Genomic DNA, 40,769 nt, shown 5'->3' with positions numbered 1-40,769 from the left:
CAAAAAAGCCGATCGCGGCCATGCCGTCGAGCAGCGTCTTGCAGTTGCTGGCATAGCGTTGATGGCGGGCGGGCAGGCCGCCTTCTTCGGTGTATTGCAGCAAGGCCTCGTGCAGCGCCGCTACCACGTGGGTGGGCGGGGTGAAGCGCCATTGGCCGGTCTTGGCCATGTAGGCATGCTGGTCCTGCAGGTCCATGGCCAGCGACGGCGAGTTGCCTTCGGCGGCGGCCAGCGACTGTTTGTTGGCAAACACGAAGCCCATCCCGGGCACACCTTCCAGGCATTTGCCCGACGCGGCGATCAAGGCATCGAACGGCACGTGGCGGGCATCGATCGGCAAGGCGCCGAACGAGCTCATGGCGTCGATGATCAGACGCTTGCCGTGGCGGGCGATGACCTCGGCGATCTGCGCCAGTGGGTTGAGAATGCCAGTGCTGGTTTCGCAGTGAATCAGCGCCACGTGGGTAATGCTGCTGTCGGCGGCCAGCAGGCGATCGACGTCGGCGGCGGTGGTCGGCTGGTCTTCGGCGGTTTCGAAAGTGCTGCAGGCACGCCCCAGGACCTTGCAGATCTTCGCCAGGCGTTGGCCGTAGGCGCCGTTGATCAGCACCAGGACCTTGCCATCGCGAGGCACCAGGGTGCCGATGGCGGCCTCCACGGCAAAGGTGCCGCTGCCTTGCAGGGGCACGCAGTGGTGGCTGTCGGCGCCGTTGACGATGGCCAGCAGTTGCTCGCAGAGGCTGGCGGTCAGCTGGTTGAAGTCGCGGTCCCATGAGCCCCAGTCGACCATCATCGCTTGGCGGGTGCGGGCTGAGGTGGTCAGGGGGCCGGGGGTCAGCAGGAGAGGGGCGTTACTCATTCCGGTAATCCTCACAAGCGGTGGGCTGAATCTATGGGGCCTAAGTTGCAATTCCGTGAGCTATCAATCAAATTATTTGTTGTTATGCCAGCCATAAGTCAGGCCGATAGATATGAACCTGTTCCAGCTCCGCGCTTTCGACGCCGTGGCCCGTGAGGGCAGTTTTACCCGCGCCGCCAACCGCCTGTTCATCAGCCAGCCAGCGGTGACCGGGCATATCAAAGGCCTGGAGGAGCATTACCAGATCACCTTGCTGCGTCGCACCGCCCGGCGGGTCGAGCTGACCGAGGAAGGCATTCGCCTGGCGGCGATTACCCGCGCCATGTTCGGTTTGGCCGAAGAAGCGCAGGTGATGCTTGAGGCCAACCGGCAGTTGCTCACCGGGCGCCTGGAAGTGGCGGCCGATGGCCCGCACCGGGTCATGCCGATGCTGGCGCAGTTGCGTGAGGCTTACCCGGGCATCACCGTCAACCTGCGCCTGGGCAACGCCCAGGAAACCCTGGCAGCGCTGCTCTGCGAGCATGCCGATGTGGCGGTCCTGACCGAAGTCGAACCGCGCAAGGGCCTGTACCTGCAAAGCCTCGGTGATTCACGGATCTGCGCTTTGCTACCGGCCGGGCACGTTTGGGCGGGCAGTACAGGTGAGCTGCAGTTGAGGGAACTGGACGCACAGATCATGGTGCTGCGCGAACCCAGCTCGATCACCCGCCGCACGTTCGATCAGGCCTGCAGTGAGGCCGGTGTTCAGCCGCGGGTCCTGCTGGAGCTCGATAGCCGTGAAGCAGTGACTGAAGCCGTGGCTGCGCAGCTTGGCATCGGCATCGTGTCTTCGGCGGAAATCAGCCATGACCCGCGGGTGGTGGCACGGCCCATCGCCGGATCGGGGCTGGTCAACCAGCACATGATCGGCTGCTTGCAGCGGCGCCGCGAACTGCGCCTGATCCAGGCTTTTCTCAACCTGGCTCCGGTACGCTGAGCCAGGGCTGGTTTTTTCCCGGCAGGCTCCTAAGATGGCGATCAAATAACACAGGCAAGGCGAAATACTGCTGATGACGGAGAAAGACACCATCTCCATGCAACTGGTGCGTGAAGCGCTGCTGCAGAGTTATGCCCCGGGTGCACCCAGCCAGGCCTTGCTCGGCCGCGTGGGGATCGATCCCGGGCAACTGCACGAAGCTGACGCACGGGTGCCGGCCAGTGCCTACGCGCAGCTCTGGCGCTTGCTCGCTCGCCGTTGCCACGATGAATTCTTTTGCATGGACCCGCGCGGCCTGCGCACCGGCAGCCTGGCCTTCCTGTGCCGTTCTTCCATGGCCCAGCCAACCCTGGGCGCCGCGCTGGAGAGCGCCCTGGCGTTTCTCGGGCTGATGCTCGAGCACCTGCAGCCGGTCCTGGTACGCCAGCAGAGCCTGGCGGAAATCGTCGTCGGCGAGCCGCTGGATGAGCCGCGCCGGGCCTTCACTTATTTCACTTTCTGGATGATTGTCCATGGGGTTGCCTGCTGGCTGGCCGGGCGGCGCATTCCGATCCTGGCCATCGAGCTGCGTTGCGCTGAACCGCCATTTTGCGATGACTACCGGGTAATGTTTTCGGAGAACCTGCAGTTCGGCCGCCCGCGTACGCGGATGATCTTCGCGGCCGATTGCCTGGACCTGCCGCTCAAACGTACGCCGGAAGAGTTGCAGCGCTTTCTGGCCGAGGCGCCGGCCAACATTCTGGTCAAGTACCGTGACCCGGCCAGCCTCGCGCGACGGATCAAGGAAACGCTGCGCCAGCTACCCGCCGGCGAGTGGCCGGAAACCGAAACCCAGGCCCAGCAGCTGTGCATATCGGCCTCGACCCTGCGTCGCCGTCTGGCCGAAGAAGGCACGACCTATCAGGGCCTCAAGGACAGTGTGCGCAAAGAGCTGTCGATTGCCTGGCTGGCAGAGGCGCAGGTGAGCTTCGCCGAGATTGCCGAGCGTCTGGGGTTCGCCGACAGCAGCTCATTCTACAAGGCGTTTCGCAAATGGTATGGCTGCAACCCTGGCCACTATCGGACGCTGATCGGGCAGGGTGAAACCCATCCACCGGCGCGATGATCGCGGCTGCGGCAACGTCGGCAAACGGTCCACGCAATCCTTGAGGCCAAACCAGTCATCCAGATTGACAGCTTTGGCCATTGTCCCGTAACGGCTCTGGCGCGACTATCTTCAGATCAATCGTTTTATTCCAACAATAAAAAACGAGGAGTCTGGCGATGCGTGATTACCGTGCCGCGGCGCAAGGATTCAACTACCCGCAAACCGCTGCGGCCGCCCTGCAAGGCAGCCTTGAAGCGCTCAATGCCTGCGTCGAATGCTGCGACCGGCATGTTGGCGGCAATCGTATTGCACTGAACTGCGAAGGCCGCGAGGGTAGCAGCGCCCAGTACAGCTTCGAGCAACTGCAGCAATCTGCTGCGCGCCTGGCCAATGTGCTCAGGGCCCAGGGTGTAGGCGCCGGCGACCGGGTTGCCGGCTTGATGCCGCGTACGGTCGAGTTGCTGATCACCGTGTTGGCCACCTGGCGCCTGGGCGCAGTCTACCAACCGCTGTTCACTGCTTTTGGCCCCAAGGCTATCGAGCACCGGCTGGAACAGTCCGGGGCCAAGGTGGTGGTCACCGAGCCACTCAATCGCAGCAAGCTCGACGAGGTCCATGACTGCCCGACGATCATCTGTGTTGGTGCCGCCGACGACGCCAGCGATATCGACTTTCACACGGCGCTGGCAGCAGCCGATGATCATTGCCCGCCGGTGCTGCTCGGTGCAGATGCGCCGTTCCTGCTGATGTTCACCTCCGGCACTACCGGCCCGGCCAAGCCGCTGGAAGTGCCGCTGCGGGCGATCGTTGCCTTCCAGGGCTACATGCGTGACGCCATCGACCTGCGCCCTGAGGACAATTTCTGGAACCTCGCCGATCCGGGCTGGGCCTACGGGCTTTACTACGCGGTGACCGGGCCCCTGGCGCTGGGGCACGCCACGACCTTTTTCGATGGGCCGTTCAGTGTCGAAAGCACCTGCCGGGTCATCAACAAGTACGCCATCAGCAACCTGGCAGGCTCGCCCACCGCCTATCGCCTGCTGATCGCTGCCGGCCGCGCGTTCAGCACGCCGATCAAGGGCCGCTTGCGGGTGGTCAGCAGCGCCGGCGAGCCGCTCAACCCGGAAGTGATCCGCTGGTTTGCCGATGAGTTGCGGGTGACCATCCACGACCATTACGGGCAGACCGAGCTGGGCATGGTGCTGTGCAACCACCATGGCCTGGAGCACCCGGTGCACCTGGGCTCGGCCGGCTTCGCCATTCCCGGCCACCGCATCGTCGTGCTCGATGAGCAGCACCGTGAACTGCCGGCAGGGCAACCGGGGATTCTCGCCGTGGATCGCGAGCAGTCGCCGCTGTGCTGGTTTAACGGCTACCACGGTTTGCCGACCAAGGCCTTCGTCGGCAAGTACTACTTGAGCGGCGACACCGTCGAGCTCAATAGCGATGGCAGCATCAGCTTTGTCGGTCGCAGTGACGACGTGATCACCACCTCCGGCTACCGGGTCGGCCCGTTCGATGTCGAGAGCGCGCTGATCGAACACCCGGCGGTGATCGAGGCCGCGGTGGTCGGCAAGCCCGACCCGGAACGTACCGAACTGATCAAGGCCTTCGTGGTGCTGGCCAGCGGCACACAGCCCTGCGAGGAACTGGCCGAGGCGCTGAAACAGCATGTCCGCCAGCGCCTGTACGCCCACGCCTATCCACGGGAAATCGAATTCGTCAGCGAACTGCCCAAGACCCCGAGCGGCAAGCTGCAGCGTTTCATCCTGCGTAACCAGGAAATTGCCAAACAACAAGCCGCGCAGGCTTCGACCGTCAGCGCCTGAGGAACGACCATCATGCAGATTGCCAACAAGAACTTCATCGTCAGCGGCGCAGCCTCCGGCCTGGGCGCCGCCACCGCACAGATGCTCATCGAGGCCGGAGCCCAGGTGATGCTGGTCGACCTCAATGCCGAGGCGGTCGCTGCCAAGGCCCAGGCGCTGGGCACCAAGGCACGCTTTGCAGTTGCCGATATCAGTCAGGAGGCCGCCGCCAAGGCCGCAGTCGATGCCGCCGTTGCCGCCTTCGGCAGTCTCCATGGCCTGATCAATTGCGCCGGTATCGTTGGCGCCGAAAAGGTTCTGGGCAAGAACGGCCCCCATGGCCTGGACAGCTTCAGCCGGGTGATCAACGTCAACCTGATCGGCAGCTTCAACCTCTTGCGCCTGGCCGCTGCGGCCATGGCCGAAGGCGAGGCGGGCGCCGACGGTGAGCGCGGGGTGATCATCAATACCGCGTCGATCGCCGCTTATGACGGCCAGATCGGCCAGGCCGCCTACGCCGCCTCCAAGGGTGCGATCGCCAGCCTGACCTTGCCCGCCGCCCGTGAACTGGCACGCTTCGGCATCCGTGTGATGACCATCGCCCCGGGCATTTTCGAAACCCCGATGATGGCCGGCATGACCCAGGAAGTACGCGACTCGCTGGCCGCCGGAGTACCGTTCCCGCCACGCTTGGGCCGCCCGCAGGAATACGCCGCGCTGGCCCGCCACATCATTGAAAACAGCATGCTCAACGGTGAGGTGATCCGCCTCGACGGCGCCTTGCGCATGGCTGCCAAATAATTTTCGGAGTATTCAATCATGACCCTTGCCAATGATCCGATTGTAATCGTCAGCGCCGTGCGCACGCCCATGGGCGGCCTGCAGGGCGACCTGAAAAGCCTGACCGCACCGCAGTTGGGTGCTGCGGCCATTCGTGCCGCTGTCGAGCGTGCCGGGGTAGCCCCCGACAGCGTCGAGCAGGTGCTGTTCGGCTGCGTGCTGCCGGCAGGCCTGGGCCAGGCCCCGGCGCGCCAGGCGGCGCTGGGCGCCGGGCTGAACAAGGCCACCACCTGCACCACCCTGAACAAGATGTGCGGCTCGGGCATGCAGGCGGCGATCATGGCCCACGACCTGCTGCTGGCCGGCAGCGCCGATGTGGTTGTGGCCGGCGGCATGGAGAGCATGTCCAATGCCCCTTACCTGCTGGACAAGGCCCGCAGCGGTTACCGCATGGGCCACGGCAAGATCATCGACCACATGTTCTTCGACGGCCTGGAAGATGCCTACGACAAGGGCCGGTTGATGGGCACCTTTGCCGAGGACTGCGCCCAGAGCAATGGATTTACCCGTGAGCAGCAGGACGATTTCGCCATCGCCTCGCTGACCCGCGCCCAGCAGGCTATCAAGGACGGCAGCTTTGCCAGCGAGATCGTTCCGGTCGAAGTGACCGAGGGCAAGACCCAACGCCTGATCAGCGACGACGAGCAGCCGCCCAAGGCGCGCCTGGACAAGATCCCGCAGCTCAAGCCGGCCTTTCGCGACGGCGGCTCGGTGACCGCGGCAAACTCCAGCTCGATCTCCGACGGTGCTGCGGCGCTGGTGCTGATGCGTCGTTCCCAGGCACAAAAGCAAGGCTTGAAGCCGCTGGCGGTGATCCATGGTCACGCGGCATTTGCCGACACCCCGGCGTTGTTCCCCAGCGCACCGATCGGTGCTATCGACAAGCTGGTCAAACGCACTGGCTGGAGCCTGGCCGAGGTCGACCTGTTCGAAATCAACGAAGCCTTCGCCGTGGTCACCCTGGCGGCGATGAAGCACCTGGACCTGCCGCACGACAAGGTCAACGTCCATGGCGGCGCGTGCGCCCTGGGCCACCCGATCGGTGCTTCGGGCGCACGCATCCTTGTCACCTTGCTCGCGGCCCTGCGCCAGAAAGGCCTGCATCGCGGGATTGCCGCCATCTGCATCGGCGGCGGTGAAGCCACGGCCATGGCCGTCGAGTGTCTGTACTGAGGTGCACCATGCTAATCAATGACGAACAACAGCAAATCAGCGATGCGGTGCGCCAGTTTGCCCAGGAGCGCCTGCGGCCATTCGCCGAGCAGTGGGACCGCGAACACCGCTTTCCCAAGGAGGCCATCCAGGAGATGGCCGAGCTGGGCCTGTTTGGCATGCTGGTGCCGGAGCAGTGGGGCGGCAGCGACACCGGTTATGTCGCCTATGCCATGGCCCTGGAAGAAATCGCCGCCGGCGACGGCGCTTGCTCGACCATCATGAGCGTGCATAACTCGGTGGGCTGCGTACCGATCCTCAAGTTCGGCAATGAGCAACAGAAGCAGCAGTTCCTCACGCCGCTTGCCAGTGGCGCGATGCTCGGTGCCTTCGCCCTGACCGAGCCGCAGGCCGGCTCCGATGCCAGCAGCCTGAAGACCCGCGCCCGCCGAGATGGCGATCACTACGTGCTCAACGGCTGCAAGCAGTTCATCACCTCCGGGCAGAACGCCGGGGTGGTGATCGTGTTTGCCGTGACTGACCCCGAGGCCGGTAAACGCGGCATCAGTGCCTTTATCGTGCCCACCGACTCAGCGGGTTACCAAGTGGCGCGAGTCGAGGACAAACTCGGCCAGCACGCCTCCGACACCTGCCAGATCGTCTTTGACAACGTGCGCGTGCCGGTGGCCAACCGCTTGGGCGAGGAGGGCGAAGGCTACAAGATCGCCCTGGCCAACCTTGAAGGTGGCCGTATCGGCATCGCTTCGCAATCGGTGGGCATGGCCCGTGCCGCCTTCGAGGTGGCCCGTGACTATGCCCGCGAGCGCGAGAGCTTCGGCAAACCGTTGATCGAGCACCAGGCCGTGGCCTTCCGCCTGGCCGACATGGCCACCCGCGTTGCCGTGGCCCGGCAGATGGTCCTGCATGCCGCGGCGCTGCGCGATGCCGGGCGTCCGGCCCTGGTCGAAGCGTCGATGGCCAAGCTGTTCGCCTCGGAAATGGCCGAAAAGGTCTGTTCGGATGCCTTGCAGACCCTCGGCGGTTATGGCTATCTGAGCGACTTTCCGCTGGAGCGCATCTACCGCGATGTGCGGGTCTGCCAGATCTATGAAGGCACCAGCGACATTCAGCGCATGGTCATTGCGCGCAATCTTTGAAGGGAGCAGCTTGCATGTCATTTGAAACCATTCTGTTGGACATCCACGGCAAGGTCGGCCTGATCACCCTCAACCGCCCTCAGGCGCTCAATGCCCTGAACGCGCAGATCGTCGGCGAGATCAACCAGGCCTTGGACCAGCTCGAGGCCGACCCGAACATCGGTTGCGTGGTGCTGACCGGCTCCGCCAAGGCGTTCGCAGCTGGCGCCGACATCAAGGAAATGGCCGACCTGCGCTACCCGCAGATCTACGTCGATGACCTGTTCAGCGACGCTGATCGCATCGCCAACCGGCGCAAGCCGATCATCGCCGCTGTGTCGGGTTTTGCCCTGGGCGGCGGTTGTGAACTGGCGATGATGTGCGACTTCATCCTTGCCGCCGATAACGCCAAGTTCGGCCAGCCGGAAATCAATCTCGGTGTGCTGCCGGGCATGGGCGGCACCCAGCGCCTGACCCGTGCGGTGGGCAAGGCCAAGGCCATGGAGCTGTGTCTGAGCGGCCGCCTGATGGGCGCCGAGGAAGCCGAGCGCGCTGGCCTGGTCGCACGGGTAGTACCGCAGGCCGAGTTGCTGGAGGAAGCGCTGAAAGTGGCCGCGACCATCGCCAGCAAGTCGATCCCGATGACCATGATGGTCAAGGAAAGCGTCAACCGTGCCTTTGAGGTCAACCTGGCCGAGGGCGTGCGTTTCGAGCGCCGGGTGTTCCATGCGGCCTTCGCCACCGAAGACCAGAAGGAAGGCATGGCCGCGTTTATCGCCAAGCGTGAGGCGCAGTTCAAGGATCGTTGAAATGGATCGGGCGCTGCTGCCAGCGCCCGGTTTTCTACCGTCACTCCTTGAAAAACCATTGCCGAGCCGCCAGGCTTATCGGCCCGCGGTGCACCACCTTGTTGCCTTCGACGAACTGCCCGCGGTCATAGCGCTGACTGGCAAGCTTCAGGTGCGCGGCCTTGAAGTCGTCGACCGGGGTGTTCTCGGCCGCGTAGTGAAAGTGCGCATACCACAAGGGTTTGTTGGCGTGCAGCACCACGTACTCATCCAGGTACTCCTGTGCCCAGCCCCGGGTACTGGCCAGCGGCTTGCGCTTGACCAGCCGCTTGAGTTTCACCTGGCCCTTGCCCAGCAGGTACTCCAGCTCGCGCATGCTCGGTGCTTGCGTCAGGGCCGCCTCTATCCTCAGTTGCTCGCCGGTGTGCAACAGTTCGCCAGCGACTTCATCCAGCTGTTTGATCTGCAGGGCTGCATCCGTGTTGCCAGCCGCCTGATCGGTCTGGTTGTCGCGGGTCAGGGTTCGCTCGATGGCCTGGCGCTGCGCAGTCAGCGCCAGCCGTCGGCGATCGGCTATTTCCTCGATTTCGATTGGCAGGTAGGTGCTTCTGCCCTGGTTCTTAAGGCGCTGGATATCTTGCCTAGCGAGTGCGGCAAGGCGCATGCCTTCACGCAGCAGGGCACTCAGATCGGCGTCTGTGACCTGTGGAGGTAGCGCTTGCTCGGGGGATATGGGCTCCCAGGTCCCAGTAAGCGGATCTTCACGGTAGGACGCACGGATACTGTCGTCCTGTGGGTTGTGGATGTCGACGATACCTTCACTGTCGCGTCGCTGTTGCCCTAGCAGCACGCCCTCGTCACGGGTTTCGATCAGCCCTGGCACTTGTCGGTGCAACTGACGCAGGCTGCTGCGCTCAAGCAGCGGCTGCGGGTATTCGTCGAGGTCGGCGCGGGTCTCCTTGAGCATCAAGGTCAAGTCGGTTTCGAGCCTGGACACCAGGCTGTCGGCGGCCTGCTGACCGGGCACCAGGTTTTTCAGATTGCCCAGTTGGCGCAGCGCCGTGCTGAAGTGGCGCTGGATATTGTCCAGTACGCGGGCATGAACCTCTGCCTGCTCACGGCTCAAGGCCTGCAGGTTCATGCGCTGCAGCATGCCCTGCTCGATATTGCGCCAGCTGTGCTCGAGCCAGTAATCGCTTTCGCTGGCATCCTCGCCTGCCTCCACCAGCCTCAAGCGGTTGCTCAGCACCTCGCTGCGCAGGGTGTACCAGTACAGCCGCGACGCAGGACCGACGGCAGGTTCGTTGAGGCTCAGTTCCATCATCTGGATAGTGGGTTGACGGATGCTGGACAGCTTGTGCAGTTGCTCGCGGGTAGCGCTCAGGGTCTCGGTATGGCTGATCAGTTTGCCGAGCAGGAGCTCGATCTGGTCGAGCAGATCGACCTGCATTGAATGTTTGCTTGAGCCTGGCTCAGGCAAGACTCCGTCGGTTTCCCTGACCGACTGGACAAAGCGCTGGCGCAACGGTTTGTACAGTTTGCCCAGGGTCGAAAGCATGGACAGCTGGCAACGTGCTCGTTCAAACAGGGCTTTTGCCTGCAGTGTCTTGTACTGATTGAGGGGGCGTTTTTCATTGCGTTCACGCAGCGTCTCTCGGTGTCGCTCGAAGTCCTGGGACAACGTTTCCATCTTGCCCAGATAGCCTTGCAGGATGCGCGGGTCGGTGTCGTCAGTGAGCTGCCGGGCAAATGCCTGCAGACGTTGCTGGCTGGCCAGTGCCTCGGCTTGCTGCGTGCGTAATGTCTGATCCAGGTTGTCGATCGACTGCTCCAGGTCAGCGGACTTGAGGCGATTGCGCAGGGGCTGCCCGCCGCGCAGGCGCAAGCGCAGATCGAGTGTCCAGCGCAGGGCCTCATCTCTTCTCAGCCAGGGCCCGGCGATAATGCGCGGTTGGTCGATGGCGGCATCGAATTGCACTGGATAGGCGCGAGCGCCCTGGGCGAAATAGAGTTGTTCGTTGTGCAGGTACAGGCCCTGCAGCGTCCCGTCCGCGATGGGGGAGCCGAGCGTACTGGGTGATAGCGGGCTGGCCAGGCTTTCAAGGTGGGTTTTCTGCTGGGCTGTAAGCCGGTGGTCAGGACGCGCCCAGCTGAAGTTCAGCTCGGCCTGCGGTGCGGGTAGCGTCTGAGCGGTGGGTGTTCTTGCTGGCACAGAGGCGTGGGTGGGCGGCGTGGGCGCTTCTGGGCGGATGCCCAGCCTGCGGGTGGCGTGCACGAACAGGACCATGGCGATATTGATCAGCAGGTCGGCGAACGCCTGGCGATGCGCTGCCGGGCTGTCCTTTTCATCACTCTCGAGCAGGCGCTTGGCACTGTCGAGCACCTGGATCATCCAGGTGACCTTGGCCACGGTGCCTTCGAACAACGGCAGCAAAGTGTTGAACATCAGCCAACCCAGTTGCTTCCAGGCGTTCCAGCGCGATTGCGCGGTGCTGGTCGAGTGGCGCTTGGCCCGTTCGACCAGTTCTTCGGCACTGGCCTGGTAGATCAGCTCGCGTAGCGACCCTTGTGCCGGAGCCGTACCCAGGCTGGCCGGTGCAGGCGTCTGCAACTGTTCGAACTCGGCACCAGGGACGAAGCGGTGAATGTGTGGCTCATGCAGGCCGCCATTGGCATAGATCGGACGGGTTTGTTCAGGCAGGCGATCGAGCCGGTCATCCTGCAACGGGCCGCTGCTGGCAAGCGCGTCGAACAGGGCAGTCCGGTCGCGAAACTCCAGCAGCGCTTCGGTATGCAACGGACGATACAGTAAACAAGGGCCTTGCCTGACATCGCCAGGTTCGATCAGCCATGCATTGAGTGGCGTATCGGCAGTAGCGCCACTTGCACGCAGCAGGGTCAGGGGCCTGAGTACGAAGCCCCCCGGCGCTGACTGGCCAAACAGGGCGTCTACCGCCTGGCAGGCCGCCAGGCTGATGCGTTTGTCGCGCAGATGCAGCTCCAGTGCCAAGAGCGGCAACTGGGTCTTGAGCTGCGCACTGAACAGCGTCCGCCGCGTCTTCGACTGATCGGGGTCGTCTAGCAATTGCCGTTGCAAGGTCTGCGGATATTGCCCACCAATGTCCAGTTCACCTACCAGAGTGCGCACATAGGCTTCATTCATCCAGTCGGGCAGGTCGGCACCGCTGAGCAAATGCAGGCTCACAGTGTTTGCGGCCAGCACGCCCAGATTGTCGATGGCCAGTTGTGCGAGGGAAAAGTTGACGACCTTGATTACGCCGTCGGTGATCACACTGTCTTGCCCGGCGCTGGCGCTGGCGATGACCTGATGATTAGTGACTATCACGTCGCTGGCCTTGAACCCGGCAGCAGGGTGATCGTGCTCAATCCTCGCGTCCAGGGCCTTGCAGGCGAAGGCCTCGGCGGTGTCGATGCCGTCACGCCAGGTTTTGCCGGCGGCCGCTTTGTGTGATTGGGCCTGATTGATCAGCAAGGTGCTGTAGCGGATGGCCAGTTCGTTGTCGAGTAGCCATGCCGGCAATAGTGAAGCGATCTTGTTCTGACGTTCCAGCTCTTGAGCCGTGCACAGGTCCAGCATCGAGGTCGAGCGGTCGATGATGGCGTTGAGCGCTGCCGCTTGCTCAGGCGTTCTCGATGCCTGGGCGATGACCTCGATCAAACGCAATTGTTGCTTGAGAAAACCGACGGCCTGGGCTTCGAATGCCGAGGTTGTCGGCTCGCGGAATCGAGCCTGGGGAGGTGTGGATAACAACGACCTTGGCCAGTGCCGGGTGAGCATGTCGAGAAAACCCTGGGTGGAATCGAAGGGCGCCAGGGCGCCTACCAGGGTAAACAGCATCGCCACCTGGGCCTTGGGTGGGTCGGGAAAGTCTTCGACCAGCAAGGCACTGGACAGATCGGCATCAATGAGCTGGGCCGAGGTCAGGTCGACCGTTATCTGCTGGACGCTCAAGCCCTGCAGGTTGTCAAAGCGGCTGCGTTGCTGCGGTGTTGGAAAGGCCGGCACGATGCTGGCGATAGCCGCTTGCGCCGGGGTCAGCCGGCCAGCGTTGAGGCCGACAATGATCGCATCCTTCATCAGCTTTTGCAGGTAAGCGGCGTACCAGCCCCAGGGCGTTTCGCCATGTGCGTCACTCTGGCTCCAGAATTCGACCAGTGCCTGCAGGAACGCCTCGACGATCAAAGGACCACAGTCATTGACCAGCAGTTCAACGGTATGCAGGTCCACCTCAAGGTGTGCATCGGCACCTTGTTGAGGGTAGCGGCTGAGATAGTCTTCCCCGTCATTCAGGTTCAAGGTGCTGCCCAGGCAATATCGCTCGATCAGCACTTGAGGCAACTGGCGGATAAGAACATGAGGTTCGGTGTGGCTGATCAGATAGAGCGTCAGCGGATTGTGCTGCAGTGGCAGTTGCCGTTGGGCCCAGTGCTCAAGCAGGATCTGGCCGGCGATTTCGAGCAGGGCGGGACGCTTGACGAAGCGCTTGGCGACCGCGCAGCTCAAGGTCGCCTGTTCGGCTATGGACTGATGGAGGGAAGGGACGGTCATCTGGCGAGGCTTCCAAAAAAGAAGGGAGGCCACATAAGACGATTGCGCCCGCATGAGCAGGCGGTAGCCGGTTACCACCCAGGCGTTACTACCAATTGACGAGACGGCACCTGCCAAGGACCGATTCGCGCCTGCCGTGCGGCTGCTTACCATCGGCTCAACTGCCTGTCATGCCGACAGGCCCGCACCGCACATGAGGCCCCCCCATGATCTACGCGCCCCCTGGCTCACCTGATGCCCTGATCAGTTTCAAGGCTGTCTACGGCAACTACATCGGCGGCGAATTCGTGGCCCCGTTGACGGGCCAGTACTTCAGCAACAGCTCGCCGGTCAATGGCCAGGCCATTGCCGAGTTCCCGCGCTCCGCGGCCGCTGACATCGACCTGGCCCTGGATGCCGCCCACGGCGCGGCGCCAGCCTGGGGACGCACCTCGGTGCAGGAGCGCTCGCGGATCCTGTTGAAGATCGCCGATCGCATCGAACAGCACCTTGAAGTGCTGGCCCTGAGCGAAACCTGGGACAACGGCAAGGCCATCCGCGAAACCCTGAATGCCGACGTGCCACTGGCTGCCGATCACTTTCGTTACTTCGCCGGCTGCATCCGCGCCCAGGAAGGCAGCGCCGCCGAGATCAACGAGCACACTGCCGCTTATCACTTCCATGAGCCGCTCGGCGTGGTCGGGCAGATCATCCCCTGGAACTTCCCGTTGCTGATGGCCGCCTGGAAACTCGCCCCGGCCCTGGCCGCAGGCAACTGCGTGGTGCTCAAGCCGGCCGAGCAGACGCCGCTGTCGATTACCGTGTTCGCTGAACTGATCGGTGATCTGTTGCCCGCTGGCGTGCTCAACATCGTCCACGGCTTTGGCCGCGAAGCCGGTGAAGCCCTGGCCACCAGCAAGCGTATCGCCAAGATTGCTTTCACCGGCTCTACCCCGGTGGGCTCGCACATCATGAAATGCGCTGCCGAGAACATCATCCCCTCGACGGTGGAACTGGGCGGCAAGTCGCCGAACATCTTCTTCGAAGACATCATGCAGGCCGAGCCCGCGTTCATCGAAAAAGCCGCCGAAGGCCTGGTGCTGGCGTTCTTCAATCAGGGCGAAGTGTGTACCTGCCCGTCGCGGGCGTTGATCCAGGAGTCGATCTACGAGCCGTTCATGGCCCAGGTTCTGAAAAAGATCAGCCAGATCAAGCGCGGCAACCCGCTGGACACCGAGACCATGGTCGGCGCCCAGGCATCCGAGCAGCAATACGACAAGATCCTCTCCTACCTGCAGATCGCCCGCGAAGAGGGCGCCCAGGTGCTCACTGGCGGCGATTGCGAACGCTTGAGCGGTGATCTTGCCGGCGGCTATTACATCCAGCCGACCCTGCTCAAGGGCCACAACCAGATGCGCGTGTTCCAGGAAGAAATCTTCGGCCCGGTGGTCGGCGTGACCACGTTCAAGGACGAAGCCGAAGCCCTGGCGATTGCCAACGACACCGAGTTCGGCCTCGGTGCCGGGGTCTGGACCCGCGACATCAACCGCGCCTACCGCATGGGCCGCGGCATTCAGGCCGGGCGGGTGTGGACCAACTGCTACCACCTGTACCCGGCCCACGCCGCGTTCGGTGGCTACAAGAAATCCGGGGTCGGCCGCGAGACCCACAAAATGATGCTCGATCACTACCAGCAGACCAAGAACCTGCTGGTGAGTTACGACGTCAATCCGCTGGGGTTCTTCTGAAGGCCCGGATAACCTGAAAGAAACGGTTCCAAAGTAGCATTCGACCCGCACCGGCAACGGTGTATTAATAGGCGCACCGCAATCCTGTGGTGCCAGAAGAGGATGGACCTATGTGGAAAAAGCCTGCGTTCACTGATCTGCGTATCGGTTTTGAAGTGACCATGTACTTCGCCAATCGCTGATCCCTCTTGCGCCGGTCGCTGCTTGCAGCGGTCGGCGCTTCTGTTTCTGCCTGCGATGGTCTGATTGCAATCGAGGCGGGATGCTTTAGGCTGGCGCTAGTACAACAAGAATAGAGGCGTCCCATGAGCCCGAAGCTGAGCCAGTTGCGCAAGTTCGTCTCTCCGGAAATCATCTTCGGCGCCGGTTGCCGTCATCATGTCGCCAATTACGCCAAGACCTTTGGCGCGCGCAAGGTGCTGCTGGTCAGCGACCCAGGGGTGATCGCCGCCGGCTGGGTGGCTGATATCGAAGCCAGCCTGCAACAGCAGGCCATTGATTACTGCCTGTACACCGAGGTTTCGCCCAACCCTCGGGTTGAAGAGGTCATGGCCGGCGCCGAGCGCTACCGTAGCGAACAGTGCGATGTGATCGTCGCGGTCGGTGGCGGCAGCCCCATGGATTGCGCCAAGGGTATCGGCATCGTGGTTGCCCATGGTCGGCACATTCTCGAGTTCGAAGGGGTCGACACCATCCGCGTGCCGAGCCCGCCGTTGATCCTGATCCCGACCACTGCCGGTACCTCCGCCGACGTTTCCCAGTTCGTGATCATCTCCAACCAACAGGAACGCATGAAGTTTTCCATCGTCAGCAAGGCGGTGGTGCCGGATGTGTCGCTGATTGACCCGGAAACCACTCTGAGCATGGACCCGTTCCTCTCGGCCTGTACCGGCATCGACGCGCTGGTGCATGCCATTGAGGCGTTCGTCTCTACCGGACACGGGCCGCTGACCGACCCGCATGCGCTGGAGGCCATGCGCCTGATCAACGGCAACCTGGTGCAGATGATCGCCAACCCGGCCGACATCGCCCTGCGCGAGAAGATCATGCTCGGCAGCATGCAGGCGGGGCTGGCGTTCTCCAACGCCATTCTCGGTGCCGTGCATGCCATGTCCCACAGCCTGGGTGGCTTTCTCGACCTGCCCCATGGACTGTGCAACGCGGTACTGGTCGAGCATGTGGTGGCGTTCAATTACAGCGCCGCCCCCGAGCGCTTCAAGGTCATCGCGCAAACCCTCGGTATCGATTGCCGAGGCCTGAGTCACAAGCAGGTCAGCCAGCGCCTGGTCGAGCACCTGATTGCGCTCAAGCACGCCGTGGGCTTTCACGAAACCCTTGGCCTGCATGGCGTCGGCATGACCGACATTCCCTTTTTGTCCCAGCACGCCATGGACGACCCGTGCATCCTGACCAACCCACGCAGCTCCAGCCAGCGCGATGTCGAGGTGGTGTATGGCGAGGCCCTCTGAACCGGCGGGCGATGCCCTGGCCGGACTGCTGGGGCTGAGCAATCACACCGTGCGCAAGAGCCACTACCCGGAACTGGCGGTGCGCCTTGAAGAGCTGGAAGCCGAACGCAATCGCTACAAGTGGCTGTTCGAGCATGCGGTACATGGCATCTTTCAGGCCAGTCTCGAGGATGGCATGCGGGCGGCCAATCCGGCGTTGGCGCGCATGCTGGGGTACCCGGACGCCCAGGCACTGGTGTTGTCGCGCAACGATCTGGCCAGCCATCTGTTCGCTGGTGGCCAGGATGAGCTACTGGCCATCGCTCAGGTGCTGCAGCGCGAGCAGGCGCTGATTGGCTATGAAACCCAGTTGCGCAGGCGTGATGGTAGCCGCATCGATGTACTGATGAACCTGTTGTTGCGTCCGGACGAAGAGGGGGTGGTCGAGGGCTTTGTCGCCGACATCACCGAGCGCAAGCTGGCCCAGGAGCGCCTGCAGCAACTCAACGACCAGCTCGAACAGCGGGTCGCCGAGCGCACCAATGAACTGATCGAAGCCCGTGATGCCGCCCAGGCGGCCAACCGCAGCAAGGACAAATACCTGGCAGCGGCCAGTCACGATCTGTTGCAACCACTTAATGCTGCACGGCTATTGATCTCGACCTTGCGCGAACGGCCTCTGCCCACGAGCGAGCAGCAGCTGGTGGAGCGAGCGCATCAAGCCTTGGAAGGCGCCGAAGATCTGCTGACCGACCTGCTGGACATCTCCCGTCTGGATCAGGCGACGATCAAGCCGGACCTGGACCTGTACCGCCTGGATGAAGTGCTGGCGCCCTTGGCCTCGGAGTTCCAGCCGGTCGCCGAGGCTGCCGGGCTCAGCCTGCGCATGCGCAGCGCGCGCCTGGCAATACGCACCGACCTGCGCCTGCTCACGCGAATCCTGCGCAACTTCCTCAGTAATGCTTGCCGCTATACCGAGCATGGACGCATCCTGCTCGGTGCGCGGCGGCGCGGCGAATCCCTGCGTCTGGAAGTCTGGGACACTGGCCGGGGCATTGCCGCCGACCGTCTTGAATCGATCTTCCTTGAGTTCAACCAATTGGACGTCGGCCGCGCTGCCGACCGCAAAGGGGTGGGGTTGGGCCTGGCAATCGTCGAACGGATCGCGCGGATACTCGATTGCCCGGTCAGGGTCCGCTCCTGGCCGGGGCGCGGCTCGGTGTTCAGTATCGATGTACCGCTCTCGAACGAGGCGCCGAGTGAGGCGCCCCTGTCGGCGCTGGCACAGCCCAGCGTGGGCGATCCGTTGCCCGGGCGCCGCCTGCTGGTGGTGGACAATGAATTGACTATTCAGCACAGCATGGCCGCACTGCTGCGCCAGTGGGGCTGCGAAGTGATCACCGCCAGCGACTATACCGGTGCCCTGGAGGTGCTCGAAGGCCAGGCGCCGGAGTTGATCCTGGCTGATTTTCATCTGGATCACGGCGTGACCGGCTGCGAAGTGGTGCGAGATTTACGCCGGCATTTCGCCCAGAGTATCTTTGCCGTGATGATCACCGCTGATCGCAGTGACCAGAGCCGTCGTGCCATGCAACGCCTGGGTGCGCCGTTGTTGAACAAGCCGGTGAAACCGGGCAAGTTGCGTGCGGTATTGAGCCAGTTGCTGAGTTGAAAGGGATCTTTGTTACAAGGTTTTTGTCGGAGAGTTACCGTTTGTCCCCGGGAAAGCGCCTATGGCGCAGTTTTTTTGTTATAAACCAGCGCCGGGGGAGGGCCATTAGCGCCTTTTCGGTCAAATCCACCGTCATTTCTGTTGCCCAGTGTGAATCTCGGCCTTAGACTGCCGCCCCCTGTAAATTGAGTGCCGGATGGTGCTTGAAGAATTCCGCTGCTGGCGAGCTGTTCGCCAGGAGCACCCGATTCGCCTTAATGCACGTATTTTTTATAGAGAAATCAATGACAAAGGAAAAGTTGCTGGCCATGCCGGCCGATGACTACATGAACGCTGAGCAATTGGCTTTCTTCACCGATCTGCTGCAGTCGATGAAGGTCGAGACCCATGAGCGCATCGAGCAAAGCCGTGTAACCATCGAAAGCCTGGACACGCCTGCCGATCCTGCCGACGCCGCCTCGGTCGAAGAAGAGCGCCATTGGCTGGTCAACGCGATCGAGCGCGATCAGCGTCTGCTGCCACAGCTGGAAATGGCCCTGGGCCGGATTGCCGACGAAAGTTTCGGCTGGTGCGACGACAGTGGTGAGCCCATTGGCTTGAAACGCCTGCTGATCAGCCCGACCACCAAGTACTGCATCGAAGCTCAAGAGCGGCACGAGCAAATCGATAAGCACCAGCGTCAGGCCTGACCCGCGCAGGTGTCCGACAAAACCCCCGCAGAGCGATCTTCGGGGGTTTTGTTTTTCTTGCCCTGTATCAACAGCGGCAGTCTTACATCCAAGGAAGCATGGCTAATGGCCTAATAGTGGCGTTTAATGGCCGCACAACAAGATGTGTTGCGATGGAGCCAAAACATGATGCGAGAAGGATCTCTGCCCGGCGCCGTGGTTGAAGAGCAAGCTGCCCCGGACAACGATGCGCGCTGGTCAGACTCGGTTTTGCAGAGCCTGGTGCTGGCAGGGTTGCTGGCAGCCATGGCGTTTGCCGAGCTTTCGTTCTATATCTGCCTGCCCCTGGCCTTGCTGGCGCTGTGGTTGCCGCGCCTGCGCAAAGCCTCGGCCGTGCCGCAGATAACCAACGAGCCGTTGGCCGAGCTGACCCGCGACCTGTCCCGCACCACCAGCCACAACGCTTTGTCGGCAGCTGGCGTGGCGTTCTCGGTGCAACAACTGGCGGACAAGCTGCAATCGCAACTGAGCGCAGCAGCGCAGATTGTCAGTAGTGCCGAAGTGATGATCGGTACCGAGAAGGCTACTTCACAGTTGAGCCAGCAGGCCCTGGTCGCTGCCCGCAGCGCCCACGAAAGCAGCGCTGCCGGGCGTACGGTGCTGGCCGAGTCGATCCAGCGCATGCATCACCTGAGTTCACGGGCCACCGCCAGTCGCGAGTTGATCGAAGCCCTGCACCAGCGCAGCGAGGACATTGCCCGGGTCACCCTGGTGATCCAGACCATCGCCAGCCAGACCAACCTGCTGGCCTTGAACGCTGCGATCGAAGCGGCCAGGGCCGGTGACCATGGGCGCGGCTTTGCCGTGGTCGCCGACGAGGTGCGTGGGCTGGCTGGCCGTACTGCCAGCGCCACCGAAGAAGTCGGGCAGATGGTTGCCGACATTCAGCAACGCACGGCTCAGGTGGTCGAGCAGATCCGCGAGCTGTCGGATGACCTGCACAGCGGCGTGGACCAGGTCGAGCACACCGGGGAGCAACTGGACAGCATCGCCGGGCTGGCCGCCGGGGTCGAGCAGCAGATCGGCGAGATTGCCGAGGGCACCGAGACCAATCGGCTACAACTGGACAGCCTGTTCGAGGCGGTCGCGCGGATGCGCAGCGACCTGCAGGTCAGCGACCAGCAAACCCAGTGCCTGGCCCAGGCTGCCGTGCAACTGGAAGGGCAGGCCGAAAGCATCAGCGAGCGCCTGGCCGAGGTCGGCCTGGATGACTATCACCAGCGCGTTTACGACCTGGCCCGCCAAGGCGCACAGCAGATTGGCGCACAGTTCGAAAACGATATCGCTCAGGGCCGGATCAGCCTCGAAGACCTGTTTGATCGTCATTACCAGCAACTGCCGGGGACCTCACCGGCACGCTACCGGACCCGCTTCGATCAGTACACCGACCAGGTCCTGCCGACGATCCAGGAGCCGTTGCTCAAGCAGCATGAAGGCCTGGTGTTCGCCATAGCCTGCACCCAGCAGGGCTATGTGCCGACTCATAACAACGCCTTCAATCAGCCGTTGACCGGGGATCAGACCCTGGACACCGCGCACAACCGCAGCAAGCGCAAGTTCGACGACCGCACCGGTATTCGTTGCGGTAGCCATCAACAGGCGGTGTTGTTGCAAACCTATACCCGCGATACGGGCGAGCTGATGCACGACCTGTCGGTACCGATCCAGGTACAAGGCAGGCATTGGGGTGGCTTGCGCCTGGGCTACCGGCCTCAGCAGAACTGACAGGGCTTTGTTACCTGCGATGTAAAACAGCTGTGCACAGGCTAGCTTTTTTCACAGACGGGCAGGTCTTATCATGCGCATATCGTTAGGTTGCTAATAAATTCCGGAGGGAATGATGAATAGCCAAGTCGATGTGGCGGTAATGATTGGCAGCGGCGTGCCGACGGCGCTACAGGCACAGGGCAAGCGCGTGTGTTGGGTCGTGCTGGTCAACGGTGAGCGGCGCGGCACCGCATTTGCCTGCCGCAGTGAGGCCCAGGAGTGCCGTGCTGCCTGGCTGGAGCAGATGAGCATTGCGGGCCGGCCTGACGTCGCGCGTCAGGCCGGGTGAGGCCGGCAGGGTTCAGTTTTCAAGGTGGCGGGCCAGCGCGCAGGCTTCAGTATGCTCACGGCGAAAGCCTTTGACCCGACCGGTTGCCTGCTCGGTGATATGAAAGAAGCCGATGCCGGCGGGGACCACGACAAAGCGCGGCGGTCTGTTCAGGTTGTACCCAGCTGCATATTCCGTGTAGGAAACACCTCTAGCCTCTCGACGGAATTCAGTGTTTTCGTGCATATTCGCTTCCCTGTGTGCGGTGGATGATTTCCTGGGGTCTGCCCTGTCGAAGGGCTTGCTCTCATCTATCGCACTTTTGTTGCGATAGTGCTGTCAGAAAAAGCGTTTCCGATTAAGGAAATCCGCTGAAAATCTGCAAACGGGCCAAGGCTTGCAGCAATGGGTAAGTATTCCTGCACCTTGCTTTGCCTCTCTGCACAGACTTTTCACGCACTAATCTACTAGTCTTTCAGACTTCGAATTGAAGTACCGCTGCCTTGCGGGCGTCTCGTGGCCCGGTGGGGGAGTGGCGTGTAATCGGTTTTGAGGAATTCTTCTTTGGCAGTCAGCAATCTGGATACACACGCCCTGTTTGTTCTGGGCGACCTCAGGGCGAAACTGGTCAAACAGTTTCAATCGCGTTTTGTTTATGTCACCGAACAGAATGCGGAAGGCCTGTACATGGCCGAGATCGATACTGAAACCGCCTTGGTGGTGGATGACAAACAGCGCTTGGAGCTCAAGGTCGGTGATCATTTTCGCGCCGCCGTATTGCCCAGCCGTGAAGGTGGCAAGCTGGAGATTCGATTTCGCGAGATCAAGCTGACGGTGTACGGCCTGGGTGATTATGCCTTTGTCTCGGTACCGGAAGGCGAAGGCATCGTCTTCAAAGAAGGGCAGGGCGTAGCCTTGGTATTCGCCGCCCATGAGCAGTTGCAGGAGGGCCTGAGCAAGACCCTCAAAGCTGTGACCCGCAAGGTTGCCAAATGGCAGAAAGGTGAATTGACCACCTTCAAGGCTAGCGAGTGAGCGAGCCTGTCGAACGCCCCAGTCGTGCCGACTTCCATGTCCGGCACCAGGCGCAAGCAAGGGCTCTGGCCGAACAATGGCTATTGCAGCGCCCACAGATGCAGGCTGCCTGGTTCGATTGGGTGGCCACTGAGCTCTACAAACTGAGCCCGCCCGAGTATGCCGCTATGGTCCGCCGCGAGCTGCAGCAACTCAGTGGTTGATCCTGGGGTAGACCCTAGTTGCCCCGCTCGCGGCCACTGCTGACCTCTTCAGGTACGTCATCGCCGGACATGCGTTTGCGAAACAATGCGGCGCGGGCCAGCAGCAGCGTGGTGACCGGCACGGTGATCGACAGCAGGATCGGGATCAGCCAGGCATGCAGCACCGGCGACTCCTTGAGCATCGAGAAGTACAGGATCGAGGCCAGGGCCACGCACCAGGCGCCCAGGGTCGATGCCAGCGCCGGTGGGTGCATGCGCTGAAAGAAGTCTTTCAGGCGAATCAGGCCGACGGCACCGCTCAGGGCGAACAGGCTGCTCAGCAACAACAACGCGGCGACCAGCATCTCTACCCAAAACGGCAGTTCATTGGCATTGATCATTCGATCACCTCGCCACGCAGGAGGAACTTGGCCAGGGCGAAGGAGCCGACAAAGCCGAACAGCGCGATCAGCAGCGCACCCTCGAAGTAGGTGTCGCTGGCGTAGCGGATGCCCAGCACCAGCATCATCAGCATGGCCAGGATGTACAGGTAATCCAGCGCCAGTACCCGGTCCTGGGCCGAGGGGCCGCGAAACAGCCGCACCAGGGTCAGGGCCATGGCCAGGGCGAAGATGAACAGGCTGGCGAGAATGGCATTGGCAAGCAGGCCAGTCATTCGAAAATCTCCATCAGCGGGCGTTCATAGGTGTGTTTGAAGTGCTCAATGAAGCGGGTCTCGTCGTCCAGGTCGAACACGTGCAGCAAGAGGATGCTGCGGTCCAGGGCCAGCTCCGACCAGATGGTCCCGGGGATCACCGTGGTGATCATCGATAACGCCGCCAGGCCGTGGGCGTCGCGCAGGTCCAGGGGAATATGCACGAACCGCGAGCGTGGTGGCCGGCGCTTGGCTGACCAGACGCCGCGGGCGACCTGCAGGTTGGACACCAGCACATCGACGCCAACCCGCAGGATCAGGCGCGCGATGGTGCCTGGATGACGTATGCGTACCGGCAGTGGCCGCAGTGGCGCCATCAGCAGCGGCGCGACGATGCCCAGCAAGGCACCCAGCAGCAGATTGCCGGGGCTGATCGACAGGTTCAGGACCAGCCACAGCAGCCACAGCGACAGGGACAGCAACGGGGCAGGGAACACACGCTTCATGGCTGCACCTCGCTACTGGCCGCCAGGGTGGTGGGCCCGGGCACTGGTCGGGTACTGAGTACGGCGCTGACGTATTGCTCAGGGTCCTGCAGGCCGGCCGCAGTGTCCTGGGTGTAGCGCAGCAATGGTTCGGCGTGCAGGCTGAGCAGCACGCACAGGCCCAGGAGCACCACGATGGGGATGCACTCATAACGGCGCAGCAATGGCGACGGGCGCTCCTGGGGGGTCCAGAAACGCTGGATGCCGACGCGGGTCAGGGCGATCAGCGAGGCCATGCCAGAGAGCACCAGCAATGCCACCAGCATCCAGCCGGCGATGCTCAGTGGTTGCTCTGGCGAGACACCCAAGCCTTGGGGATTGAATAGCGCACTGATCAGGCTGAGTTTGCCGATAAAGCCCGACAGCGGCGGCATGCCGATGATCAGCAGGGCGCAGGCGATGAAGCTCAGGCCCAGGAACGCCATGGTCCAGGGGATCACCTGGCCGATCACTGCCTTCTGTTCGTCATCGAGGTTGATGCCTTTGGGCGGGTGCAGCGATTCTACGCAGGAGGGCAGGCCGTCACCTTCATCGTCCAGGGGGATTTCGTTGGCCGAGCGCGAACGCTCGATCAGTTCGGCCAGCAGCAATAGCGCACACAGCGCCAGGGTCGAGCTGACCAGGTAGAACAACGCTGCTGCCGTCAGGGTCGCCTGGCCGAAGCCGATAGCCGCCAGCAGGGTGCCGGCCGAGACCAGGATGCTCAGGCTGGCCATGCGCTCCAGGCGCTGTGCCGCGAGTATCGACACCGCCGCGCAACCCAGGGTGGCCAGGCCGCCATAGATCAGCCAGTCGCCGCCAAAGAACGCCGAAGCACCAGCCTGGCCGGAGAACAGCAGCGTCCATAGACGCAGTACGGTGTAGAAACCGACCTTGGTCATGATCGCGAACAACGCAGCCACTGGCGCGCTGGCTGACGAATAAGCCGGCACCAGCCAGAAGTTCAGCGGCCAGATCCCGGCCTTGGCCAGGAACGCCGTGGCCAGGATCGCCGCGCCGGCGTGCAACAGGCCGCGATCAGCCTCCGGCACCAGCGGGATCTTCAGTGCCAGGTCGGCCATGTTCAGGGTACCGGTGACACCGTAGAGCATCGCCGCGCCAATCAGGAACAGCGATGAAGCCAGGAGGTTGATGGCGATGTAATGCAGCCCGGCCTTGACCCGGGCACGACCCGAACCGTGCAGGATCAGACCGTAGGACGCCGCCAGCAGGACCTCGAAAAACACGAACAGGTTGAACAGGTCGGCAGTGAGGAACGCCCCGTACAGTCCCATCAGTTGAATCTGGAACAAGGCGTGGAAGCTGGCGCCGGCGCGATCCCAGCGGGCCATGGCGAACACCAGGGCGCTGACCCCGACGATGCCGGTCAGCACCAGCATCAGGGCCGAAAGGCGGTCGACCACCAGCACGATGCCGAATGGCGCCGGCCAGTTGCCGGGCAGGTACACGCCAATCGAGCTGGCTTGCCCCTGGCCCTGCACCCACAGCAGCAGGGTGATGGCGATGCCCAAACCGAGCAGGCTGGAGATCAGGTTGATACGGGCCTTGAGCGGCCGGCGTTTTTCCCCGAGCAGCAACATCAGCGCCGCAGTCAGCAGCGGCAGCAGGATGGGCGCGACGATCAGTTGGTTCATCGCACTCATTCGTTAGGCTCCCGGCCATCGACGTGGTCGGTCCCGGTCAGGCCGCGGGAGGCCAGCAGCACCACCAGGAACAGCGCGGTCATGGCGAAGCTGATGACGATCGCGGTGAGCACCAGGGCCTGGGGCAGCGGGTCGGTGTAGTTGAGCAGGTCCTGGGGCACACCGTCCTTGATGATCGGCTCCTTGCCGATGAACAGGCTGCCCATGCTGAAGATGAACAGGTTGACCCCGTACGACAGCAGGCACAGGCCCATCACCACCTGGAAGGTCCGTGGCCGCAGGATCAGCCAGACCCCGGAGGCGGCGAGCACACCGATGGCGATTGCAATGACTTCTTCCATCAGGCGGCTCCTGCTTGAGTGGGTTTCTGTTGGCTGCCCGGGCGATGACCGCGCACCGACTGGTGAGCCAGCGCGGTGAGGATCAGCAGGGTCGAACCGACCACCACGGTGAACACGCCGATATCGAAGAACAGCGCACTGGCCAGGTGGGTGTCACCCAGCAGTGGCAAGTGCAGGTGCGCGGTGTGAGTGGTCAGGAACGGGTAGCCCAGCAACATCGCCCCGACGCCGGTCAGGGTGGCGCACAGCAGGCCAGTGCCCATCCAGCGCAGCGGCCGCAAGCTCATCTGCGCCTCGACCCACTGGGTCCCGGCCACCATGTACTGAAGAATGAACGCCACCGACATCACCAGGCCGGCAACGAAGCCGCCACCTGGCTGGTTGTGGCCGCGCATGAACAGGTACATCGATACCACCAGGGCGATCGGCAGCAGCAGGCGCACCAGCGCCGCCGGCACCATCATGAAGCCCAGCGCGGTGTCGGCCGCGTGGCGCGGGTTGACCAGGTCGGTGACCACGTCCGGTGCCAGCAGGCGCTGCTGGGCCGGCAACTGCATGCTTTCCTTGGGCGGGCGGAAGCGTCGCAGCAGGGCGAACACCGCCAGAGCCACGGCCACCAGTACGGTGATCTCGCCCAGGGTATCGAAACCGCGGAAGTCCACCAGCATGACGTTGACCACGTTGCTGCCGCCGCCCTCGGGCATGGCCCGGCTCAGGTAGAACGAGGAGATGTCGTTGGGGGTCGGGCGGGTCAGCATGGCGTAGGACAGCAATGCCATGCCGCCTCCCACGCCGATTGCCAGCAGCAGGTCGCGCAGACGGCGCAGCCGTGCACGTTCCTGGGTCCCCGGCAGCGGCGAGACGCCTTCGATTCGCCGAGGCAGCCAGCGCAGGCCGAGCAAGATCAGCACCGTGGTAACCACTTCGACCACCAGTTGGGTCAGGGCCAGGTCCGGTGCCGAGAACCAGACGAAGGTAATGCAGGTCATCAAACCGCAGACACTGACCATGGTCAGGGCCGCCAGACGATGATACTTGGCCTGCCAGGCGGCGCCCAGGGCGCAGGCGATGGCGATCAGCCAGAGCATGACGAACACCCCGGAACCGGGAATCTTCGGCCGGTCGCCCCAGCTCAGGCCGCTGTGCAACATCGGCAGCAGGCCGGCCAACAGGGCGATCAGCACCAGCATGAACAGCTGCTTCTGCAGGCGCCGGGTGGTGAACACCCGTTCGAAGCGGCGAGCGGCTCGCATGATCAGCACCTGGCCGTGTTCGAACAGGCGCTTGCCATTGAATCGCTCGATCAGCGGTGGTGACGGGAAGCGCCCGAGCTTGAGCTGATTGCGCAGCAGCAGGTAGAGCACGATGCCGCCGCTCATGGCGATCAGGCTCATGATCAGCGGGGCATTCCAGCCGTGCCAGATGGCCAGGCTGTATTCGGGCAGGGTACCGCCAACCACCGGCAGCGCTGCGGCGGCCAGCAGCGGGCCGACCGACTGGGCCGGGAAGATCCCCACCAGCAAGCAGGTCATCACCAGCAACTCGACCGGCGCGCGCATCCAGCGCGGCGGCTCGTGGGGTGTGTGCGGCAGGTCGGTGGCCGGCGGGCCGAAGAAGACATCGACGGTAAAGCGCAAGGCATAGGCGACGCTGAAGGTACCGGCGAGGGTGGCGATTACCGGCAGGGCCGCTTCGACCCAGGCCGTGGCGCTGATGAACACGGTTTCGGCGAAGAACATCTCCTTGGACAGGAAGCCGTTCAACAGCGGCACCCCGGCCATCGAGGCGCTGGCCACCATGGCCAGGGTCGCGGTGAAGGGGATCAGCCGGAACAGGCCGCTGAGGCGGCGAATGTCACGGGTACCGCTTTCGTGGTCGATGATCCCCGCGGCCATGAACAGCGACGCCTTGAAGGTGGCGTGGTTGAGGATATGAAAGACCGCTGCGACCGCCGCCAACGGGCTGTTCAGGCCCAGCAGCAGGGTGATCAGGCCCAGGTGGCTGATGGTTGAATAGGCCAGCAGGCCCTTGAGGTCGTTCTGGAACATTGCCGTGAAGGCGCCGAGCACCAGGGTGGCGGCACCGGCACCGCTGACGATCCAGAACCACTCTTCGGTGCCGGAGAGCGCCGGCCACAGCCGCGCCAGCAGAAACACCCCGGCCTTGACCATGGTCGCCGAGTGCAGGTAGGCCGAGACCGGCGTGGGCGCCGCCATGGCATGGGGCAGCCAGAAGTGGAATGGAAACTGCGCGCTTTTGCTCAACGCGCCAAGCAGGATCAGGGGCAACAGGACGGGATACAGGGTATGGTGGCGAATCTGCTCGCCGGCAGCGAGGACCTTGTCCAGGTCGTAGCTGCCGACCACATGGCCGAGCAGCAATACCCCCGCCAGCAGGCATAGCCCGCCCGCACCGGTAACCATCAGGGCCATGTAGGCACCGCGCCGGGCGTCGGCGCGATGGTGCCAGTAGCCGATCAGCAGGAACGAGAACAGGCTGGTCAGTTCCCAGAAGAACACGATCTGGATCAGGTTGCCGGAGATCACCAGGCCGAGCATGGCACCCATGAACGCCAGGAAGAAGGCAAAGAAGCGTGGCACCGGGTCTTGCGGGGACATGTAGTAGCGTGCGTACAGCGACACCAGGGTACCGATGCCCAGCACCAGTAAAGAGAACAGCCAGGCGAAGCCGTCCATGCGCAGGACCAGGTTCAGGCCCAGGCTCGGCAGCCACAGGAATTCTTCTCGGATCACACCGCCATGGGCGATCTGCGGGTACATCAAAGCGACCTGGACAGTGCCCACCAGGGCGACCAGTCCGGCCAGCAGCGATTCGCTGTTGCGTGCGTTGTGCGGCAAGACAGCCGCCAGGCAGCTGCCGATAAACGGCAGAAGCAGTAGCACTATCAAGGACATAGATTTCTAATCTGCAGGAGTTTGTAAGGGATCATACGTGGCGACCGGTCGATCACCAACCCGCAAGCTGTCGCAGAATCCTACAAGAGCGCTGTATCAATCCTTTTTTTTATAACAGTTTTTTTCAAAGGATAGCCTGCATTTGCCGATCAGAGACCCGCTTCAGGTTCTTCGGCGTCAACCGCCAGGGACTGCTCTTCGCCACGGCGACGAAACTTCAGTTCGCTGACCACCACGGCGACGACAATCAGCACACCACCGAGCAAGGCCACGCCCGGCAGGCGTTCGCCGGCGATGCGTCCGACGATGCCGGCCCATACCGGCTCACCGGCGTAGATCAGGGTGGCGCGGGTCGGCGAAACCGATTGCTGTGCCCAGTTCATCGCCACCTGGATCACCGCGCTCATCGCGCCCAGGCCCACGGCGCTGAGCAGCAACAGCCAGGAGAAGTCCGGCAGGCGTTCCTGGGTCGGTACCACCAGCATGAACGACAGCGCCGACGCGGTGGCCAGCTGCACCACGGTCACCCGGCGGACATCGACCTGGCCGGCATAACGGCTGATCAGAATGATTTCCGCGGCGATGGCCACGGCACTGACCAGGGTGGCGATTTCGCCGGGGCTGAACTGCAGCGAACCGCCGCCGGGGCCCGCCAGCAGCATCAGGCCGGCAAATGCCAGGCCAATGCCCAGGCTCGGCATCAGGCCGGGGCGGCGGCCCAGCACCAGCCATTGCAGCAAGGGCACGAAGGGCACGTAAAGGGCGGTGATGAACGCCGACTGGCTGCTGCTGATGGTTTGCAGGCCCACGGTCTGCAGGCCGTAGCCGAGCATGATCGACACGCCGATCAACACCCCGGCCTTGAGTTCGGTGGCGGTCAGGCCGGGCAACGTACGGGCTGAGACCAGGCCGACGAACAAGGCGGCGGCGGCAAAGCGCAGGCCGACGAAAAACATCGGTCCGCTGACCGTCATCACGTTGTGTACCAGCAAGAAGGTGCCGCCCCAGAGCATGGTGATAAACACCAGCACCAGTTCGGCCTTGCTCAGCCGGAAGGAAACGGAAGGGCGTTCAGCAGCGTTCGTTGGGGTCATGGCCTTGCACACGGGAAAGGGTCGACGCACAATTGCGGCGAAAGTGGGCAGTATACTGCGCAACCCCTATTGATGAGCAATATAGTGCACAAAGATTCCAGTCAACGCGCTTCGGTGCTTCAGCACGTCAGCCAGAACATTCGTCGCCTGCGTCATGCTGGCGAAATGAGCCAGAGCACCCTGGCGCAAAAGTCCGGCGTCAGCCGCCGCATGCTGGTGGCTATCGAGGCCGGCGAGAAAAATGTCAGCCTGACCACGCTGGATCTGATCGCCCAAGCCCTGCAAGTCGCCTTCAGTGACTTAATCAAAGCGCCAGACAACCGCGACCCGAGCCGGATCAACGAACTGGCCTGGACCGGCGTGCATCCCGGCAGCAAGGCCGTGTTGCTGGCCAGCTCCGCTGCCAGCCGTGAAGTTGAACTCTGGGAGTGGCGCCTGGAGCCTGGCGAGGTCTACCCCTGCGAGCCCGATGCCGATGGCTGGAGCGAGCAGTTGTTCGTGTTCGAAGGTTGCCTGACCTTGCAGGTAGAGGGGCAACAACACCTGCTCAATGCCGGTGAGTTCTTCACTTTTGCCAGCAACCGCCGCTATGCCTATAGAAATGACGGTGAAGTGGCGACCCGCTTTGTGCGCAATGTGGTGATCTGAGCACGCAGCGGGTCGGCGCAGTTAGTGGTTGGCGCCGGTCAGATAGTCCTCGGTGGAGATCACCTGGGCGTAAGCGAAGGCCAGTGATGCCATGTAAGCGGCATGTACATGGGCTGCCGGAACCGTGACACCGTTGAACTCCAGGGCGCGGGTAGCGCAGGCATCGTGAACCACCGTGACGCCATAGCCGTAATCGGCAGCCGCGCGGCTGACGGCATCGATGCACATGTGGCTCATGCTGCCGATCACCGTGACGTTGCTGATTTGCCCGTCATCGAGCAGGTGCTTGAGCTCGGTACCCAAAAATGCATTGACCTTGTGCTTGAGTACCACCGGCTCACCGGCGCGGTTGGCCGCCTTGGGGTGAATCTGCGCGCCTTCGGAGCCCGGGGTGAAGAACGGTGCATCGCTGGACTCGAACTCGTGGCGCACGTGCACGACCAGATCGCCGCGGGCACGGGCGGCTTCAAGGATGCTGGCGGCATTGTCGGCCGCAGCATCGGCGCCATCCAGGGTCCATTTGCCGCCGGGGAAGTAATCGTTCTGGATGTCGATGACGATCAGTGCCTGTTTGCTCATCGTAAAAGCCTCGTGTCGAGAGTGGTTGTGGTGTGGCGATAGTTATAGGCTTGAGCGATGCGCTTGCGGATTGGCGCGAACGACAAAATGGCGGGAAAAACTGACAATGGCGACAGCGCGGGACACTCTGGAAATTGGCGTGCTGATGTATCCCGGTGCGCAGCTGGCTGCGGTCCATGGCCTGACCGACCTGTTTGCCGTGGCCAATCGCCTGTGCCATGAACTGGGAGCGCTGGACCGGCCGGTGTTGCGCGTAAGCCATTGGAGCGAGGGCGCTGATCAACAGTTGCAGGTTTCATTCGACACCCATCCGGGCATTGCTCATCAACTTCGCGCGATGGTCATTCCGCCGAGCCTGACCCAGGCCCCGTCGCCGGAATTGCTCGCGCGCTACCGTGGCAGTCTGCGTCAATGGCATGGCGATGGTGCGTTGCTGGTGTCGGTCTGCGTCGGGGTGTTCTTCATCGCCGCCAGCGGCTTGCTCGATGGGCGCCCGGCGACCACTCACTGGAATTTTGCCCAATCACTGGCCGAGCGTTTTCCCCGGGTTCAGGTAGAAGCCAACCTGCCGCTGCTTGATGATGGCGACATTATTACCTCGGCCGGCTTGATGGCCTGGACCGACCTGGGCCTCAAGCTGGTAGAGCGTTACCTGGGTGAGACCCTGGCTGCGCAAACCGCGCGTTTTCTTGCGGTGCAGCGGGTCAGCGGCGAGCAGCGCCCCGGCAGTGTTTTCAGCCCACGGCTGGATCACGGCGACGAGGCGGTGCTCAAGGTCCAGCACTGGTTGCAAGGCAGCGGCGCGCGCGACGTGTCGCTGGCGACCATGGCTGATTGTGCCGGCCTTGAGCCGCGCACCTTCCTGCGTCGCTTTCGCAGTGCTACCGGCCTCAAGCCAACCGAGTACTGCCAGCAGGTGCGGGTGGGGCGGGCTTGCCGAATGCTCGAGTTCACCAACCGATCCATCGACCAGATCGCCTGGGGCGTCGGTTATCAGGATCCGGGCGCCTTTCGCAAAGTGTTCTTCAAAGTCACCGGGTTTGCCCCCAGCGATTACCGGCGACGCCTCTGTGCGCCTGGAGGCTGATCCTACTTTGGTACGGGGCCGGCTGCGCAATGGGTGTTTTGCTGCTTATTATTGCGCGCAAACAAGACGGAGAAGCCGATGAGCGCGCAACGAGAAAACCTGGCGAGCGATGTCCTGATCATCGGCGGTGGCTTGAGTGGCGCCATGCTGGCTGCCCAGTTATTGCGTCAACCGGGGCAACGCCGCGTATTGATCGTCGAGCCGCGCCGCGAGCTGGGCCGTGGTGAAGCCTACAGCGCCACACACCTGGGCCACACGCTCAATGGCAATGCCGCGCGCATGAGTGTCGATCCGGACAACGCCGATGACCTGACCGCCTGGCTCGGCCACTTTATTGCAGCGGGCGGTTGGCCGGAGTCAGCCGAGCAGCAGGTACCCGTGGCTGAGCTGTTTGCGCCGCGCGGGCTGTTTGGCGTCTATGCGCGCCAGCGCCTGGCCGAAGCTGAGGCGATCGGTTCACAACAGGGCTCGAAACTTGAGCATGTGCAGGCCGAAGCGCTTGACCTGACAGTGGGCGAGCAGGGCGTCAGCGTCAGTCTGGCCGACGGGCGCACCTTGCGCGCAACCAGGGCTGTGCTGGCCACCGGCATGTTTGCGGCGGCGCGTACCACGCGGCTCAGCGACAATGCATTGAACACCGCAGCGGTCGATCCCTGGGACATTCAGGCCATGCAGTCGATTGACGCCGATGGCCGGGTGGTCATCATCGGTTCCGGTTTGACCATGGTCGATGCCGTAGTGTCGCTGCAGGCGGCCGGGCATCGTGGGCTGATCGAGGTGTTCTCCCGCCACGGCCTTTTGCCCCATGAACGCCGGCAACCGCCGGCCTGGGAAGATTTTCTGGCAACTGACCCGACGCTGCGCAGTCCCTTGCAATTGTTACGAGCCTTGCGCGGGCAATGCCGAACCGCCCAACAACAGGGGATCGACTGGCAGGCACCGCTCGATACCGTGCGTGTGCATATCGCCAGGCTCTGGAGCCAGGCCAGCGAGCGTCACAAGCGCCAGTTCGTACGCCACGTCCGACCCTGGTGGGAAAGCCATCATCATCGTTCGCCGCCTCAGGGCGCGGCATTGCTGGCGCGCCTGGTCGAAGAAGGGCGTTTGCGTATCCATGCGGCATCACTGCAGGGAGTCGAAATCGGTGTCGACGGGCAGCCTGTGGTAACGCTGCGTTTTCGCGGGCAAGCGCTGGTCGAACGGCTAACGGCTGCCGCGTTGATCAACTCCACCGGTATCGAATACGACTGGCGCCGGGTTGCCCGCTCGTTGCCGCAGAACCTGCTGCAGCGCCGCCTGGTCCAGCCAGGGCCTCTGGCCCTTGGGATCGCTGCCGACGAAGGAGGGGCGGTGCTCGATGCCGAAGGGCAGGTGAGCCGTCGCCTGTTTGCCATGGGGCCACCCTTGCGCGGCCTATGGTGGGAGAGCACGGCGGTCACCGATGTCGCCTTGCAAGCCAAGGCGCTGGCGCTGCGTTTGGCAGGGGCTGGCGACTAGTCGCTACGTTCGGGGCCAGGCTCGAGCAATTGTGGGCCCGGGCCCTGTTCGCCAAGTTGATCGTCACAGTTACGCAACGGGCAGCTTTGCAGTGACATGCAGCCGCAACCAATACAGCCGTCGAGCTGGTCCCGCAGCACCAGCAGCGTGTCGATGCGCCGGGTCAGGTCCTGGCGCCATTGCTCCGACAGCCGCTGCCAATCCTTCACACTGGGTGCGCGTCCCACCGGTAACGTTTGTAGTGCCGCATGAATGGTTGCCAGGGGAATGCCCAGGCGCTGGGCCATCTTGATGACCGCTACGCGGCGCAGGGTCTCGCGTAGATAGCGCCGTTGGTTGCCGGCGCTACGGGTGCTGTGAATCAAGCCCTTGCTTTCATAGAAGTGCAGGGCCGTCACGGCAACGCCACTGCGCGCGGACAATTGGCCGACACTGAGGGCGCTCGGGGCTGAATCGGGCATCGCGGAATTTCTCTTGACCTCTAGTTAACTCGAGGTTTTACCCTGCCTGCCATCACACCGCAAGTGCAACGGCAGAGGGAGCATGTCCATGCTGGTTTCAGACAACAGCCTGTGTTTTACCCAGATGATCGAGTTCGAAGTCGCGCCGTCTCGCCAACGCGCCCTGGCTCAGGCGCTGGTGGTGCGCAGCGAGCGCCTGGCCGAGCAACACAGCGGCCTGATAACGGCCAGTATCCAGGCCAGCGATGATGGCAGCAGGGTCTTGCAATACTTGCAATGGCAGTCGCGAACCGCTTGGGAAGCTGCTGTCAGCAGTTTCGAACAGGAGCCTTTTTTGCAGTTGATACGTCAGCACCAGGCCAGGAGTGTCAACTTCAATACCTTCCATACCCTCAGCAGCCTGGCCCGCGGCCCCGAACATGGGCTGCACTGCCAACTGCCGATGGCGTCAGGAATACCAGGGTGAATGGTGTGGGTAGCGATCGAGGCGGGCGCCAATGACCATCTCACTGATCCAGGCGCTGAGTATCGAGCTGTAGGCCTTTTGGCTGCGGTCGCTGGAGAGCGCGTGATCGGCGCCATCGACAATCCTGTGGGTCAGCGAATGGGCGCTGACGAACGCTGAGCGGTAGCTCATCAAGGTGCTGTGTGGCACAAAATCGTCTTGTTCCGACTCTACCAGCAGCACGTCACCGGCAAATTCGGCGCAGACTCCCAGTGCACGGTTGTCAGCCGGGCCCAGAGCACGTTGACGGTAGTCGCTAAGACGTTGACGGTTGAGCGCTTGCTTGGGCACGTCCCATTCAGTGTCCCAGTACAACGCCGGTACCCTTAACGCCAGCCATTTGACCGGCCGCAATGCCGTCAGCAGGGTCGCCAGGTAACCCCCGTAGCTGCTGCCGATCAGGGCGATGGCGCTGGTATCGACCGCCGGGTGACTGACCAGCCGATCGTAGGCGGCGACCAGATCAGCCAGGTTCTGCTCGCGGGTAACGCTCAGGCGCTGGCTTTCGGTTTTCTCGTGGCCACGCAAGTCAAAGGTCATGCACACGCAACCCAGCCCGGTGATCTGCTTGGCCCTGGCCAGGTCGCGTTGCTGGCTGCCGCCCCAGCCGTGCACAAAAAGGATCCCGGGAACCTTGGCGCCGGGGCTGACGATGGTCCCGGCAATACTTTCACCATCAACCGGGATTTCAATCGGTTCGCTATGGATGGTCATAGTCGCGGATCCGGGCGTATTTGCAGACGCTTCCGATTTCACTGTCGTCCCCCTGATAAAAAACGGTGGCATCGGCGGGCAGTTCAGGCGCGTCAAAGGCTTCGTGGGTCGAGGCGCGTACCCGTGTCAATGCCGGGTCGGCGGCAAACGCCTGCAGCGCCAGAACCTCGGCACTGCTGGCACCGCCGATGCGCCAGGATTGTTCGAGTACGCCGCTGCGCAGCTTGCCCTGGCTGTTCAGGCCGCGCGCGACGTCATAGTTGCGCCGTGAAGCGATAAAACCGGGGAAGGCCTGCAATGCAGCCTGTTCGTAGGTCCTGGCCTGGGTGATGGCCAGGCGCAGGTGATCCTCCAGCGCCAGTTGCAGCAGGGCGTCGTAGTCTCCGCGCACCAGTACCAGGTCGGAACCACCGTAGATGTCTGCACCCTGGTGGTCGCGGGTCAACTGCTGGGTACCGTAGTAACTGCAAAGGATGCCGGCGACCAGCGCCTGACCGACACTGAAGGTTTGCACCTCGCTCAGGTTTTCTTCCAGGGTCAGCCCCCAGAGGGCGATCTCCTGCGCATCCATGCTGGCCAGCGCGCGTTCCAGCTCCTTCATGTTGTTGACCACCGTTTGCCCGCGCCCCGCGGTCGCGCGCACCGGTTTCAGGCGCAGGGGCCCTTCACGCAAGAGCAGCTCGGCGGCCCGAATCGCATCGTCCAGGCTGAATACGCTATAGCCCCGTAACAGCGCGTCGCTGGCCAGACGTGCAAAATCATCGGTCCAGCCCAGCGGAAAGCGTGCATCGGCGGGCAGCGGATGGGAGATCGCCTTGGTGGCCATGTAGGGCTGGCTGACCAGGCCTCCATACAGATCCGTAGGTGCACTGATGCCCATCGCCCGATAGCGCGCAAGGCCAATCAAGGTTTCGGTGGGCAGGTAGTAGAAGTTCTCCTTGGCCGTGGGCGGCTGTGCGGGTGTTACCACCTCGGTGTGAAATAGCTGCGCGAGCCGTTCGGCGAGCTTCAGGTGCACGCTGTGCTCGTGCGCGGGTGTGGTTTGACGCGTATCCAGCAGCACTACGCCTTGCTTGCGGTCGGTTGAGCGGAGCATGGGCAGGTCCTCTGCGGGGTTCAGGAGGTGTGCTGCAGGGCATCGCTGGTTTTGGCGCGCGAGCCACCGGCGCGCTTACCGCCGCCAGACTGCTTGTCGGGGTAGTTGGCTTTACTTCCCAGTGGCATGGCGATTTCTCCTGTGCGGGGCTCTACTGATTGTGAAGTCCTTTAGCGGCAGAAGTTCAGCAGCGGTGATTAGCGGATCCGATATTTGTTATATAAGTATAAATATTAATAATTTATTGTTCTAACCAGGACTGGTGCAGTATGGGAACGCACTTTACCTACACGGATTTAGGAAGCGCCTGCTTTGCACGGCGACAACAACCCGAGAGCCTGCCGTCATGAATAATCTTCCGCTGTATTTCGACTACGCCGCCACGACACCGGTCGACGAGCGAGTCATCCAGGCAATGGTCGAGTGCCTGGGCGTTTCCGGCACTTTCGGCAACCCGGCGTCCAGCTCCCACTGCTATGGGCAGAGCGCCCGTGCGGCCGTGGAGCGTGCCCGGGCACAGGTTGCCGGGCTTGTCGGCGCGCAAGCCGAGCAGATCATCTGGACGTCGGGGGCCACCGAATCGAACAACCTGGCGCTCAAGGGCCTTGCCCAGGGGCGCCGGGGTGGCCATATCATTACCAGTCAGATCGAACACAAGGCGGTGCTCGACACGGTGCGTCAGCTGGAACAGGACGGGTTCGCCCTGACCTTGCTGACGCCCGATGACCAGGGCCTGATCAGCCCGCAAGCACTGCGCAACGCGTTGCGCGAAGACACCTTCCTGGTGTCGTTGATGTTGGTGAACAACGAACTGGGGACCGTCAACGACATCCCCGCGTTAGCCGAGGTGGTTCGCCAGCATGGTGCGCTGCTGCATGTTGACGCTGCCCAGGGGGCGGGCAAGCTACCGATCGACCTGGCGTGCTGGCAGGTGGACCTGATGTCTTTTTCTGCACACAAGGTCTATGGCCCCAAAGGCATTGGCGCCCTGTACGTCGGCGAGCGTGCCAGGCCCTTGTTGCAGGCGCAGATCCATGGCGGCGGGCATGAGGGCGGCTTGCGCTCCGGCACCCTGGCGACCCATCAGATCGTTGGCATGGGCGAGGCCTTTGCCGTGGCCGGGGCGCTTTTCGTTGAGGAAACCGCACGCATCCGCCAACTGCAGCAACGCTTGCTGGAACAGCTATTGACGGTGCCGGGGGTTCAGCTCAATGGCAGTGTCAGGCAGCGAATCGCCCACACCCTGAGCCTGACCTTCAGCGCTGAGTGTCCCGACTTCGCGCAATTGGCCCGATCCCTGGCATTCTCCTCGACTTCCGCCTGCAACTCGGCGGCCAATGCTGCTTCCCATGTGCTGCTTGCGCTGGGGCTTGCCCCGCAAGCGGCGCGCCAGACCATTCGCTTGAGCCTGGGGCGCTATACCCAGGCGCAGGATATTGATGAGGCGGTTCGGGCAATAAAGGCCTCGTTACACTCGCAACCCTTCTGGGCGGTTGCCCATGGCTGAAGGCTGATCCATTATCTGCGCCAACAACAATGGATATCGTGGTAGCAGGAGTCAGCATGAGCACACAGTCTTCAACGCAGGGAGCGGTGAATACGCGTCTGGCACGTATTCGTGAAGTGATGCAGCGCGAGGGGGTCGATGCCTTGCTGGTGCCGTCGGCTGACCCGCATCTTTCCGAGTACCTGCCCGGGTACTGGCAGGCCAGGCAATGGTTGTCCGGTTTCCACGGTTCGGTCGGTACCCTGATCGTTACCGCTGATTTCGCCGGTGTGTGGGCGGATAGCCGTTACTGGGAGCAAGCCGAGAAGGAGCTGGCGGGCAGCACTATCGAGCTGGTGAAACTGCAGCCGGGTAAACCTGGTCCACTGGAATGGTTGGCCGATCAGGCTCCGGAAGGTGGTGCGGTAGCGGTGGATGGCGCAGTAATGGCGCTGGCATCGGCGCGTCAGCTGGGTGAGCGGCTCAAGGCTCGCAATGTGCGCTTGCTGACCGAGAAGGACTTGCTGGCAGAGGTCTGGGATGACCGGCCGGCATTGCCCGGCAACCCGGTGTATCAGCATTTGCCACCCGAGGCCAGCATCAGCCGTGCCGAGAAGTTGGCCAACCTGCGCCTGACCCTGCGCGAACGCGCTGCCGATTGGCACTTCATCGCCACCCTGGACGACATTGCGTGGTTGTTCAACCTGCGCGGCAGTGACGTTTCCTATAACCCGGTGTTCGTCTCCTTCGCCTTGATCAGCCAGAACCAGGCAACCCTGTTCGTTGCCTTGAGTAAGGTCGACGAGCACTTGCGTCATGTGCTGGAAGTCGATGGCATCACCTTGCGCGACTATGCGCAGGTGACTCAGGCGCTGGCCGCGATTCCCGCCGGTGAAAGCCTGTTGGTCGACCCGGCCCGGGTTACCAGTGGTTTGTTGGCCAATACCACCCCTGGGGTTCGCCTGATCGAAGGGTTGAATCCGACCACGTTGTCGAAGTCGCAGAAAAGCGAGGTCGACCTTGAGCACATTCGCCAGGTCATGGCGCAGGACGGCGCGGCGCTGTGCGAATTCTTCGCCTGGTTTGAAGCGGCCCAGGCGCGTGCAGAGCCGCTCACAGAGTTGACGGTGGATGAACAGCTCAGCGCCGCGCGCGCGCGTCGTCCCGGGTTCGTCTCGCTGAGCTTCTCGACCATCGCCGCCTTCAATGCCAATGGCGCCATGCCGCATTACCGGGCAACCGAAGCGTCTCATGCGCGTATCGAAGGCAATGGCCTGCTACTGATCGATTCCGGCGGACAGTATCTTGGTGGCACTACTGACATTACCCGCATGGTCCCCATCGGTGAGCCCAGTACTGAGCAGAAGCAGGATTGCACCCGAGTGCTCAAGGGCGTCATTGCATTGTCGCGGGCGCGTTTTCCGCGGGGCATCCCATCACCGCTGCTCGATGCCATTGCCCGGGCGCCGATCTGGGCTGACCAGGTCGATTACGGTCATGGCACGGGGCATGGCGTCGGCTATTTTATGAATGTGCATGAAGGGCCGCAGGTCATCGCCTATCAGGCGGCCGCGGCGCCACAGACGGCGATGCAAGCAGGGATGATCACCTCGATCGAACCGGGTACCTATCGCCCGGGCGAGTGGGGCGTACGTATCGAGAACCTGGTGTTCAACCGTGAGGTGGGTAAAAGCGCGTTCGGTGATTTTCTGGAGTTTGAAACCCTGACCCTGTGCCCCATTGATACCCGCTGCCTGCTGCCGGATCGGCTGAGCGCCGAGGAGCGTGCCTGGCTCAATCATTACCACGCACAGGTTCGTGAGCGCCTCGAACCCTTGCTGGATGGTGCGGCCTTGAAGTGGCTGCAGGTTCGAACCGGGCCGATCTGAGTTCAGAGCTCACGCACCAACAAAAAGGGCAGCCTGCGGGCTGCCCTTGTTATTGGATCAGGTTACTTGCAGATGACGATCATGCTGCGACTGGTGTAGCCGGCCGGATTGAGGCCAAACGGGTAGTCACCAGGTTCGGCGTCGCCGTCACCTGAGCGGGCAATCACCTTGTAGCCTTTGCTGCCGCAAGAGGCGTCGGCCTTGGCGTAGCATTTATCCCAGGATGAAGACAGGCCGGAGCAATTGATATGCAGGCCTTTCTTGCCTCGTTTGACTTCGGTGCTTGCTGTCGCCGCACACCCCGCGATGGTCAAAATGGCTAGGATGAGCAAAATTCGTTTCATTCCTGTCCTTAATGCGTACCGGGTCTATCGCCCGTGTCTAATTTCCCGTGCTTCGTCCCTGATGCCTCTTCGCGTCCCTGTCTTGTCAATTAGATATCTTTAAGGTTGACGTTACGTTACAGCTTAAAGATGGTGGATGCCCGGCACAATGACCAGTGTCTATTTAAATGCAAATATTTCTCAAATCAGTCAGCGGCAACCAGGGCCGGGCTTTCCTTGCGCAGCGACAGGGTGGCACCGACAGAGGCCGTGATGATTGCAGCGATAGCCAGCCATTGCGCTACGGTCAGTACCTCACCCAGGAACAGCAGGCCTGAAAGTGCACCGAACGCAGGCTCGATACTCATCAAGGTACCGAAGGTGCGGGCAGGCATGCGCGTGAGAGCAACCATCTCCAGGCTGTAGGGCAGGGCTGTGGAAAGTATCGCCACGCCCAGCGCGATAGGCAGCAACGCCGGGGTAAGCAACGCGCTACCGGCGTGAGCGATGCCGATGGGGGCGACGAACAGCGCGGCAATCATCACTCCCAGGGCGGCGGTCTGGATGCCGTTCTCGGCCCCGGCCTTCTGCCCATACAGAATGTACAGTGCCCAGCACACGCCAGCGCCCAGGGCATAGCTGGCGCCAACCAGGTCAATGCCCGCGCTGGTCTGGCCAATCGGAATCAACAGCAGCAAACCAATGACCGCCAGGCCGATCCAGAGAAAATCCACGGCCCGTCGTGAGGCGTACAGAGCAACGGCCAGCGGCCCGGTGAACTCCAGGGCAACGGCGATACCCAGCGGCACGGTGCGCAGTGACATATAGAAGAGGAAGTTCATTCCGCCCAGGGCCATGCCATAGATGATCACAGTGCGCAGGGTGCGGGTGCTGAGCTTGGCGCGCCATGGGCGCAACAGTAGCAACATGATGATGCTGGCGAAGATCAGTCGCAGGGTGGTGGTGCCTTGCGCGCCCACGATTGGGAACATGCTCTTGGCCAGCGAGGCGCCGGACTGGATCGAGGCCATAGCAATCAGCAGCAAGCCAATAGGGAAGAGAGTGGCGGCCAGGCTGCGGGGTTGGCTGTTCATCGCGGGAGGGCGTTCCTTATAGTAAGTAGAAGCACGGGCGGCCTATGATGCGCAAAGGCTAAAAGATGAGCAATATACTGCGCATTATTCTTTTATTCGGGGTTTCCTGAATTAACCCTTGACGGCCGATTTAATCTCTCTATAATTCGCCCCA

Annotated in this window: 37 protein-coding genes and 1 pseudogene; 22 read left to right on the top strand and 16 right to left on the bottom strand. The window is 62.6% G+C overall.

The genetic code is table 11. The features are described from left to right. Positions 1-859 (bottom strand): annotated as a pseudogene (locus UW3_RS27280) (2-aminoethylphosphonate--pyruvate transaminase); the annotation flags it as partial. 112 nt (positions 860-971) lie between these two features. Here UW3_RS27280 and UW3_RS0118565 point away from each other — a divergent pair. The 7 genes from UW3_RS0118565 (at position 972) to UW3_RS0118535 (ending at position 8,667) form a co-directional block, all read left to right on the top strand. Continuing rightward, positions 972-1,835, top strand: coding sequence for a LysR substrate-binding domain-containing protein (locus UW3_RS0118565; protein WP_010224336.1), 864 nt, complete (start codon positions 972-974; stop codon positions 1,833-1,835). A gap of 73 nt (positions 1,836-1,908) precedes the next feature. Further along, positions 1,909-2,940, top strand: coding sequence for an AraC family transcriptional regulator (locus UW3_RS0118560; protein WP_010224334.1), 1,032 nt, complete (start codon positions 1,909-1,911; stop codon positions 2,938-2,940). 158 nt (positions 2,941-3,098) lie between these two features. Then, positions 3,099-4,751 (top strand): AMP-binding protein, encoded by a 1,653-nt coding sequence (locus UW3_RS0118555; RefSeq protein ID WP_010224332.1) that lies wholly within the window; start codon positions 3,099-3,101, stop codon positions 4,749-4,751. 12 nt (positions 4,752-4,763) lie between these two features. After that, positions 4,764-5,531, top strand: a complete 768-nt coding sequence (locus UW3_RS0118550) for an SDR family NAD(P)-dependent oxidoreductase (protein ID WP_010224330.1) — start codon at positions 4,764-4,766, stop codon at positions 5,529-5,531. Between the two features lie 18 nt (positions 5,532-5,549). Next, positions 5,550-6,743 carry an acetyl-CoA C-acyltransferase gene (locus tag UW3_RS0118545; RefSeq protein ID WP_010224328.1) on the top strand — a complete coding sequence of 398 codons (1,194 nt, stop codon included), beginning with the start codon at positions 5,550-5,552 and terminating at the stop codon, positions 6,741-6,743. A gap of 8 nt (positions 6,744-6,751) precedes the next feature. Beyond that, on the top strand, positions 6,752-7,879 hold the full coding sequence (locus UW3_RS0118540; RefSeq protein WP_010224327.1) for an acyl-CoA dehydrogenase: 1,128 nt from the start codon (positions 6,752-6,754) through the stop codon (positions 7,877-7,879). A gap of 14 nt (positions 7,880-7,893) precedes the next feature. Continuing rightward, positions 7,894-8,667 (top strand): enoyl-CoA hydratase, encoded by a 774-nt coding sequence (locus UW3_RS0118535; protein ID WP_010224326.1) that lies wholly within the window; start codon positions 7,894-7,896, stop codon positions 8,665-8,667. A gap of 40 nt (positions 8,668-8,707) precedes the next feature. On the opposite strand, the gene UW3_RS0118530 is transcribed toward UW3_RS0118535, so the two are convergent. Next, on the bottom strand, positions 8,708-13,216 hold the full coding sequence (locus UW3_RS0118530; protein WP_010224325.1) for a hypothetical protein: 4,509 nt from the start codon (positions 13,214-13,216) through the stop codon (positions 8,708-8,710). Positions 13,217-13,422: 206 nt separating this feature from the next. Between UW3_RS0118530 and exaC the strand changes: the two genes are divergently transcribed. The 7 genes from exaC to UW3_RS0118500 all read left to right on the top strand — a co-directional run bounded on the left by exaC (position 13,423) and on the right by UW3_RS0118500 (position 20,847). Beyond that, positions 13,423-14,943 carry an acetaldehyde dehydrogenase ExaC gene (gene exaC, locus UW3_RS0118525; RefSeq protein WP_010224324.1) on the top strand — a complete coding sequence of 507 codons (1,521 nt, stop codon included), beginning with the start codon at positions 13,423-13,425 and terminating at the stop codon, positions 14,941-14,943. Positions 14,944-15,053: 110 nt separating this feature from the next. Next, positions 15,054-15,125, top strand: a complete 72-nt coding sequence (gene pqqA, locus UW3_RS28355; RefSeq protein WP_009394664.1) for a pyrroloquinoline quinone precursor peptide PqqA — start codon at positions 15,054-15,056, stop codon at positions 15,123-15,125. Between the two features lie 123 nt (positions 15,126-15,248). After that, on the top strand, positions 15,249-16,412 hold the full coding sequence (gene ercA, locus UW3_RS0118520) for an alcohol dehydrogenase-like regulatory protein ErcA (RefSeq protein WP_010224321.1): 1,164 nt from the start codon (positions 15,249-15,251) through the stop codon (positions 16,410-16,412). Beyond that, positions 16,396-18,063, top strand: coding sequence for a PAS domain-containing hybrid sensor histidine kinase/response regulator (locus UW3_RS0118515; protein ID WP_010224320.1), 1,668 nt, complete (start codon positions 16,396-16,398; stop codon positions 18,061-18,063). The genes ercA and UW3_RS0118515 overlap by 17 nt, the downstream gene beginning before the upstream one ends. Before the next feature lie 284 nt (positions 18,064-18,347). Continuing rightward, positions 18,348-18,752 (top strand): TraR/DksA family transcriptional regulator, encoded by a 405-nt coding sequence (locus UW3_RS0118510; protein ID WP_010224318.1) that lies wholly within the window; start codon positions 18,348-18,350, stop codon positions 18,750-18,752. A 126-nt stretch (positions 18,753-18,878) separates the two neighbouring features. Next, positions 18,879-20,516: a methyl-accepting chemotaxis protein gene (locus UW3_RS0118505; protein WP_420220030.1), complete on the top strand. Its 1,638-nt coding sequence runs from the start codon at positions 18,879-18,881 to the stop codon at positions 20,514-20,516. Positions 20,517-20,631: 115 nt separating this feature from the next. After that, complete coding sequence (locus tag UW3_RS0118500; RefSeq protein ID WP_010224314.1) at positions 20,632-20,847, top strand: hypothetical protein; 216 nt, start codon at positions 20,632-20,634, stop codon at positions 20,845-20,847. A 12-nt stretch (positions 20,848-20,859) separates the two neighbouring features. Here UW3_RS0118500 and UW3_RS27275 read toward each other — a convergent pair whose 3' ends face one another. Then, positions 20,860-21,072: a hypothetical protein gene (locus UW3_RS27275; RefSeq protein WP_036994446.1), complete on the bottom strand. Its 213-nt coding sequence runs from the start codon at positions 21,070-21,072 to the stop codon at positions 20,860-20,862. 318 nt (positions 21,073-21,390) lie between these two features. On the opposite strand from UW3_RS27275, the gene UW3_RS0118490 reads away from it, so the two are divergent. Together UW3_RS0118490 and UW3_RS0118485 are read left to right on the top strand one after the other, a co-directional pair. Continuing rightward, positions 21,391-21,861 (top strand): hypothetical protein, encoded by a 471-nt coding sequence (locus UW3_RS0118490; protein WP_010224310.1) that lies wholly within the window; start codon positions 21,391-21,393, stop codon positions 21,859-21,861. Beyond that, positions 21,858-22,064, top strand: coding sequence for a hypothetical protein (locus tag UW3_RS0118485; protein ID WP_010224308.1), 207 nt, complete (start codon positions 21,858-21,860; stop codon positions 22,062-22,064). Before UW3_RS0118490 ends, UW3_RS0118485 begins: the two co-directional genes overlap by 4 nt. A 14-nt stretch (positions 22,065-22,078) precedes the next feature. Here the strand turns inward: UW3_RS0118485 and UW3_RS0118480 are convergent, their stop codons facing one another. The 7 genes from UW3_RS0118480 to UW3_RS0118450 form a co-directional block, all read right to left on the bottom strand. Next, complete coding sequence (locus tag UW3_RS0118480; protein ID WP_010224306.1) at positions 22,079-22,444, bottom strand: Na+/H+ antiporter subunit G; 366 nt, start codon at positions 22,442-22,444, stop codon at positions 22,079-22,081. Then, positions 22,441-22,719 carry a K+/H+ antiporter subunit F gene (locus tag UW3_RS0118475; protein WP_010224304.1) on the bottom strand — a complete coding sequence of 93 codons (279 nt, stop codon included), beginning with the start codon at positions 22,717-22,719 and terminating at the stop codon, positions 22,441-22,443. Before UW3_RS0118475 ends, UW3_RS0118480 begins: the two co-directional genes overlap by 4 nt. After that, entirely contained in the window at positions 22,716-23,204 is a 489-nt protein-coding gene (locus UW3_RS0118470; protein WP_010224302.1) for a Na+/H+ antiporter subunit E, read from the bottom strand. The genes UW3_RS0118475 and UW3_RS0118470 overlap by 4 nt, the downstream gene beginning before the upstream one ends. Further along, entirely contained in the window at positions 23,201-24,886 is a 1,686-nt protein-coding gene (locus UW3_RS0118465; RefSeq protein ID WP_010224299.1) for a monovalent cation/H+ antiporter subunit D, read from the bottom strand. The genes UW3_RS0118470 and UW3_RS0118465 overlap by 4 nt, the downstream gene beginning before the upstream one ends. Next, positions 24,883-25,227: a Na+/H+ antiporter subunit C gene (locus UW3_RS0118460; RefSeq protein ID WP_010224297.1), complete on the bottom strand. Its 345-nt coding sequence runs from the start codon at positions 25,225-25,227 to the stop codon at positions 24,883-24,885. Before UW3_RS0118460 ends, UW3_RS0118465 begins: the two co-directional genes overlap by 4 nt. Then, on the bottom strand, positions 25,227-28,142 hold the full coding sequence (locus UW3_RS0118455) for a monovalent cation/H+ antiporter subunit A (RefSeq protein ID WP_010224295.1): 2,916 nt from the start codon (positions 28,140-28,142) through the stop codon (positions 25,227-25,229). The genes UW3_RS0118460 and UW3_RS0118455 overlap by 1 nt, the downstream gene beginning before the upstream one ends. A gap of 149 nt (positions 28,143-28,291) precedes the next feature. After that, positions 28,292-29,236, bottom strand: coding sequence for a DMT family transporter (locus UW3_RS0118450; protein WP_010224294.1), 945 nt, complete (start codon positions 29,234-29,236; stop codon positions 28,292-28,294). Positions 29,237-29,320: 84 nt separating this feature from the next. Between UW3_RS0118450 and UW3_RS0118445 the strand changes: the two genes are divergently transcribed. Continuing rightward, on the top strand, positions 29,321-29,884 hold the full coding sequence (locus UW3_RS0118445) for a helix-turn-helix domain-containing protein (protein WP_010224293.1): 564 nt from the start codon (positions 29,321-29,323) through the stop codon (positions 29,882-29,884). A gap of 21 nt (positions 29,885-29,905) precedes the next feature. Here the strand turns inward: UW3_RS0118445 and UW3_RS0118440 are convergent, their stop codons facing one another. After that, complete coding sequence (locus UW3_RS0118440; protein WP_010224292.1) at positions 29,906-30,463, bottom strand: cysteine hydrolase family protein; 558 nt, start codon at positions 30,461-30,463, stop codon at positions 29,906-29,908. A gap of 106 nt (positions 30,464-30,569) precedes the next feature. Here UW3_RS0118440 and UW3_RS0118435 point away from each other — a divergent pair, with 106 nt between their 5' ends. Together UW3_RS0118435 and UW3_RS0118430 are read left to right on the top strand one after the other, a co-directional pair. After that, positions 30,570-31,550, top strand: coding sequence for a GlxA family transcriptional regulator (locus UW3_RS0118435; protein WP_010224290.1), 981 nt, complete (start codon positions 30,570-30,572; stop codon positions 31,548-31,550). 78 nt (positions 31,551-31,628) lie between these two features. Then, on the top strand, positions 31,629-33,047 hold the full coding sequence (locus tag UW3_RS0118430; RefSeq protein ID WP_010224289.1) for an FAD/NAD(P)-binding protein: 1,419 nt from the start codon (positions 31,629-31,631) through the stop codon (positions 33,045-33,047). Here the strand turns inward: UW3_RS0118430 and soxR are convergent. Then, positions 33,044-33,508: a redox-sensitive transcriptional activator SoxR gene (gene soxR / locus UW3_RS0118425; RefSeq protein WP_010224288.1), complete on the bottom strand. Its 465-nt coding sequence runs from the start codon at positions 33,506-33,508 to the stop codon at positions 33,044-33,046. The genes UW3_RS0118430 and soxR overlap by 4 nt on opposite strands. 88 nt (positions 33,509-33,596) lie before the next feature. Here soxR and UW3_RS0118420 point away from each other — a divergent pair, with 88 nt between their 5' ends. Beyond that, on the top strand, positions 33,597-33,974 hold the full coding sequence (locus UW3_RS0118420; protein ID WP_010224287.1) for an antibiotic biosynthesis monooxygenase: 378 nt from the start codon (positions 33,597-33,599) through the stop codon (positions 33,972-33,974). Here UW3_RS0118420 and UW3_RS0118415 read toward each other — a convergent pair. Together UW3_RS0118415 and UW3_RS0118410 are read right to left on the bottom strand one after the other, a co-directional pair. Continuing rightward, positions 33,957-34,727 (bottom strand): alpha/beta hydrolase family protein, encoded by a 771-nt coding sequence (locus UW3_RS0118415; RefSeq protein ID WP_010224286.1) that lies wholly within the window; start codon positions 34,725-34,727, stop codon positions 33,957-33,959. The genes UW3_RS0118420 and UW3_RS0118415 overlap by 18 nt on opposite strands. Beyond that, positions 34,714-35,823, bottom strand: coding sequence for a DUF3182 family protein (locus UW3_RS0118410; protein WP_010224285.1), 1,110 nt, complete (start codon positions 35,821-35,823; stop codon positions 34,714-34,716). Before UW3_RS0118410 ends, UW3_RS0118415 begins: the two co-directional genes overlap by 14 nt. 346 nt (positions 35,824-36,169) lie before the next feature. Here UW3_RS0118410 and UW3_RS0118400 point away from each other — a divergent pair, with 346 nt between their 5' ends. Together UW3_RS0118400 and UW3_RS0118395 are read left to right on the top strand one after the other, a co-directional pair. After that, positions 36,170-37,330 carry an aminotransferase class V-fold PLP-dependent enzyme gene (locus UW3_RS0118400; RefSeq protein ID WP_010224284.1) on the top strand — a complete coding sequence of 387 codons (1,161 nt, stop codon included), beginning with the start codon at positions 36,170-36,172 and terminating at the stop codon, positions 37,328-37,330. Positions 37,331-37,386: 56 nt separating this feature from the next. Then, positions 37,387-39,198: an aminopeptidase P family protein gene (locus tag UW3_RS0118395; protein WP_010224283.1), complete on the top strand. Its 1,812-nt coding sequence runs from the start codon at positions 37,387-37,389 to the stop codon at positions 39,196-39,198. Positions 39,199-39,260: 62 nt separating this feature from the next. Here the strand turns inward: UW3_RS0118395 and UW3_RS0118390 are convergent, their stop codons facing one another. After that, on the bottom strand, positions 39,261-39,542 hold the full coding sequence (locus UW3_RS0118390; protein ID WP_010224282.1) for a hypothetical protein: 282 nt from the start codon (positions 39,540-39,542) through the stop codon (positions 39,261-39,263). A 185-nt stretch (positions 39,543-39,727) separates the two neighbouring features. Then, complete coding sequence (gene rhtA / locus UW3_RS0118385) at positions 39,728-40,615, bottom strand: threonine/homoserine exporter RhtA (RefSeq protein ID WP_010224281.1); 888 nt, start codon at positions 40,613-40,615, stop codon at positions 39,728-39,730. Between the last annotated feature and the right edge of the window lie 154 nt (positions 40,616-40,769).

Origin of the sequence: Pseudomonas donghuensis, assembly GCF_000259195.1 — a bacterium.
GTDB lineage: Bacteria > Pseudomonadota > Gammaproteobacteria > Pseudomonadales > Pseudomonadaceae > Aquipseudomonas > Aquipseudomonas donghuensis.
This window is presented reverse-complemented; position numbering and strand designations above follow the sequence as displayed.

Coding starts and splice junctions, on each gene's coding strand:
- UW3_RS0118565 (WP_010224336.1), top strand. CDS start 972: ATGAACCTGTTCCAGCTCCGCGCTTTCGACGCCGTGGCCCGTGAGGGC.
- UW3_RS0118560 (WP_010224334.1), top strand. CDS start 1,909: ATGACGGAGAAAGACACCATCTCCATGCAACTGGTGCGTGAAGCGCTG.
- UW3_RS0118555 (WP_010224332.1), top strand. CDS start 3,099: ATGCGTGATTACCGTGCCGCGGCGCAAGGATTCAACTACCCGCAAACC.
- UW3_RS0118550 (WP_010224330.1), top strand. CDS start 4,764: ATGCAGATTGCCAACAAGAACTTCATCGTCAGCGGCGCAGCCTCCGGC.
- UW3_RS0118545 (WP_010224328.1), top strand. CDS start 5,550: ATGACCCTTGCCAATGATCCGATTGTAATCGTCAGCGCCGTGCGCACG.
- UW3_RS0118540 (WP_010224327.1), top strand. CDS start 6,752: ATGCTAATCAATGACGAACAACAGCAAATCAGCGATGCGGTGCGCCAG.
- UW3_RS0118535 (WP_010224326.1), top strand. CDS start 7,894: ATGTCATTTGAAACCATTCTGTTGGACATCCACGGCAAGGTCGGCCTG.
- UW3_RS0118530 (WP_010224325.1), bottom strand. CDS start 13,216: ATGACCGTCCCTTCCCTCCATCAGTCCATAGCCGAACAGGCGACCTTG.
- exaC (WP_010224324.1), top strand. CDS start 13,423: ATGATCTACGCGCCCCCTGGCTCACCTGATGCCCTGATCAGTTTCAAG.
- ercA (WP_010224321.1), top strand. CDS start 15,249: ATGAGCCCGAAGCTGAGCCAGTTGCGCAAGTTCGTCTCTCCGGAAATC.
- UW3_RS0118515 (WP_010224320.1), top strand. CDS start 16,396: ATGGCGAGGCCCTCTGAACCGGCGGGCGATGCCCTGGCCGGACTGCTG.
- UW3_RS0118510 (WP_010224318.1), top strand. CDS start 18,348: ATGACAAAGGAAAAGTTGCTGGCCATGCCGGCCGATGACTACATGAAC.
- UW3_RS0118505 (WP_420220030.1), top strand. CDS start 18,879: ATGGCCGCACAACAAGATGTGTTGCGATGGAGCCAAAACATGATGCGA.
- UW3_RS0118500 (WP_010224314.1), top strand. CDS start 20,632: ATGAATAGCCAAGTCGATGTGGCGGTAATGATTGGCAGCGGCGTGCCG.
- UW3_RS27275 (WP_036994446.1), bottom strand. CDS start 21,072: ATGCACGAAAACACTGAATTCCGTCGAGAGGCTAGAGGTGTTTCCTAC.
- UW3_RS0118480 (WP_010224306.1), bottom strand. CDS start 22,444: ATGATCAATGCCAATGAACTGCCGTTTTGGGTAGAGATGCTGGTCGCC.
- UW3_RS0118475 (WP_010224304.1), bottom strand. CDS start 22,719: ATGACTGGCCTGCTTGCCAATGCCATTCTCGCCAGCCTGTTCATCTTC.
- UW3_RS0118470 (WP_010224302.1), bottom strand. CDS start 23,204: ATGAAGCGTGTGTTCCCTGCCCCGTTGCTGTCCCTGTCGCTGTGGCTG.
- UW3_RS0118465 (WP_010224299.1), bottom strand. CDS start 24,886: ATGAGTGCGATGAACCAACTGATCGTCGCGCCCATCCTGCTGCCGCTG.
- UW3_RS0118460 (WP_010224297.1), bottom strand. CDS start 25,227: ATGGAAGAAGTCATTGCAATCGCCATCGGTGTGCTCGCCGCCTCCGGG.
- UW3_RS0118455 (WP_010224295.1), bottom strand. CDS start 28,142: ATGTCCTTGATAGTGCTACTGCTTCTGCCGTTTATCGGCAGCTGCCTG.
- UW3_RS0118450 (WP_010224294.1), bottom strand. CDS start 29,236: ATGACCCCAACGAACGCTGCTGAACGCCCTTCCGTTTCCTTCCGGCTG.
- UW3_RS0118440 (WP_010224292.1), bottom strand. CDS start 30,463: ATGAGCAAACAGGCACTGATCGTCATCGACATCCAGAACGATTACTTC.
- UW3_RS0118435 (WP_010224290.1), top strand. CDS start 30,570: ATGGCGACAGCGCGGGACACTCTGGAAATTGGCGTGCTGATGTATCCC.
- UW3_RS0118430 (WP_010224289.1), top strand. CDS start 31,629: ATGAGCGCGCAACGAGAAAACCTGGCGAGCGATGTCCTGATCATCGGC.
- soxR (WP_010224288.1), bottom strand. CDS start 33,508: ATGCCCGATTCAGCCCCGAGCGCCCTCAGTGTCGGCCAATTGTCCGCG.
- UW3_RS0118420 (WP_010224287.1), top strand. CDS start 33,597: ATGCTGGTTTCAGACAACAGCCTGTGTTTTACCCAGATGATCGAGTTC.
- UW3_RS0118415 (WP_010224286.1), bottom strand. CDS start 34,727: ATGACCATCCATAGCGAACCGATTGAAATCCCGGTTGATGGTGAAAGT.
- UW3_RS0118410 (WP_010224285.1), bottom strand. CDS start 35,823: ATGCTCCGCTCAACCGACCGCAAGCAAGGCGTAGTGCTGCTGGATACG.
- UW3_RS0118400 (WP_010224284.1), top strand. CDS start 36,170: ATGAATAATCTTCCGCTGTATTTCGACTACGCCGCCACGACACCGGTC.
- UW3_RS0118395 (WP_010224283.1), top strand. CDS start 37,387: ATGAGCACACAGTCTTCAACGCAGGGAGCGGTGAATACGCGTCTGGCA.
- UW3_RS0118390 (WP_010224282.1), bottom strand. CDS start 39,542: ATGAAACGAATTTTGCTCATCCTAGCCATTTTGACCATCGCGGGGTGT.
- rhtA (WP_010224281.1), bottom strand. CDS start 40,615: ATGAACAGCCAACCCCGCAGCCTGGCCGCCACTCTCTTCCCTATTGGC.